Genomic DNA, 57,671 nt, shown 5'->3' on the forward strand with positions numbered 1-57,671 from the left:
GCGGCCGGGCCGCCCCCACCCCGCCGGCGGGGGCGGGGGGGGGCCGCCGCACCCGCGGGTGCGGCGGCCCGCATCGGACACATACGACGATTCCGCGAAAATCGAAAGGAACGGGAAAGATACGCGCAAGGCGTTCGTCTTGTTTGCGCGAAAACCGCGGGATTCCCGCGGTTTTCCGCTGATTTTTAATGGTTCGGATAGCGAAAAACGCCGCCGGTTGCCTATACTCGAATTGACCGGCCTGCGTACGACGGGCCGGACCCACTAGAAACACCCGGCATGGCGCCGGGGTGAGCGCACGCGTGCCGTTTCGGGCCGATATCCCGCAGGGATGGAGCCGCCAGGCAAGCACTGAAGCGCCCACTTCGGCCGACACTGGAGACACGCATGACGACCTATTTCACGATCGGCGACTTCATTCTGTTGATTCCGATGGCGCTGGCCGGAGCGCTATTTCTCGGCGCGGTGCCATGCGCCACGCAATTCCGTCACAACCTGCTGCGCGTGCTCGGCGTCATTCTCGGCGTCGGCGTCGCTGTGTTGCTCGTTGAAGGCCTGCCTGCGCTGATCTAGCGCCATCGGCGCGTGACGTGCGTCGCTGCCCCGCAGCGACGCGACGGACTGCCTGCGCGTGACCGATACGGCACGCGATGTTTCGCATCCCGTATCGACTTTCGATCAGATCGCCTGATCCGTGGAGGGCTTTTCCCACAGATTGATGCCGCCTTCCGTCGCGTAACGATCGATCTCCGTGAGTTCCTCAGCGGAGAATTCGAGGTTCTTCAACGCACCGACGTTCTCGCGCACCTGCTCGGCCCGGCTCGCACCGATCAGCGCGGACGTCACGCGGCCGTTACGCAGCACCCACGCCAGCGCCATCTGTGCAAGGCTCTGGCCGCGCCGTTCGGCGATCGCGTTGAGCTTGCGCACATGCTCGAGGTTGTCCGCGCTCAGGTGATCCTGCTTCAGCGAGCCGCCGCCCGGCTTGTTCACGCGCGCGTCGGCCGGCACGCCGTTCAGGTACTTCGACGTGAGCAAACCCTGCGCGAGCGGCGTGAACGCGATGCTGCCCGCGCCGACGTCGTCGAGCGTGCCGAGCAGATCCTCTTCGATCCAGCGGTTCAGCAGGTTGTACGACGGCTGGTGAATCAGCAGCGGCACCTTGTATTGCGCGAGCAGCGCGGCCATCTCGCGCGTCTTCGCGGCCGAGTACGACGAGATGCCGATGTAGAGCGCCTTGCCCTGCTGCACCGCCGACGCGAGCGCGCCGGCGGTTTCCTCGAGCGGCGTATGTGCGTCGAAACGGTGCGAGTAGAAGATGTCGACGTAGTCGAGCCCCATCCGCTGCAAGCTCTGGTCGAGGCTCGCGAGCACGTATTTGCGCGATCCGCCGCCGCTGCCGTACGGCCCCGGCCACATGTCCCAGCCGGCCTTCGTCGAGATCAGCAGCTCGTCGCGATACGGCCGGAAATCCTCCTTCAGCAGTCGGCCAAAGTTGGTTTCGGCGCTGCCGTACGGCGGCCCGTAGTTGTTCGCGAGGTCGAAGTGGTTGATGCCGAGGTCGAACGCGGTGCGCAGGATCTCGCGCTGCGTCGAGATCGGCGTCGAATCGCCGAAGTTGTGCCACAGACCGAGCGACAGGGCGGGCAGTTGAAGCCCGGATTTGCCGCAGGTGCGGTATTGCATGCCGGCATAACGTTCGGAAGCTGCTTCGTAGGCCATGAGTCTGTTCCGTCAGGACATCGGGGGAAGGGACGCGCGCCGGCCGCGCCCATGGCGCGACGGCGGCGAAGAAGTCATACGACGACCATGGTAGCGAAAGCGGCCGGATCGTGCACGGCGGCACGACGATGGACGCGACCGCGGCGCTCGCCTACACTGCGGCGTCTCGAATCACCGTTTCAGCGAGGTTGGTATGTCCCGGGTCATCTCGGTTGCACTGCTCGTCGGCGGCGTCGTGCTGCTGTATTTCGGCGGCCAGTCGTTCCATTCGATCAACGACAACGTGTCGCGCTTCTTCACCGGCTCGCCGGCGACGAAGACGATCCTGCTGATCGTCGGCGGCGCCGTCGCGTCGTTCGTCGGCCTGATCGGCCTCGCGATGCCGGGCGGCAAGCGCTGATCGCACCGCATCGCGCCGCATGCACGGCTCGCGATTGCATCGAGAGCGGCTCGATCGACTATCCGGCCTACGGCGACCGGCTCATCGTGTCGACATCACGCACGCGAGCCGCGCCAAACGAAACGGGCGGCCAGGCCGCCCGTCGTTTCATTCGCCCGCGATGCGCTGCATCGCCCGAGTATCGCGGCGTCGCCGAATCCGCGCCTAGAACGGCACTTCCGGCTTCGACGCCGAGCGTGTGCCGGGCAGCGGCCGGTTGCTCGCGCCGTGATACGTGTACACGAGCGAGAACTTCACCTGGTCGGAACGGTTCTGCCCGGCCGAATGCAGCGTGTTGCTGTGGAAGAACACGACGTCGCCCGTCTGCAGCGACGGGCACGTGGCCGCGTCGATCATCCTGCGGTTTTCCGGCAGATCGCTGCGGAAGAACTTCGCGTCGTCGAACGCTTCCGGCCCGAATTCGGCCGTATGCGAACCCGGCACCAGCCACAGCGCGCCGTTCTCGTTGGTTTCCGGCCCGAGCGCAAGCCACACCGAGACCATGTCCGGGCGCTCGAACGCCCAGTAGCGGAAATCGCGATGCCAGCCGGTCAGGCTGCCGTACGCCGGGTGCTTCGTCATCATGCAGTTGTGATGCGCGCGCGACAGCACCGGCTCTTCACCGAAATACTCGCGCATCCATGCGCCGATCTCGGGCGCGATCGCGCGCGCGGCGAACGCCGGATCGCGCGAATACGCATCGAGCAGCCGTCGCACCGTATGCCCGCCCGGCGCATGCTTCGACTCGGGCGCGCCCGGATAGCGCAGGTCGGCCTCGAACTCGATCGGCTCGGCGGCCTCCCGCAACTGGCGCTCCGCGATCTGCCTGAGCGCCGCGCACTGCGCTTCGCCGACGAGGCCGCGCGCGACGACGAAGCCGCGCTCGCGCAATTCCGCGACTTGCGCGCGGATCGATTCCGACTGCAATGGAGACGACATGGGATGCCAGACGTTTATTGTGTGAATGTGACGATTGTAAATCGGCGCCGGATACCACGAACAGCGCCATTGTCGTGCGCAGGGGCATGCCAATCGCGGATTTGATCCAGCGCAAGGGAACTGTGCGGCGCGGCGCCTGCCTCAGCGACAGGCGGTATGCGGCACACGCGTTGCGGCACAAGGGTTTATCGCGACTTTTGCGCGTCACGAATCCCCTGTAGCCTGACGCGGCCTGTCAATTCTGGCGGGCGCGGCGCGCAACGGGTTTCGATAAGATCCGTTGCGTCATCCGAGGCCGTTCATACCAGTGCGCTCTGCAGGGCGCCACCCATACAAGCGAAGCATCGTTCACATGCCATTCCGTCTGACTTCCCGTTTCAACCGCGCTGCGAAGCGCGTCGTGCCGTCCGCTCCCGCCCGCTCGCTGCGCCATCACCGCGCCCGCACGCAGGCGCTCGCCAGGCACACGCACGCGCACAGCCGGCTGGACGGCATCCGCGCGTGGTTCCACGCATTCTTCTCGATGATGAGCGCGCAGGCGTTCGCACGCCGCGCCGGCCTGCGTTCGCTGCTGCAGAAGCCGTCGTCGCTGCGCGCGCTCGCGCTGCGCCGCACGCTCGGCCCGCAGCGCCGCATCAACCGCCCGCGCCGCCTCGCGGCCAGCAATGGGTGGTTCGGGTTCAGCGCACGCTGAAACCGCGCCGGCGGGCAGGCCCGCCACGATCGCCGTCATTTCGCCGGCGCTCCACACGCAAAAAAACCCCGGCATGCCGGGGTTTTTCGTTTCAGGCGGACGACGCTTACGCGACGCGTGCCGTCGGCTCCACGCCGGCCGCTTCGGCCAGCACGAGCGCCTTGTCGGTCGCTTCCCACGAGAATTCCGGCTCTTCGCGGCCGAAGTGGCCGTAAGCTGCCGTCTTCTCGTAGATCGGGCGCAGCAGGTCGAGCATCTTGATGATGCCCTTCGGACGCAGATCGAAATGCTCGCGCACGAGCTTCGTGATCACCGCATCCGACACGCGGCCCGTGCCGAACGTGTTGACCATCACCGAGGTCGGCTCGGCCACGCCGATCGCGTACGACACCTGGATCAGCGCGCGCGACGCGAGGCCGGCCGCGACGATGTTCTTCGCGACGTAGCGGCCCGCATACGCAGCCGAACGGTCGACCTTCGACGGATCCTTGCCCGAGAACGCGCCGCCGCCGTGCGGTGCGGCACCGCCGTAGGTATCGACGATGATCTTGCGGCCGGTCAGGCCGCAATCGCCTTGCGGGCCGCCGATCACGAACCGGCCGGTCGGGTTCACGAGGAACTTGATGTCGCCCTTGATCAGGTCGGCCGGCAGCGTCGGCTTGATGATTTCCTCGATCACCGCTTCGCGCAGCGCCGGCAGCTCGATGTCCGGCGCATGCTGCGTCGACAGCACGACGGTGTCGATCGAATCGGGCTTGCCGTCGACGTAGCGGACGGTGACCTGCGACTTCGCGTCCGGACGCAGCCATTGCAGGCGACCGTCGCGGCGCAGGCTGGCCTGGCGCTCGACGAGCCGGTGCGACAGGTAGATCGGCAGCGGCATCAGTTCCGGCGTTTCGTCGCACGCATAGCCGAACATCAGGCCCTGGTCGCCCGCGCCTTGGTCGAGGTTGTCGTCGTGCGCGCGATCGACGCCCTGCGCGATGTCCGGCGACTGCTTGTCGTACGCGACGAGCACCGCGCAACCCTTGTAGTCGATGCCGTAGTCGGTGTTGTCGTAGCCGATGCGCTTGATCGTATCGCGCGCGATCTGGATGTAATCGATGTTGGCCGTCGTGGTGATTTCACCAGCCAGCACGACGAGACCCGTGTTGCACAGCGTTTCGGCCGCAACGCGGGAGTATTTGTCCTGCTCGAGGATGGCGTCGAGAATCGCGTCCGAGATTTGGTCCGCGACCTTGTCCGGATGGCCTTCGGAGACGGATTCGGACGTGAAGAGATAATCGTTTGCCACTTTTTCAGGCTCCTGTGTGGTTACGGTTGGTTTCACGTAGCCAGCTTCGTTGGGCCTGAAGCGGCGACGCTTTAGCGGATTACCAGGACCGGGCAGCGTGTGTCGCGCCAGCCGGCTTCGCCCCGCAAGTTGTCAGTTAACTCGGCGAAGCCCGTATTATAGCGGCTTTCCTGAATTGTCACAGAGCGCCGCCCGTGCTGCATCTTCCGCTGTCTTACCACCCTGTTCGCAACGTGCCGGCCAGCCGGCCCCACGGAGATTCCGCATGCTAGGCCGCCTCGGCACGCACCTCGCCATCGGCTTGCTGAAGCTGCTCGCCCTGCTGCCGTACGGTCTGACCGCACGGTTCGGCGATGGCCTCGGCTGGCTGCTGTATCAGATCCCCAGCCGGCGAAAGCGCATCGTACATACGAATCTGAAACTCTGCTTCCCCGACTGGAGCGACGAACGGCGCGAGGAAGTGGCCGGCCAGCATTTCCGTCATGCGATCCGCAGCTACGTCGAGCGCAGCGTCCAGTGGTTCGGCTCGGAGAAGAAGCTCGCGAAGCTGATCCAGGTCGACAGCGCGGTCGATCTCGACGATCCCGACCTGCCGCCGACGCTGTTCCTCGGCCTGCACTTCGTCGGCATCGAGGCCGGTTCGATCTGGCTGAACCGGTCGCTGCACCGCCGCTGCGGATCGCTTTACCAGCCGTTCTCGAACGCGGTGCTCGAGGAAGAGGCGAAGAAGGCGCGCGGGCGCTTCGACGCCGAGATGGTCGGCCGCGCGGACAGCGCGCGCGTCGTGCTGCGCTGGCTGCGCGACCGCAAGCCGGTGATGCTCGGCGCGGACATGGACTACGGGCTGCGCAACTCGACGTTCGTCCCGTTCTTCGGCGTGCCGGCCTGCACGCTGACGGCCGTCGGCCGGCTCGCGAAGACGGGCCGCGCGCAGGTCGTGCCGTTCATCGGCGAGGTGCTGCCGAACTACAAGGGCTACCGTCTGAAGGTATTCAAGCCGTGGGATCACTACCCGACCGGCGACGACGATCTCGACGCGCGGCGGATGAACGCATTCCTCGAGGAACAGATTCCGCTGATGCCCGAGCAGTACTACTGGGTGCACAAGCGCTTCAAGACGCGCCCGCCCGGCGAGCCGAGCCTGTACTGACCCTGCCGCGACGTTCGCGGGTGCGCCGTCATGCGCGCGCCTGCGCCCTCGCCACCTTCGGCGCACCCTTCGCGCGCGCCTGCCCGAGATCGTAGGCCGACTGCTGCGCGAGCCACAGATCGGCCTTTCCCCCGTTTTCCTCGCCGAGCCACGCCTCGAGCCGCAACGCCATGTCCAGTCGGCCGATCGGCAAATAGCGCCCCTTCCCATCTGCACGACAGACGCGCGGCCCCGCCCGCGCGGGACGCCCCCGTCGGCTGCATGTATCATTTGCGGTTGAGATCAGCACGACGAACGAGGCCGCCCGGCATGGCCGGCGGCCGTCCGTGTCGTGCCGACCGCCTTGTTCGCCATGGAATTCCGGACCCAGTGAAACTCTCGTTCACCAAGATGCACGGCGCGGGCAACGACTTCGTCGTGCTCGACGGTTACTCGCGCGCGCTGCCGCCGCTCACCGACGCGCAGGTGCGCGCGCTCGCCAACCGCCACTTCGGCATCGGCGCCGACCAGTTGCTGCTGGTCGAGAAGCCGACCGTCGACGGCGCGGATTTCAAGTACCGGATCTTCAATTGCGACGGCGGCGAGGTCGAACACTGCGGCAACGGCGCGCGCTGTTTCGTGAAGTTCGTCAGCGACCGCGGCCTGACCGACAAGCGCAGCGTGCGCGTGCAGGTCATGAAGGGCCTGATTACGCTGACGCTGCAGGACAACGGCGAAGTCGTCGTCGACATGGGCGCGCCCGTGTTCGCGCCGGCACAGGTGCCGTTCGATACGGCCGGTCCAGGCGCGACGGGCCTCGACGGCCGCAAGGAAGGCAACGACACGCTGTGGCCGCTCGACGTCGGCGGCGCGACGCGCTGGATCTCGACGGTGTCGATGGGCAACCCGCACGCGGTGCAGGTCGTCGACGATGTCGAGGCGTATCCGGTGCTGGAAGAAGGCCCGCTGATCGAGCGCCATGCGCGCTTCCCGCAGCGCGTGAACGCCGGCTTCATGCAGATCGTGTCGCGCCACGAGGTGAAGCTGCGCGTGTACGAACGCGGCGCGGGCGAGACGCTCGCGTGCGGCACCGGCGCATGCGCGGCGGTCGCGGCCGGCATCCGGCGCGGCCTGCTCGATTCGCCCGTGACCGTGCACACCCACGGCGGCACGCTGACGATCGGCTGGGACGGCGCGCACGACGAAGCCGCCGCGCTGATGATGGCCGGCCCCGCCACGACCGTGTTCGAAGGCGAGATCGACCTGAATGCCTGACCCTGCAACGTCCTTGATAACTGAACGCGCCAGCCACATGAACGATCGCGAAGTCGCCGACTACCTGCTCGCCAATCCCGAATTCTTCGCGCAGCACGCCGAGCTGCTCGCGACGATCCGTCTCGCGAACCCGCACGGCAAGGCCGCGATCTCGCTGCAGGAGCGGCAGATGGAGATGCTGCGCGACAAGAACAAGCATCTCGAGCGCCGGCTCGCCGAACTCGTGCGCTACGGCCACGAGAACGACAGCCTGTCCGCAAAGTTCAGCCGCTGGACCGCGCGCGTGATCGCGGAACGCGATCCGTACGCGCTGCCGCGCACGATCGCCGACGGCATCGCCGACGTGTTCGACGTGCCGCAGACGGCGCTGCGCGTGTGGGACGTCGCCGACACCTACGCGCAAGCCGATTTCGCGCGCCAGGTCGGCGAGGAAGTGCGCCTGTTCGCGAACGGCCTGTCGACGCCGTACTGCGGCGCGAATACGGGCTTCGAGGCCGCCCAGTGGCTCGCCCCGGCGCTCGCCGCCCCGGCCGCGAGCGCGGCGGAAGGCGCCGAAGCCGCGCCGGCCGGCGACGGTGCGGCCGCGTCGGTCGCGCTGCTCGCGCTGCGCGCGCCGCTCGCCGGCAACGACGCGCCCGCGTTCGGCCTGCTGGTCCTCGGCTCGCCCGATCCGCGCCGCTTCCACGACGGGATGGCGACCGACTTCCTCGCGCAGATCGCGACGCTCGCAAGCGCCGCGCTCACGCGCCTGCTGCCGCACTGATCCGCCGCACGCGATGACCGACGATCCGATCGCCGCCTACCTGTCGAACCTGAAGCATGTCAGGCAGTTGTCGGAACACACGCTGCGCGCGTACACGCACGAACTCGACGAACTGAAGAAGCTCGCGGCCGGCCGGCCGCTCGACGCATTGACCGCCGCCGACATGCGCGGCGCGGTCGTGCGCGGGCACGCGGCCGGGTTGTCCGCGCGCTCGATCTCGCACCGGCTTTCCGCATGGCGTGCGTTCTATCGCTGGTTCGCGCAGCGCGTCGAGATGCCCGCGAACCCCGTCGCCGGGGTCCGCGCGCCCAAACGCGAGAAATCGCTGCCCAAGGCGCTGTCGGTCGACGATGCGGTCACGCTCATGGATACGCCGCTGCCCGACACGACCGAAGGCATCCGCGATCACGCGATCCTCGAGCTGTTCTATTCGTCGGGGCTGCGCCTCGCCGAGCTGGTCGGGCTCGACGTCCGGTACACGCAGGCCGACGGCTACCGCTCGGCCGGCTGGCTCGACCTCGCCGAAGCCGAGGTCACCGTGCGCGGCAAGGGCAACAAGGAGCGCAAGGTGCCGGTCGGCCGCAAGGCGATCGACGCGCTGAACGCGTGGCTCGCGGTGCGCGACGAATTCGTGAAGCACGATCCGCATCCGCTGTTCGTGTCGGTGCGCGGCAACCGGATGTCGCCGGGCGTCGTGCGCGAGCGCGTGAAGCGCGCGGCGCTCGCCGCCGGCATTCCCGCCAACGTCCACCCGCACGTGCTGCGCCACTCGTTCGCGACGCACGTGCTGCAGTCGAGCGGCGACCTGCGCGCGGTGCAGGAACTGCTCGGCCACGCGAGCGTCGCGGCGACGCAGATCTATACGTCGCTCGACTTCCAGCATCTCGCGAAGATTTACGACAGCGCGCATCCGCGCGCGAAGAAGCGCGACTGACGCGCGCCCCGTGTTACCCGCCGCGCGCGGCGGCCGGCACCGGCCGGCGTCGCGCGCGGCCCATTTCGATCTCATCATGCAAACCGTCACCCTCAAGCCGTCCAAGGAAAAATCGCTGCTGCGCCGCCATCCGTGGATCTACGCCAATGCGATCGACCGCGTCGACGGCAAACCCGCGCCCGGCGCGACCGTGCTCGTGCGCGCGCACGACGGCCGCTTCCTCGCGCGCGGCGCGTACAGCCCGCAGTCGCAGATCCGCGTGCGGGTGTGGAGCTTCGACGAGCACGAGCCGATCGATCACGCGTTCTTCAAGCGCCGCGTGCAGCGCGCGGTCGCGCACCGCACGACGATGGTGTCGGGCACGGGCGCGGTGCGGCTCGTGTTCGGCGAAGCCGACGGGCTGCCGGGGCTGGTCGTCGACTACTACGTCGCGGATACCGCCGAAGCCGGCGCCGCGCCGCGCGGCCAGCTCGTCTGCCAGTTCATGGCCGCGGGCGTCGAAGCGTGGAAGGACGCGATCGTCGCGGCGCTCACTGGCGCGACCGGCTGCCCGAACGTGTACGAGCGCTCGGACGTGTCGATCCGCGACAAGGAAGGGCTGGAACAGACGACCGGCGTACTGGCGGGCGACGCGCCGCCCGCCACGCTGATCGCGAATGAAAACGGCGTGCGCTATCACGTCGACGTGCCGAACGGCCACAAGACGGGCTTCTACGTCGACCAGCGCGACAACCGCGCGCTCGTCGCGCAGTACGCGGCCGACCGCGACGTGCTGAACTGCTTCTGCTACACGGGCGGCTTCTCGCTCGCGGCGCTCAAGGGCGGCGCGAAACGCGTCGTATCGATCGATTCGTCGGGCGATGCGCTCGCGCTCGCGCAGCAGAACGTCGTCGCCAACGGCTTCGACGCCGAACGCGCGACCTGGCTCGACGCCGATGCGTTCAAGACGCTGCGCCGCCTCGTCGACGAAGGCGAGCGTTTCGACCTGATCGTGCTCGATCCGCCGAAGTTCGCGCCGACCCGCGACAGCGTCGATCGCGCGGCGCGCGCGTACAAGGACATCAACCTGAGCGGCTTCAAGCTGCTGCGTCCGGGCGGCCTGCTGTTCACGTACTCGTGCTCGGGCGCGATCGACATGGACCTGTTCCAGAAGATCGTCGCGGGCGCGGCCGCCGACGCGAAGGTCGACGCGCGCATCCTGAAGCGGCTGGGCGCGGGTGTCGATCACCCGCTGCTCGCGGCCTTCCCGGAAGGCGAATATCTGAAGGGCCTGCTGTTGCAAATCGTCTGATCGCCCCGATCTAGCGCGGACAACCGCGCCCGTCCCATTGGCGGCGCTGCGTTGCCGCCTGTCGTCCGGACGACGGGCGGGAACTTGACAGGTATGTTTCAATTGTTGGTTGTGCGCCCCGGCTCGCAGCGCGAGGGCGCGACGCACATCCTGTTTTGACCCCGATTCACGAACCACAGGCGACCGACATGGCCACTCCCGTCACCATCCTCACCGGCTTCCTCGGCAGCGGCAAGACGACGCTGCTCAAGCGCATCCTGAACGAACAGCACGGCATGAAGATCGCCGTGATCGAGAACGAGTTCGGCGAAGAGAACATCGACAACGAAATCCTCATCCAGGATTCGAACGAGCAGATCATCCAGATGAGCAACGGCTGCATCTGCTGCACGATCCGCGGCGACCTCGCGCGCACGCTCGGCGATCTCGCCGCGAAGAAGCGCGAAGGCAAGCTCGATTTCGACCGCATCGTGATCGAGACGACCGGCCTCGCGAACCCGGGCCCCGTCGCCCAGACGTTCTTCATCGACAGCGAAATCGCCGACGATTTCCTGCTCGACGCGGTCATCACGCTGGTCGACGCGAAGCACGCGAACGCGCAGCTCGACGAACACGAGGTCGTGCAGCGCCAGGTCGGTTTCGCCGATCGCCTGTTCATCACGAAGTCGGACCTCGTCGACGACCAGACTGTCGCGGGCCTCAAGCACCGCCTGATGCACATGAACCCGAAGGCCGCGATCAAGGTCGTGAATTTCGGCGAAGCGGACATCAAGGAAATCTTCGACCTGCGCGGCTTCAACCTGAACGCGAAGCTCGAGATCGATCCCGATTTCCTCGCCGAGGACGATCACGCGCACGCTCACCACGATCACGGCCATGATCACGATCACGCGAATTGCGACCACGATCACGGTCAATGCGCGCACGATCACGACCATGGCCACCATCATCACCACCACCACGCGCACCACGACGACAAGATCAAGTCGTTCGTGTACCGCAACGACCGCCCGTTCGACCCGAACAAGCTGGAAGACTTCCTCGGCGGCATCCTGCAGATCTACGGCGAGCGGATGCTGCGCTACAAGGGCGTGCTGTACATGAAGGGCGTCGACCGCAAGGTCGTGTTCCAGGGCGTGCACCAGATGATGGGCAGCGACCTCGCGGCGAAGTGGCTGCCGGTCGAGAAGAAGACCAACAAGATGGTGTTCATCGGCGTCGACCTGCCGCAGGACCTGATCACCGACGGCCTCGACGCCTGCCTCGCCTGACCCGCGCGGGCGCCCGCCGCGCCCCGCCGCCCGGCCGCCAGCCCGGGCGGTGGCGGCCGCCGCGCGGCGCCTTTTTCGGGCAGGGTTTCGCCGTCATCGCTTTTTCGCGATTTGCGCGTTATATTTTCTAGATATTGGCGCAGCCGACGGGGATCGACCCGATACGGCGCCCGCTTGCGATTCAGTTACAATACGTGCCCGCTGGAGTACGGCAACAAACAGGCCCGGTTCTTGCTGAACCAGTTTTCCGGGCATCGCAACCGCGCCGGATCGCCCATCCGCCTCCCGGCCGCGGCCGATGCGATGTGCCGCGCAGCACACCGGTTCGCAGCGCGCACAACTCCGCGCCAGGCCTATCCTGGTATTTGAGAACCGGTTTCCAGAGGCTTTCGGCCCCGCGGCGGCAAATCGCAAATGAATGCAAACGCGGTTGCGGGTAATCCCAAAGTGCAGGCAATATCTCTCGATTTGCCGCACATTGAAGAAGCAAGCAGATGACGAAGAAACTCTTGACCGAAGCCGAAATCCTGAAGATGAGCGACAAGGATTACATGAATGAGGATCAGCTCGCCTTCTTCAAAAATCGGCTCGAACAGTTGCAGGCGGACATCCTCAAGAATGCAGGCCAGACGACCGAGAACCTGCGCGAGACGGTGATCGTCCCCGATCCCGCCGACCGCGCGACGATCGAGGAAGAGCACGCGCTCGAGCTGCGTACGCGCGACCGCGAACGCAAGCTCCTCAAGAAGGTTCAGCAGTCGCTCGCCCGCATCGATTCCGGCGATTACGGCTGGTGTGAGGAAACCGGCGAGCCGATCGGCATTCCGCGCCTGCTCGCGCGTCCGACCGCCACGCTGTCGCTCGAGGCGCAGGAGCGCCGCGAGCTGCGCCAGAAGCTGTTCGGCGACTGATCGGGCGGCATTCCGCTCAAACACGCTGCTTCCCGAAAGCGCGCGGCCTGCCGCGCGCTTTTTGTTTTTCCGGCACCGCTTCCCGGCCGCCGGCCGATTTGCCTTCCCCTCTTGATATCCCGGCGCCCGCCCTAAAATGAAACGGACGCGCGCCGGGCCGCTCCCCGGCGCACTGCGGATTCACGCGGCGGCGCATCGCGCCGCCCGACTCTTCCCCGTTTTTCTCAAGGAACGCAGATGGAGCAATTTCACGGCACGACCATCGTTTCGGTCCGGCGCGGCGACAAGGTCGCGCTCGGCGGCGACGGCCAGGTAACCCTCGGCAACATCGTCATGAAGGGTGGCGCGCGGAAAGTGCGGCGGATCTACAACAACCAGGTACTGGTCGGATTCGCGGGCGGCACCGCCGATGCGTTCTCGCTGCTCGACCGCTTCGAGGCGAAGCTCGAGAAGCACCAAGGCAACCTGACCCGCGCGGCCGTCGAGCTCGCGAAGGACTGGCGCACCGACCGGATGCTGCGCCGCCTCGAGGCGATGCTGATCACGGCCGATGCGACCACCACGCTCGTGATCACCGGCAATGGCGACGTGCTCGACCCGGAAGGCGGGATCTGCGCGATTGGCTCGGGCGGTGCGTACGCGCAGGCCGCGGCCCGCGCGCTCGCGGAGAACACCGAGCTGTCGCCGCGCGAGATCGTCGAGAAGTCGCTCGGGATCGCCGGCGACATGTGCATCTACACGAACCACAACCGCATCATCGAAACGATCGAGTAAGGACAGCCCCATGAGCACCATGACCCCTGCCGAGATCGTCTCGGAACTCGACAAGCACATCATCGGCCAGGCGAAGGCGAAGAAGGCCGTCGCCGTCGCGCTGCGCAACCGCTGGCGCCGCCAGCAGGTCGCCGAGCCGCTGCGCCAGGAAATCACCCCGAAGAACATTCTGATGATCGGGCCGACGGGCGTCGGCAAGACCGAAATCGCGCGCCGCCTCGCGAAGCTCGCCGACGCGCCGTTCATCAAGATCGAAGCGACCAAGTTCACCGAAGTCGGCTACGTCGGCCGCGATGTCGACAGCATCGTGCGCGACCTGATCGAGATCTCGGTCAAGCAGACGCGCGAATCCGAAATGCGCAAGGTGCGCAGCAAGGCGACCGACCAGGCCGAAGACCGCATCCTCGACATCCTGCTGCCGCAACCGCGCGCGGTCGGCTTCGGCGGCAATGCCGAGCACGCGAACGACGACAACAACGCAACCCGTCAGACGTTCCGCAAGCGCCTGCGCGAAGGCCAGCTCGACGACAAGGAAGTCGAGCTCGACCTCGAGCAGCCGTCGGTCGGCATGGACATCATGGCGCCGCCCGGGATGGAAGAGATGACCGAGCAGATCCGCTCGATGTTCTCGAACCTCGGCAGCGGCAAGAAGCAGCGCCGCAAGGTGAAAATCAAGGAAGCGCTGAAGCTGCTGACCGACGAAGAAGCGGCGAAGATGCTCAACGAAGAGGAAGTGAAGACGAAAGCCGTGCAGAACGTCGAGCAGAACGGCATCGTGTTCCTCGACGAGATCGACAAGATCACGTCGCGCAACAACGAAGGCAGCGGCGGCGAAGTGTCGCGCCAGGGCGTGCAGCGCGACCTGCTGCCGCTCGTCGAAGGCACGACGGTCAACACGAAGTACGGGATGGTGAAGACCGATCACGTCCTGTTCATCGCGAGCGGCGCGTTCCACCTCGCGAAGCCGAGCGACCTGATTCCGGAACTGCAGGGCCGCTTCCCGATCCGCGTCGAACTCGATTCGCTGTCGGTGAACGACTTCGAAGCGATCCTCGTCGCGACCGACGCGAGCCTCGTCAAGCAGTACCAGGCGCTGCTCGCGACCGAAGAGGTACAGCTCGAATTCGCCGACGACGGTATCCGGCGCCTCGCCGAGATCGCGTTCGCGGTCAACGAGAAAACCGAGAACATCGGCGCGCGCCGGCTGTACACGGTGATCGAGAAACTGCTCGAGGAAGTGTCGTTCTCGGCGGGCAACCACGCCGGCGAGCGCGTGACGATCGACGCGAAGTATGTCGACCGCGCACTCGGCGAAGTGTCGCAGGACGAAGACCTGTCGCGCTACGTGCTGTAACGCGCACGGCGCCGGATGAGAGACGGGCGGCCCGGCGGGCCGCCCGTTTTCGTTGGTGCGCCGCTTACTGGCGCACCGGCTTCTTCGCGAGCTTGCGCTGCAGCGTGCGGCGGTGCATGTTCAGCGCACGCGCGGTCGCCGAAATGTTGTTGTTGTTCTCGGCCAGCACGCGCTGGATGTGCTCCCATTCAAGCCGGTCCACCGACAGCACGACCGGGTTCTCCAGCGCTTCGTCGGCCTGCACTTCGGTCGCGTTGGTCTGCAGCGCGGCCAGGATCGACTCGACGTTCGCCGGCTTCGCGAGGTAGTTGTCGGCACCTTCCTTCACGGCCTGCACGGCGGTCGCGATGCTCGCATAGCCGGTCAGCACGAGAATGCGCGCGTCGGGCTGCAGGTCGCACAACGGCGCGATCAGGCTCAGTCCCGAATCCTCGCCGAGATGCAGGTCGACGGTGATGAACTGGAACTTGCCGCCCGCGGCGAGCCGCAGCGCCGCCTCCTTGTCATGCGCCTGCTGGACAGCGTAACCGCGGCGCTCGAGGCCGCGCGCGAGCGTGCCCGCGAACACCTCGTTGTCGTCGATCACCAGGAAATTGTTCTCACTCATGTGGTTTCTCCGTCTACGTGTTGGTTGAGGCCGCCGGCAGCGCGACGCGCACGACCGGCAGGCGCAGCACGGCCCGCGTGCCGCGCCCGGCCGGCGCGCCAGCCGGGCGGCCGTCCGGCGTGCCGGCTGGCCGGTCGGCTGCATGTGCGCCCGTGCGCGAGCCCGCGCGTTGTCCCGATGCGGCCGCCGCGTGGCCATTCGCCGCACCGCCGGCCCGCCCGTTGCCGGCCGCCGCGCGCGGCGTGACGTCGGACAGTTCGATCTCGCCGCCCAGCCGCGCGGCCGCGCTAAACGCCAGATACAGGCCGACGCCGTGCCCGCCCTGCGTACTGTCGACCGGCATCGCGCCGAGCGATTCGCGCAGCGCGGCCGGAATACCGGGCCCGTCGTCGCATACCTCGAATTCGATTTCGTCGGCCGTGCCGCCATGCGCGACCTTCGCAGCGAGCGTCACGCGCTGCGGGCTCGCGCGCGCGGCGTTGTCGAGCAGGATCGTCAGGATCTGGCCGGCCGCGACCGTATCGTCGAGCGCGACGCCCGCCGGGCGCGCGCCGAGCAGTTCGAACTGCACGTGCGGATGCCGCAGACGCCAGTGCTCGACGAACGTGTCGAGCCAGTCGTCCACCGGCTGGCGGCTCGCCGGCGCGCTCGCGCGGCTGCGCAGGCGCGCGAGCGCCGACGTGCACAGCGACATCTGTTCCTCGAGCACCTTCAGGTCGGCCTCGTAGCGTGCGAGCCCCGGATCGGCGCGCGCCGCGTCGCGCAACTCCTCGGCGAGCATCGCGATCGTCGACAGCGGCGTGCCCATTTCATGCGCGACGGTGGCGGCCTGCACGCCGAGCGCGACGGCCCGCTCGTCGCGCAGCAGATGCTGCTGCGCCTCGCCGAGCGCCGCGTCGCGCTGGCGCAGCGCGTTCGACATGCGCGCGACGAACCACGCGATCAGCCCGACGCTGACCATGAAGTTCGCCCACATGCCGGTACGGTAGTAATCGAACAGGTTCGCCGGGTTGTCCATGTTGAGCGGCACCGAGTCGAAGCCGAGCGCCGCGTAGCAGGCGACCGCGAACGCCGCGAGCCAGATCATCAGGTGCCACGGCAGCACCGCCGCCGCGATCGCGAGCGACGGCAGGTACAGCGACACGAACGGGTTGGTCGTCCCGCCCGACAGGAACAGCAGCGCGGACAGCGCACCGAGGTCGACCCACAGCTGGCCGAGCAGCTCGAAATTGGTCTCGGGCCGCGCGCGCAGCACGCGCACCCAGGTCAGCGCGTTGAAAACGATTTCGAGCGCGATGACCATCAGCATCGCCGGCAACGGCAGATGCACGCCAAAATAGGTCTGCACGACGCCGATCGTCACGAGCTGGCCGATGATCGCAAGATTGCGCAGCCAGAACAGGTGACTGAGGTTGACGCGCCCGGTGGTGGTGATTCGTTGCATCCGGGCAGTTTACCCGTTTAGCGCCCGGCGCCTCTAGCGGGGCCGGATCGATGCGCACGAACGGGCGCGGCGCGGCGCCGTCAACCGGCCGCGCCGGCCATGCGCTGTGCGATCTCGTCGGCCAGGCACTCGGGGCATCGGCACCGCGCGCCGGCCGCGGGCGGCGTGCCGCCGGGCGGCACCGGCATCGCCGCGCACCAGCAGTCGAACGGCTGCGTATGCGCGCCGCAGTCGAAGCCGCGCCCGCAGTGCGGGCAGCGCGCACGGCGCGGGGCGGAACGGGCGTCGGCGGCGGAATCGGTCATGGCGCAATCGCGGAAGCGGGCGGGACATCGCCCCACGCGACAAGCATAGCGCGGCGGCTGGATTTTGCACGCCGGTCGCCTGACCGAACGCCATCGGAAACGCACGTTGGCCAGCCCGCCGGCACCGCCCGCGCGGCGCCGCCCGAATCGCGCCGCGCCATAGCCGGCGGGCCGCCGCGCGCTGTACCCGCCTCGCGCCGCCGGTGTTCCGGCCGGCCCAAAAACCCGATGCTGCGCTGCGCCACTCCTGTACAATTCGGCCTGTTTCAACCGTTCCCAGCCAGAGCCGCCGCCATGTCCGAGCCCATCGACCTCTCGCAGATCGCCCCCACGCTGAAGGCAGAAATCCTCGCCGAGGCGCTGCCGTACATCCGCCGTTACCACGGCAAGACCGTGGTCATCAAATACGGCGGCAACGCGATGACGGAAGAGCGGCTCAAGCAAGGCTTCGCGCGCGACGTGATCCTGCTGAAACTGGTCGGCATCAACCCGGTGATCGTCCACGGCGGCGGTCCGCAGATCGATCACGCACTGAAGAAGATCGGCAAGGCCGGCACCTTCATCCAGGGCATGCGCGTCACCGACGAAGAGACGATGGAAGTCGTCGAATGGGTGCTCGGCGGCGAAGTGCAGCAGGACATCGTGATGCTGATCAACCACTTCGGCGGCCACGCGGTGGGCCTGACGGGCAAGGACGGCGGCCTGATCCACGCACGCAAGCTGCTGATGCCGGACCGCGACAACCCGGGCCAGTACATCGACATCGGCCAGGTCGGCGAAGTCGAGGCGATCAACCCGGCGGTCGTGAAGGCGCTGCAGGACGACGCGTTCATCCCGGTGATCTCGCCGATCGGTTTCGGCGAGGATGGCCTGTCGTACAACATCAATGCCGACCTCGTCGCAGGCAAGCTCGCCACGGTGCTCAACGCCGAGAAGCTGCTGATGATGACCAACATCCCCGGCGTGATGGACAAGGACGGCAACCTGCTGACCGATCTCTCCGCACGCGAGATCGACGCGCTGTTCGAAGACGGCACGATCTCGGGCGGCATGCTGCCGAAGATCTCGTCGGCGCTCGACGCGGCGAAGAGCGGCGTGAAGTCGGTGCACATCGTCGACGGCCGGATCGAGCACTCGGTGCTGCTGGAAATCCTGACCGAGCAGCCGTTCGGCACGATGATCCGCTCGCATTGAGCGCGCGCCGCCCGCCTGCCAGCCCCGACCTGCCGGCGTCGTTGCGACGCCGGCGCATTTCGCGCAGCCGGCCGCGTGCCGGCGCGCCCGTCTGGCTGTTCGATCTCGATAACACGCTGCACCACGCATCGCACGCGATCTTTCCCGAGATCAACCGTGCGATGACGCAATACATCATCGACGCGCTGCAGGTCGAGCGCGCCGAAGCTGATCGCCTGCGCAACGGCTATACCGAGCGCTACGGCGCCGCGCTGCTCGGCCTCACGCGCCATCACCCGATCGATCCGCACGACTTCCTGCGCGTGGTCCACACGTTTTCCGACTTGCCTGCAATGGTGCGCGCAGAGCGTGGTCTCGCGCACATCATCGCCGCGCTGCCGGGCCGCAAGTTCGTGCTGACCAACGCGCCCGCGAACTACGCACGCGCGGTGCTGCGGGAGCTGCGCATCGAGCGGCTGTTCGAGCGCGTGATCGCGATCGAGCACATGCGTGATCGCCGCACGTGGCGCGCGAAGCCCGATCGTGCGATGCTGCGCAGGACTTTGCGCGCCGTGCATGCACGGCTCACGGATGCGATCCTCGTCGAAGACACCCGCAGCCACCTGAAGCGCTACAAGCGCCTCGGCATCGGCACCGTATGGATCACCGGCCACCTGCCGGGCCATCTGCCGAACGTCGGCCGACCGCATTATGTCGACCAGCGCATTCGTTCGTTAAAATCGCTGCGACTGGGCACACGATCGGGGCGACAGAAATGCAGCCGACTTACCCGCAGGACCAAGCCGTAACGGAAGACCAGGCCACGCCGTCCCGCCCGCGCCCGAAGCCGGGCGAGCGGCGCGTGATGATCCTGCAGACGCTCGCCGCGATGCTCGAGGCGCCGAAGCCCGAGAAAATCACGACCGCCGCGCTCGCGGCCCGGCTCGCCGTGTCGGAAGCCGCGCTCTACCGGCATTTCGCCAGCAAGGCGAAGATGTACGAAGGGCTGATCGAGTTCATCGAGCAGGCGCTGTTCGGGCTCGTCAACCAGATCGTCGCGAAGGAGCCGAACGGCGTGCTGCAGGCACGCACGATCGCACTGACGATGCTCAATTTCGCCGCGAAGAACCCGGGGATGACGCGCGTGCTGACCGGCGAGGCGCTGGTCGGCGAGGACGAGCGGCTCACCGAGCGCGTGAACCAGTTGCTCGACCGGATCGAGGCGACCGTCAAGCAATGCCTTCGGGTCGCGCGCACGGAGGCGAATGCGCCGCAGGACGGCGCGACGCCGTTCGTGCTGCCTGCCGACTACGATCCCGCCGCGCGGGCGAGCCTGCTCGTCAGCTACGTGATCGGCCGCTGGCATCGGTTCGCGAAAGGCGGGTTCCAGAAGTCGCCGAGCGAGCAGGCCGATGCGCATTTGCGGCTGATTCTGCAGTAACGCATGAGACGGCGACGTGCGCGCCGTCGAGCGTCGCACTCGCGTGGCGACATCATCGATGCGCGAGCGCCGATTCCGCGCTCGCCGTGGCACACGGCATGACCTCACCCGTCCCGCACCTGCGGTGCTGACGGACTGATTCGATCCAGGGTTCGAATCCTTCGCACGCCCTTATCGATTAGTCATCCTCATCAAATACCCACCTGAACGGACGGGCCGTCGACGCGCGCTTCATCCGTCAAACGACCTCTCGATCCTTGCGGCGCTCCCGCAACGTCGACGTCTCGGCACGTGTGTGCGGCGTACGAGCCACGGGCCTCTGACGATTCTTAAAAGAAATTTAGTACTAGACCTACATGAAAGCCATTCAACTTAGACCTCGTCCCATTCTTTCGAATGACTTACTTCGGAACAATATCGCCTGTTTCCCGCAGTTGCTGCCGCCCCGCAGCAGCGATGCGCGACAGCGCGATGGAAACGTCCGTGCGTCGTCTTTCGACGCGAGGCCCTTACTAACAGGTACTTAAATGTCCAAAAAAGCACTTTCCATTCTGATGGCGACGGCAGGTCTCCTCGCCGCGGCCTCGTCGGCTCAGGCAGCCGACGGCACGATCACGATCACCGGCGAGATCACCGCCCAGACCTGCAACATCTCGGGCGACGGCGGCGGCAAGGATTTCACCGTCACGCTGCCCAACGTGTCGACGTCCGCCCTCGCTACGCCGGGCTCGACGGCCGGCCGCAAGCCGTTCCGCATCAACCTGACCAACTGCTCGCCGAATTCGGGCAAGGCGTCGGTGTACTTCGAGCCGGGCACGACGGTCAACGCGCAGACGGGCCAGCTCTTCAATGCAACGGGTGACGCGAAGAACGTCGAAGTCGGCCTGCTGAACAAGGACGGCTCGAAGATCGAGCTGGGCAAGGCGCAAGCGCAGCAGAACTCGCAGATCGTGGATATCACGGGCGCCGCAGCCGAGCTGAACTACTTTGCGCAATACGTCGCGACCGGCGGCGCGTCCACGGCCGGCACGGTCAATACGTCTGTCATGTACTCGGTCTCGTACCAGTAACGCGGTCTGCCGACCGGCGGCCCGGGCACGCGAAGCAGTGGCGCTGCACGGGCCGCGTCCGACCAACAGTGAACTGTCCATCTACAAGGAGAACTCAGCGATGGGAATGCCAATGAACTTGCGTTTGAGCGTGGGGGCCGCAGCGCTGATCGCGTCGCTGTCCGGCCTGAGCACCGCGGATGCAAGCGTCGTGATCGGCGGAACGCGCGTGATCTATCCGGAAAAGGAGCGCGAGGTCACGGTCAAGCTGACCAACGAGGGCGACCGGCCTTCGCTCGTCCAGGCATGGGTCGACGACGGCCACGCGAACGCGCTGCCGGACGACTCGAAGGTACCGTTTACGCTGACGCCGCCGTTGTTCCGTCTCGATCCGAAGAAAGGCCAGAGCCTGCGGCTGATCTATACGCAGGAACCGCTCGCGCAGGACAAGGAATCGCTGTACTGGCTCAACGTGCTCGACGTCCCGCCTCAGGCCACCGGCGATTCGAATGATCCGAACATGCTGCAGCTCGCGTTCCGCACGCGCATCAAATTGTTCTTCCGCCCTGCGGCACTGCAAGGCGTCGCCGACGAATCCGCGGAGAAGGTCACCTGGAATTTCGCGCCGAAGTCCAGCGGCGGCTATGCGCTGCAAGCGACGAATCCGACGCCCTACCACGTGACGTTCACCAAGCTGGTCGTCAAGTCCGGCGGCGCGACCTGGACCGACGACAAGGGCGGCATGGTCAAGCCGGGCGCCACCGAACAATTCGACGTCGGCAATGTGCCGTCGCCGTCCGGCGCGCCGATCGAGGTCGACTACACGTTCCTCAACGATTACGGCGCCGCCATCGAAGGCCGTTACGCGCCGAAAAAGGCGCACTGACACCGCCCGACCGTTCCCGACTCAACCCGTTGCTGACCGGCGGTGCGGCACTCGCACCGGCGCAGGCAGACCGTCGCTCGCGTTATGACGATGCGGCATCAACACATTGAATTCATGCGAGCGAATCATCACATTCAACCACTGGAGTCTCCGCGTTTCGCGCTCAAGCCGGGCTATCTGCTCGTCATGGCGGCGCTCGGCGGCTGGACGGCCGGTGCATTCGCCGCCGACGCGTCAGCCGCTCCGGCGGAGCCCTTCGACGTCGCGCAGGTTCAGTTCAATGACACGTTGATGATGAAGCCGCGCGGCCAGCGGCTCGACCTCGATCGCTTCGCGAAAGGCAACCCGGTTCCGGCCGGCGAGTATCTGGTCGACCTCTACGTGAACGAAACGTGGACGGGCCGCTCGACGGTACGCTTCGATGCACCGGCAGGCGCGGTCAGCGCGACGCCGTGCTTCGACCGCACGCTCGTGAGCCGGCTCGGCCTCGACAGCGAGACGCTGACCGATGCAGCGCGCGCCGAACTGGCGCGCGTGCAGGCCGGCGAGTGCACGGACGTCGCCAGTCTGGTGGCCGGCGCCACCGTTGAGTTCGACATGTCCGAACTGCGGCTGAACGTGAGCATTCCGCAGGCATCGCTGCTGCGCAATCCGCGCGGCTACGTGAGTCCGGAACTGTGGGACAGCGGCGTGCCAAGCATGACGCTCAAGTACGACGCGAACGTGTTCCGGAACATGTCGTCCGGCTATGACAGCACGCAGGCCTATCTCGGGTTGAACGCGGGCGCCAATATCGGCAACTGGCATTTCCGCCACAACGGCTCCTACAGCGCGCAATCCCAGGGGCCGAGCCGCTACCGGAGCCTCAACACCTACCTGCAGCGCGACCTGCCCGCATGGCGCAGCCAGCTGAAGATCGGCGAGACCTATACCGACGGCACGCTGTTCGAGAGCGTCGGCATTCGCGGCGCCACGCTCGAGACGGACGACCGGATGCTGCCCGACTCGATGCGCGGCTATGCGCCGATGATCCGCGGCGTCGCCACGAGCAATGCGCACGTCGAGGTGTCGCAGAACGGCGCGCTGCTGTACGAAACCAACGTCGCGCCCGGCCCGTTCGAGATCAACGACCTGTACCCGACCGGCTATGGCGGCAACCTGCTCGTCACGGTCACCGAGGCCGACGGTAGAAAGCACAGCTTCACGGTGCCGTATGCGGCGGTCGTGCAGTCGCTGCGCCCCGGCCTCTCGCGTTTCGGCGTCGCGGTGGGGCAGTTGCGCGAGTCGCTGCTCGAGCGTCACCCGAATTTTGCGCAGGCCACCTATCAGCGCGGCATCAGCAACCTGCTGACCGGCTATGTCGGGGCCATCGTCGCGGAAAACTATCTGGCCGGGCTGGTCGGTGCCGCGTTCAACACGCCGGCCGGCGCGTTCGCGGTCGATGTCACGCAGGCGAGCGCCCGCATCCCGGGCGTGTCGGCCACGAGCGGCCAGAGCGTGCGCGTCAGCTACAGCAAATCCGTCGAAGCGACCGGCACCAACATCGCGGTCGCCGCGTACCGCTACTCGTCGCGCGGATACTGGGGCATGCGCGATGCGATGTATGCCCGGGAACAAGCGGCAGCAGGCCGGAATCCGGGCGACGTGTACCGGCAGCGCAACCAGGTTCAACTGACGCTGAACCAGACGCTCGGCGAAGGGCGCGGCACGCTGTTCGCGATCGGCTCGTCGTCCAGCTACTGGAATCGGCAAGGCACGACCACGCAGTTCCAGGTCGGCTACAACAACAGCCTGCGGATCGCCGGCCTCAACGTGAGCTACAACCTGTCGGTGTCGAGGCAGCGCGACGGCTATTCCGGCAACCTGAACAACCAGGTCTACGCGAACGTGACCATCCCGCTCGGCCGGCGCTCGTATGCGCCGACGTTGAGCTCGAGTATCGCGCACGACAACCGGGGCGGCACGACCGGCCAGATGTCGCTGGCCGGCACGCTCGGCGAATCCGGCGCGCTCACCTACGGCTTGAACACCACCACCGGCGGCGGCACGACGTCGGGCGGCGGCAACGTGCAGTATCGCAGCCCGTTCGCGACTCTCTCGGGCAGCGCGGCCGGCGGCAGCGGCTACTCGAGCGTATCCGTCGGCGTATCGGGCGGCGTCGTCGGTCATGCGGGCGGCGTCACGCTGGCCAACGATCTCGGCGATACCGTCGCGATCATCGAGGCCAAGAACGCCGTCGGTGCCCGTGTCACCAACGGCACGGACGTTCGGATCGGCCGGCGCGGCTATGCGGTGCTGCCGTATCTGACGCCGTACAAGATGAACACGATCGAGCTCGACCCGAAGGGCATTCCGCTCGACGTGGAGATGCTGACGACGAGCCAGCAGGTCGCACCGCGCGCGAATTCGGTGGTGAAGCTCAAGTTCGGCACCGTCAGCGGACGCGCGGTGCTGCTCGGGATTCATCAGCCGGACGGCACGCCCATTCCGTTTGGCAGCGCGGTGGTCGACGAGGAAGGCAATTCGATCGGCATGGCGGGCCAGGGCGGCACGGTATTCACGCGCGGCCTGAATGACTCGGGTGTGCTGACCGCGAAATGGGGCAACCGCGCCAATCAGGCCTGTTCGTTCTCCTACAGTTTGCCGACGGAGCGGAGCAAGCATGCCGCGTACGAGCGGATGGACGCGAAATGCGACTACTCGCCGATCAAGGCCCGGCCGTAAGCCGTTCCACATGCGGCCGACTCCTTCGAACACACAATTTTTACGGTGAGGTTTCATGAAGTTCACCCCACGCAGATTCGCCATTCATCTTCTCCGGCTGCTCATCGTCTGGTTGATGCCGGTGGCATGCGGTATCGGCATTGCGCATGCGCAATACTGCAAGTTTGACACCCCCCCCAATGGGATCTTCTGGCCCTACGGATTCGTCAAGGGAGGGAAACTCGTCATTCCGCCCAATTTGCCGAACGGCGCCGTAATTGGAACCGCGACCCAGGACATTTCGTACAAGTGTGACGCCAATCCCGGCGGATGGGAGTTCAGGTTCGCGCAGTATTACTACCCGACCGACATACCGGGGGCCTTCAACACCGGCGGGTTGACCGGCTCGAATACTGTTCACTATTTGTACGTTGGCATCCGCACGACGAACCTGGATACGGGTGAAGTCATGATGGCGAATACCGCTCTTACTCAGCCGTGGGGGCCACCAATCGGTCAGACCGGGGCTACCCAAGGCGTGCTGAGGATCAAGAAAGAGCTGATCAAACTGAGCGACAACATCTACAACTATCCTAATGCAGTCCTGTTCAACATGACTCAATACGACTCGGAAATACAAGCATTCAACAGGAGCACCAATCAACTGAAAGGGTATTGGAGATCCTATTGGTGGGACACCGGGAACATCGCGCTCACGCCGGTCAGCTGTACCGTCCTGACGAACAACGTGAACGTCCCGCTGCCACCGGTCGCCGCCAGCAAGCTGAACGCGGTCGGCATGACAGCCGGCGATCGCGACTTCGCCATCAGCCTGTCCTGCAAGGCCGGTACGAACCTCTACGTGACGCTGACGGACCTGACCGATCCGGGAAACATGAGCAATGCACTCACGCTCACGCCGGACGCCACGGCGAAGGGCGTCAAGCTGCGGATTCTCAGGAACGGCCAACCCGTCAGCTACGGTCCCGATTCGTCCGCGGTCGGCAACCCGAACCAGTGGTACGTCGGATCGTCAGGGTCGGTCAGCAGTATCCCGCTGAGCGCGCAATACATCGCGACCGGCGTCGTATCCGGCGGGAAGGTCAAGGGCGCCGCGACGTTCACGTTGAGCTATCAGTGAACGCGTCGCACTCGATCAAAGCAATTCGGCAGTGCGCCGGCCGCAACCCAGTTTCACGCAGCCGGCGCGCTCCATCGGTCACCGCCCGATCGGTGACCGGAATAAGCTTCTGATTAGCAGTCCGACAGGACTTCATCGGAAGGTGCTTATCGGATGAACTCGACATGCCGCACGCACGGCCAGTCCCGGCGAGCAGGCGGCACGACGACGGAGTCCGCGTTTTTTCAACCAGTACTCGAGGAAATTGATATGAAACTCGCACTCTCCAGCATCGCTGCTCTCACCGTCGCTGCCGCAGCCATGATGCCGGCCGTCTCGCACGCCGCCGACGGCACCATCACCATCAACGGCAAGATCGGTACGCAAACCTGCACGATCGACGGCAACGGCACGGGCGGCAAGGACTTCACGGTCGCGCTGCCGAAGGTGTCGACGACGTCGCTCGCCAGCGGCGGCGCGACGGCCGGCCGCACGCCGTTCAAGATCGGCCTGAAGAACTGCTCGCCGGCCACCGGCAACGTCTACACGCACTTCGAACCGGGCACCACGGTCAACTCGACGACCGGTCAGCTGCTCAACGCATCGGGCACCGCGAAGAACGTCGAAGTCGGCCTGCTCAACGGCGACACGACCAACATCGGAGTCGGCAAGGCCGATGAAAACTCGAAGGCCGTCGCGCTGAAGGACGGCGCTGCGGACCTGCCGTACTACGCCCAGTATGTCGCGACGGGCGGCGCCGCGGGCCAGGGCACGGTGAACACTTCGGTGATGTACTCGATCATGTATCAGTAAAGTCCACGATCCGGCGCACGTCCCGCGCGCCGGATCGTCACCGGGGCGCGGGGGTGCGCCCCTTCTCCCGCATCCTCGGCAGACCAGCGGCCATCGATCCGCCCGCCGACGGCATGGTCGTTCAAGCAGTCGTCACTGCATCTCACCTCGTTCAGGATTCCCTCACGAACCCGGCCGGAAACGCTCACGCCGGGCGCCATGCAATTGGCCGGCCCGGTTCCGGGTCCGCCCCCACGCCTGCAATCATCCAGGAGTCGGCACCGAAGCGCCTTCGCGCCTCACGTGTACGCCGTGCCGCCCTTCGGCTCCTTCCACAAATTCGAACTCGTCCAATATCCAAACGTGCTCAGCGGAACTACTTTTCACCTGTTCTAGAAAAAAAAGGTGATCTGGTGACCCGCAGTTATTTCATCTCGGCCCGCGCGCGCGTCCGCCTGTATGTCGCACATTCGGCCCTGCTCGCAGGCGCGGCGATGTCGCGGCTATGCGCCCGTGATTCGGGGCGTCGCGACGAGCAACGCGCACGTCGCGGTATCGCAGAACGGTGCCGTACTGTACGAAACCAACGTCGCGCCGGGGCCGTTCGAGATCAACGTCGCGGCGGCGCAACCGGACAGATGTCGGTAACCGGCACCGTCGGGCAGTCCAATACGCTCTCGTACGGCGTGAATGCCAACACTGGCGGCGGCTCAACGTCCGGCGGGGGTAATGTGCAGTACCGCAGCCCGCTGGCAACATTATCCGGCAGCGCGAGCGGCGGTAGCCGCTATTCGAGCGTCTCGGCAGGCGTATCGGGTGCACTTGTCGGGCACGTCGGCGGCATCACGCTCGCTAACGATCTCGGCGACACGGTCGCGCTCATCGAGGCAAGGGACGCAGTGGGTGCACGCGTCACGAACGGCTCGGACGTCCGGATCGACCGACACGGCTACGCGGTGCTCCCGTACTTGACACCGTACCAGATGAACACCATCGATCTCGATCCGAAGGGGATTCCGCTGGACGTCGAAATGCTGTCGACCAGCCAGCAGGTTGCGCCACGGGCGAATTCGGTCGTGAAGGTCAAATTCGCGACCACCACCGGCCGAGCCGCGTTGCTCACGGTACGCCAGCCGAACGGTGCACCGGTTCCATTCGGGGCGACCATTTCCGATGCGCAAGGCAATTCGAAAAGCGTAGTCGGACAAGGCGGCAACCTGTTCATGCGCGGTGCGGACGATTCCGGCACGCTGGTTGCGAAATGGGGTAATCGCTCTACGGAGTCGTGCACGTTTTCCTATCAGCTACCCGTTCATATTGGCAAGCGTGAAGTCTATTCCCGTTTCGAATCGACTTGTAATTACAGCCCACGCACAAACGCGAAACAAACTAGTTCGGTCGCGAATAGCGCCCCGGCAATTGAACAGCACCCCATGGATGAAACGTCGGCTGGAAATTGGCTGACCACGAATCCTGATCGAAACATCGATGCCAAGGCAAACGACAGATAGTCGTCAACACAGCTCGAAATTCACATGATTAAAATTCGCAAATCAATTATTGTCTTATTGATGGGACTCGTCAAATTCGCCCATTCTGCCCCCCTTCCCAATTGCCCAGGAACTGGCATTGGCGAATGGCATATCCCCATTAAAAATGTCAGCATTCCGCTCAACGCGGCAAACGGATCTGTCATTGGAAGCGGGACGTATGAGCTGCAGTACAACTGTCCGGCCAACATACTCAGCCCGGGTGGATTCAGATTCGACTTCAAGACCGACCCGGGCTACGTGGAAACGGAGTATCCCGGGGTTGTCAGGTTGGCTGATAATTTGGCGACAGACGACTTTCTTCGCTCCACGGGACTTCGACTCATCAATGCCGAAACAGGGCAAGTGATAACGGGATTCCTGCAAGGTTGGGCGCCATGGGGCCCCCCTAGCAGCACATCCACCCGTCCCTTTTCCGGAACACTGAAAATCAGATTTGATTTAATCAAATTAAATGATCTTATATACAACGTATCATCAGTCTATGTCGTACATAGATTTGGAAACCTCAGAAGCATAAACAACCACCTCGACTCCAACGATCCAATGCTTAACGGCGGCATATTCCTATGGAAGCTCATGCCTTTTATCAACGCAAAAATCACGCAGATGCCCCAAAGCTGCACTGTGACGACCCCTAACGTCCTGGTGCGCTTACCGCCGACCGCCGCCAGCAAATTGAACACCGTGGGTACAACTGCGGGCGACACCGGCTTCAACATCGGGTTGTCTTGCAAAACGGGGACGAACGTATATGTCACGTTGACCGATTTGACCGATACGGGCAATACCGGCAACCAGTTGACGTTGACGCCGGACTCGACGGCGAAAGGCGTGAAGCTGCGCATCCTGAAAAACGGTCAGCCGGTTGGCTACGGTCCCGATTCGGCCGAAATCGGCAACCTGAACCAGTGGCTGGTCGGCCCGTCGGCATCAACGACCAGCATCCCGTTGTCTGCGCAATACATCGCGACTGACAAGGTATCGGGCGGAACGGTCAAGGGTGTCGCCACGTTCACGATGAGCTACCAGTGAGCGCATAGCACGCATCGCTCAGTCATTCGGATGAACGCCCGGTAGCCCATCACATACGGCCGGCGTTCTTCGAAAGCCACCGCTCCATCGGTGGCCGAAACTGGCCTTCTGTTCGCAGATCGGCCTGAAGAACTGCTCGCCGGCCACCGGCAACAACGCATCGGGCACCGCGAAGAACGTCGAAGTCGGCCTGCTCAACGGCGACACGACCAACATCGGAGTCGGCAAGGCCGATGAAAACTCGAAGGCCGTCGCGCTGAAGGACGGCGCTGCGGACCTGCCGTACTACGCCCAGTATGTCGCGACGGGCGGCGCCGCGGGCCAGGGCACGGTGAACACTTCGGTGATGTACTCGATCATGTATCAGTAAAGTCCACGATCCGGCGCACGTCCCGCGCGCCGGATCGTCACCGGGGCGCGGGGGTGCGCCCCTTCTCCCGCATCCTCGGCAGACCAGCGGCCATCGATCCGCCCGCCGACGGCATGGTCGTTCAAGCAGTCGTCACTGCATCTCACCTCTTTCAGGATTCCCTCACGAACCCGGCCGGAAACGCTCGCGCCGGGCGCCACGCAATTGGCCGGCCCGGTTCCGGGTCCGCCCCCCACGCCCGCAGTCATCCAGGCAATCGGCACCGAAGCGCCTTCGCGCCTCACGTGTGCTCCGTGCCGCCCTTCGGCGCCTTCCACAAATTCGAACTCGTCCAATATCCAAACGTGCTCAGCGGAACTACTTTTCACCTGTTCTAGAAAAAAAAGGTGATCTGGTGACCCGCAGTTATTTCCTCTCGCCCCGTGCGCGCGTCCGCCTGTATGTCGCACATTCGGCCCTGCTCGCCGGCGCGGCGATGTCGTCGCCGTCAACCGCGCAAGTCACGGGCGGCGGCCCGCAGCGAGCCGACGGCATTGAACTCGAAGTCGCGCCGGGTGAATATTCGACGCACGAGGCAGGCAAAGAGGTGCTTTCCGCGATCAACGGCGGCATCCTGACGACCAGCGGCCGGACCCGCGTTTTTTCGACCGGCAACGGCGCCTCGGGTGTCTCCGCGTGGGGCAGCACGTCGCGCATCGTCCTCCGCGATACCGAAATCCGGACCCGCGGCGGCTCCAGCGCCGGCATCGAACTTCGTAACGGCGGCAACGCATCCGCGGAACGCGTGTCCATCGATACCGACGGCGACTATTCGCATGGCGCGTCCGTCGACGGCACCAACGCGCGCCTCACGCTCTCCGACAGCGTGATCGTGACACGCGGCAAGGAAGCGCATGGCATCACGGCGATCCTGGCGCCGGGCGGCACCATCGACGTGGCTGATACGCTGGTTCGTACCAGCGGCCTGTTCGGCGTCGGCCTGTCCATCAGTTACGGTGGTGTCCGCGCGACACTGACCCGCACCGATATCCGCACGGACGGCGACTATGCGTCGGTGCTGTTCCTGCCGAGCGCCTCCACGGTTGCATTCAGCGACTCGCACCTCGAAACCGCCGGCGACTACGCGCTCGGCGTGGACACGCGCGAGGGCAGTGTCGAACTCGCGGGCACCCGCGTCATCACGCACGGCAAGAGCGCGCACGGGCTTTATGCATCGAAGGAATACACCGATACGCCTGCCATCGATGCAACCGATACGTTCGTGACCACCACCGGCGAACGCGCGATCGGCGTGATCGCCCGCCTCGGCGGCAAGATCGCGATGACACGCGGCGGAATCACGACAGACGGCGAACGCGCGCGCGGCGTGATGTCGGCCGGCACGGACTCCGTCGCGTCCCTCGTCGACACGAGCGTCGAAACCCACGGCAAGGAAGCCGCCGCGCTTTATTCAAGCGCCGGCGGCACGATCGACCTGGTGCGGAGCAGCGCGCGCGCGACCGGCGACGGCGCCCATGCAGCGGCCGTCTACGGCGGCACGCTGACGATCGACGACGGCTCGCTGATCAGCGAACGCCACGGCGCGATCGACGCGTCCGACGCGATCATCACGCTGAAGAACGGCACGCGCGCCATCGGCGGCAACGGCACACTGCTATCCGTCCACGCGGAGTCCGGCGCCCCCGTGCGCCTGACGCTCGACACCGGCTCCCGTGCCGACGGCGACATCGTCAACCAGCCGACCGACGACGGCAGCCCGACGGATGCCGTGACGGACGTCTCGCTCGCCAATGCATCCGTATGGACCGGCGCGACCGACATGGTCCGCACGCTGTCGCTCGACACGAACAGCCGCTGGACCGTCACCGCCGATTCGACGGTCGGCTCCGTCGCGCTGAACGATTCGACGATCGCGTTCGCCGCGCCCGCGGCACGCGGCACGCCGACACCGCGCACACTCGTCGTGACCGGCGACTATGCGGCCCGCAACGGCCGGCTCGTCCTCCATACGACGCTGCAGGACGACGCATCGCCCACCGACCGCCTCGTGATCGACGGCGGCCACGCGTCGGGCGACACCGGCATCGTCGTCAAGCGTTCCGGCGGCGACGGCGCGCCGACGACCATCGGCATCCCGCTCGTCGAAACCCGCAATGGCGGCACGACCGACGCGTCGGCCTTCACGCTCGATGCGGGATCGGACGGCTACCGGCACGGCTTCGGCACGTTGTCGGCCGGCGGCTATGACTACATGCTCAAGCGCGGCGGCCAGGGCGGCCGGGAGGACGACTGGTATCTCGTCTCCGCGGCAAAACCCGTACCGCCGGAACCGCCGCAGCCGCCTGAACCGCCGCAGCCGCCCGGCCCCGTCGATCCCGATCCGCCGATCAGCCCGGAAATCGTTCCGCCCCCTCGCACTGCTGCCCCGGAGCCCGATGCGTATCTCGCGAACGCCGATGCTGCGTCGATGATGGCAATCCACACGCTGCATCAGCGCGACGATCGCTCGCTGCGCACCGAAGCAGCCGGCCCGTTCGACGGCGCGGTCTGGCTGCGTGCCGAGGGCCAGATGACGTCGATGTCGGGCGGCAACCGCAGCGTGTCGGGCAACGGCCGCCTGATCCACGCGGGCGCCGACCTGCTCCGCTTCAATGACGGTCGCGGCGGCAGCATCCGGGTCGGCGCGATGGGCATGTACGGCAGCCAGACGAACTGGTCGACGCGCCCCCTGTGGAACGCGATCGAGCACCGCGTGATGAACGCCACCGCGCGCGGCAGCGTCTCCGGCTACAACGTCGGGCTGTATGGCACGTGGTACGGCAACCGCGACATCCTGACCGGTCCCTATGTCGACGCGTGGTTCATGTATGGCGCTTATGCGAACAGCATCGGCGGCAGTCTGGCTGCCGACTCGTACCGGTCGCGAACCGTCACGGGCTCGCTCGAAACGGGCTATTCACTGCCCTTCTACGAGCGAGGCGACACGCGCTTCTTCGTCGAACCCGAAGCGCAGCTCGTCGTGTCGGACTATCGCGCGGACGCGCACGCCACGCCCGGCGGCCGGATCGACGGCCAGGGCGCCACCGACGTGCTCACCCGCCTGGGCGTGCGCGTGCATGGCATCACCGCGATGCCGCATGGACGCGAACTTCGGCCGTTCATCGAGGCAAACTGGTGGCACGGCCCCGGCTCGCGCTCGCTGGCGCTCGACGGCAATGCGTTCTCGTTCAGCGTGCCGCGCGACCGGGCAGCCGTGCGAATCGGCGCGACCGGCCAGTTGAGCCGTCACTTCTCGGTATCGGCGAGCGTCGGCGTGGAAGGCAATTTCTCCGACTATTCGGTGGTCCGTGGCCAACTCTCGGCAAAATATCGCTGGTAACGCCGCATCGACCGTCGGCGGGGCGCGAAATCCGTGCCCCGCCGAATTCCGCTATACTTTGCCGACCTGCCGCCCATGGCGGCAGTCGGAAGCGCGCCGATTTGCTGACTCGATTGCGGGCGCGCGAACCGGCCGGGGCTTGATGCGTCGATGCATCGTTCCCCCGGCGGTTCACTACAAATGCGGCTAAAGAGGTCGTCAGCCGCGCACCTTCGCCTCCGCGCCTCGCCGACACCGTTTAGCCGCCCAGTCATAAGGCGGAACGAATGGAATCGATCGGCATCGTCGCTCCACAGACCATGCACTTCGCCGAACCACTGCGCTTGCAAAGCGGCAGCGTGATCGGCAACTATCAGCTCGTCGTCGAAACGTACGGCGAGCTCAACGCCGCGCGCTCGAACGCGGTGCTCGTCTGCCACGCGCTCAACGCGTCGCATCACGTCGCCGGCGTCTACGCGGACGATCCGCGCAGCACCGGCTGGTGGGACAACCTGGTCGGCCCCGGCAAACCGCTCGACACCAACCGCTTCTTCGTGATCGGCGTGAACAACCTCGGCTCGTGCTTCGGCTCGACCGGCCCGATGAGCATCGACCCGTCGAGCGGCAAGCCGTACGGCGCAAAATTCCCGGTGGTCACCGTCGAGGACTGGGTGCACGCGCAAGCGCGCGTGGCCGACGCGTTCGGCATCGAGCGCTTCGCCGCGGTGATGGGCGGCAGCCTCGGCGGGATGCAGGCGCTCGCGTGGAGCCTGATGTATCCTGAGCGCGTCGCGCACTGCATCGACATCGCATCGACGCCGAAGCTGTCCGCGCAGAACATCGCGTTCAACGAGGTCGCGCGCTCGGCGATCCTGTCCGATCCCGATTTCCACGGCGGCGACTACTACGCGCACGGCGTGAAGCCGAAGCGCGGCTTGCGCGTCGCGCGGATGATCGGCCACATCACCTACCTGTCCGACGACGACATGGCCGAGAAATTCGGCCGTGCGCTGCGCCGCGCCGACGGTGCGCTCGATGCATACAACTTCAGCTTCGATGTCGAATTCGAGGTCGAGTCGTACCTGCGCTACCAGGGCGACAAGTTCGCCGACTACTTCGACGCGAACACGTACCTGCTGATCACGCGCGCGCTCGACTACTTCGACCCGGCGAAGGCGTTCGACGGCAACCTGACGGCCGCGCTCGCGCACACGCAGGCGAAATACCTGATCGCGAGCTTCTCGACCGACTGGCGTTTCGCGCCGGCCCGCTCGCGCGAGATCGTAAAGGCGCTGCTCGACAACAAGCGCACGGTCAGCTACGCGGAAATCGACGCGCCGCACGGCCACGATGCGTTCCTGCTCGACGACGCGCGCTATCACAACCTGCTGCGCGCGTATTACGAACGAATCGGCAACGAGGTAGGCGCATGAACCAGCAAGCCCTGAACTCCCTGTCCGCCCGCGCGGACTTCCGCACGATCGCGCGCTGGGTCGAACCGCGCTCGACGGTGCTCGACCTCGGCTGCGGCGACGGCTCGCTGCTCGCGCTGCTGATGGAAGAACTGGACGTGACCGGCTACGGGATCGAGCTGAACGACGCGGGCGTGCTCGCGAGCGCGAAGAACGGCATCAACGTGATCCAGCAGAACCTCGAGGACGGCCTGCGCCTGTTCGAGGACCACAGCTTCGACATCGCGATCCTGTCGCAGACGTTGCAGACGATTCACCAGACGGCTGCGATCCTGCGCGAAACGGCGCGCGTCGGCCGCGAGTGCATCGTGTCGTTCCCGAACTTCGGCTACTGGCCGCACCGGCTGTCGGTGCTGAACGGCCGGATGCCGGTGTCGAAATCGCTGCCTTACCAGTGGCACAACACGCCGAACGTGCGGGTGCTGACGATCGAGGATTTCGAGGCGCTGGCGCCCGAAGTGGGCGTGACGATCCTCGACCGCGTCGTGCTGCACGACGGCCAACCGATTCGATGGGGAGCGAACTGGCGTGGTAGTCTTGCTGTCTACCGCGTCAAGCGCAGCTGAGCCGGGGAGCCGTTGACGGAAGATCCGGCCCGCCCGCGCGCGCGGCCGCCCCTCCCGCGCCGTGCGCGCCGCCTGCGCTGCCGCCGCCATCAGTCAACGCTACCCAGTTCCAGTCCATGTCGAAAACGCCACACGAGGCGCCCGCACTCACCGCTCACGAGGATCACCCCGGCTGGCGCGCCTATCTGAACACGCACATGCTGATCTGCGTGTTTCTGGGCTTCACGTCGGGGCTGCCCCTGTTCACGCTCGTCTACCTCGTGCAGGCGTGGCTGCGCTCCGAGGGCGTGAACCTGAAGGAAATCGGCCTGTTCGCGCTGATCCAGTTCCCGTATACGTGGAAGTTCCTGTGGGCGCCGCTGATGGACCGCTACATCCCGCGCCTGCCCGGCTGGCGGCCGGGCCGCCGGCGCGGCTGGCTGCTGCTCACGCAGTTGCTGGTCGCGGGCGCGATCGCCGCGCTCGGCTTCGTGTCGCCGCGCGACTCGATCTGGACGGTCGCCGCGCTGACGACGCTCGTCGCGTTCTTCGGCGCGAGCGCCGACATCGTGATCGATGCGTACCGCCGCGAACTGCTGCGCGACACCGAGCAGGGGCTCGGCAACGCGGTACACGTCAACGCGTACAAGCTCGCCGCGCTGATCCCCGGTTCGCTGGCGCTGATCCTGTCCGACCACCTGCCGTGGGACGCCGTGTTCGCGATCACCGGCGCGTTCATGCTGCCGGGCATCCTGATGACGCTCGTCGTGCGCGAGCCCGAAGTGGTCGGCGCGCCGCCGCGCAACCTGCGCGACGCGATCGTGCTGCCGTTTCGCGAATTCATCCAGCGCGACGGCTGGGCCGGCGCGCTGCTCGTCATCGCGTTCATCTTCCTGTTCAAGATCGGCGACACGATGGCGACCACGCTGTCGACCTCGTTCTTCCTCGACATCGGCTTCACGCGCACCGAGATCGGCATCGTCGCCAAAACCACCGCGCTGGTCGCGAGCGTCGCCGGCGGCATCATCGGCGGCGTATGGCTCGTGAAGATCGGAATCGGCCGCGGGCTGTGGATCTTCGGCGCGCTGCAGATGGTGTCGACGCTCGGCTTCGCGTGGCTCGCGCAGCTCGGCCCCGGCTCGCCGGTGCTCGCGATGCTGTACGACTTCACCGTGTCGACGAGCCACGCGATCGCGTCCGCGCTGTCGGTATTCGGCATCGCCGTCGCGCCGCAGTTCAGCCCGATGACGGTCGCGCTCGCGATCGTCTACGGCTTCGAAACGTTCACGACCGGCCTGACGATGGCCGCGTTCGTCGCGTATATCGCGAGCACGACCGACCCGCGCTACACGGCCACGCAGTTCGCGCTGTTCACGAGCCTCGCGTCGGTGCCGCGCACGCTCGCGTCGGCCGCGAGCGGCTTCGTCGTCGCGAAGATCGGCTGGTACGACTATTTCATCGTGTGTACCGTGCTCGCCATCCCCGGCATGCTGCTGCTGTTCAGGATCGCGCCGTGGAACGGCACCGCGCGCAACGGCGAGGCGAGCCGTGCGCGGTAACCGCCCGCGTCGGCTCGCACACGCGGCGGTGGCGTTGAGCGTCGGCGCCGCGGCGCTGGCCGCGACGCTCGCGCACGCGACCGACACCGGCGCGACCGCGGCAGGCTCCGCGCCGGCGGTCGCCCAGGCCGCGCCGCCCGCCGCTGCAACCTCTGCCGCGCCCGTCCCGCCGTCCGCCGAAGGCGCGCAGCCGACCGGCGCCGCGGTGCCGGCAAAGGCCTATACGCCGACGCCGCCGCAAGTCCGCTACGGCAACGCGATCGCGTTCCGCACGCTGATCCCGTCGCCGCTGCTCGAACAGCTCACCGCGAACGAATACGCGCAGATCGTGCAGACGGCCGCCGACAGCAACCGGCTGCTGCCGGCGAACCAACCGCGCGTGAAACGCCTGCGCGCGATCGTCATGAAGCTGGCGCCGTATTCGGTGAAGTGGAACGACCGCGTGAAGAGCTGGGCGTGGGACGTGAACGTGATCCGCTCGCGCGACATCCGCCTCACCTGCCTGCCGGGCGGCAAGGTGCTCGTGTACGGCGGCATGCTCGACCGCGTGCGCCTGAACGACGACGAGTTCGGCGTGCTGCTCGCGCACGGGATCGCGCATGCGCTGCGCGAACACGCGCGCAGCAACTTCAGCGTGGCCTCGCAGACGTCGCTGCGCGCGGCCGCGCTGCCGCCGCTATTCGGCGTCGGCGATCCGCTGCCGCAGGCGCTGAACCTCGGCGAGCGCCTGCAGTCGCTCCACTACGATCCGACCGACGAGACCGAGGCCGACGTGATCGGCGGCGACATCGCCGCACGCGCGGGCTTCGATCCGCGCGCGGCGATCACGCTGTGGGACAAACTCGCGGTCGCGACGCGCGCGAACAAGACGTCGGGCTTCATCTACACGCACCCGTACAGCACCGCGCGCCGCCAGGATCTGCTGAACCGGCTACCGGACCTGATGCCGCTGTACGCGAAGGCGACCGGCAAACGCGTCGAATCGCTGCCCGACTATGCGGGCATCAGCGCGCAGCGGCGCAAGATCGTGCGGCGCTGAGCCGCCGGGCGAGACGCAAGACAAGACGCTACGCGTGCGCGTCGGCCGTCGCCGGGCGCACGCCGCTGTCGCGCATCCAGCGCACTTCGTCTCCGGGGCTGCGGCCGAACAGCCGCTTGAACTCGCGGCTGAACTGCGACGCGCTCGCATAGCCGACCCGCGCGGCCGCCGCGCCGGCGCCCAGCCCGTCGCGCACCATCATCAGCCGCGCCTGGTGCAGCCGCGCGGTCTTCACGTACTGCATCGGCGACGTCGCCGTCACGTGCTTGAACTGCGCGTGGAACACCGCGAGGCTCATCCCGGCCTCGCGGGCGAGCGTCTCGACGTCGAGATCGGCCTTCAGCTCCGCATGGATGCGCCGCAGCGCCTTCGCGATGCGGCCGAAATGATGCTGCTGAACGAGCGCCGCGCGCATCGCGTCGCCCTGCTCGCCGGTCAGCACGCGATACGCGATCTCGCGCATGATCGCCGGCCCCAGCACGCGCGTGTCGTGCGGCGACGCGAGCGCTTCGAGCAGCCGCACGACCGCATCGGCCAGCGGCGCATCGAGCGGCGTCGAGTAGACGCCGAGCGGCTCGCTGACGGCCGCGCCGAGCGTCTCGTCGAGCAGGATCGCCAGCTCGGCGATCACCGCCAGATCGACGCGGATCGAGATCGCGAGAAACGGCTCGTCCATGCTCGCGAACGTCTCGCATTCGAACGGCAGCGGCACCGACAGCACCAGATACTGCTGCGCGTCGTACACGAACGAGCGGTCGCCGAGGTAGCCGAGCTTGCGCCCCTGGCACACGACGATGATGCTCGGCTCGTACAGCACCGGCATGCGCGGCGCCGGATGGGTCACGCGGATGAAGCGCACGCCGTCGAGCGCCGCGAGCGTGTCGCCCTCGTTCGGCGCGAGGCGCGTGTGCAGGTCGATCATGCGGCGCTGCAGGCGCTCGCCCGCGTCGGCCAAAAAGGGTTGGAAGCTCATCGGTGCGGCCCTGTCCGGCAAGAGAATCTGGCTCGCAATGTAGCACCGTGAACGCGTTTTGACGGCTGTTCGCGGGCAATTCGAGAGGAATAGGCAAATCTTCCAGACCTTCGGGTATTTCGCCGCGGCGCCTCGCTCCTTACGATGACGTCCTGTCTCGCCGCATCGCCACATGATGCGACGGCAGTCTGTTTCACCGGACGTTTTCCGGACAAGGAGCCCATTGCATGAGCACAACCTATGCCTACGCGGCGACCGATTCGCGCTCGCCGCTCGCCCCGTTCGAATTCCAGCGTCGCGCGCTGCGCGACCTCGACGTCCAGATCGACGTCCTCTACTGCGGCGTCTGCCACTCGGACCTTCACCAGGCGCGCAACGAATGGCGCAACACGATCTACCCGGTCGTGCCGGGCCATGAAATCGTCGGCCGCGTGACCGCGACCGGCCCGCAGGTGTCGCGCTTCAAGGTCGGCGAGCTGGTCGGCGTCGGCTGCCTCGTCGATTCGTGCCGCACCTGCGCAAGCTGCGAAGAAGGCCTCGAGCAGTATTGCGAAAACGGCTTCGTCGGCACCTACAACGGCCAGGATCGCGTGACGGGCGACATCACTTACGGCGGCTACTCGACGCAGCTCGTCGTCGACGAAGCATTCGTGCTGCGCGTGCCGGACACGCTCGATCCGGCCGGCGCCGCGCCGCTCCTGTGCGCGGGGATCACGACCTACTCGCCGCTGCGGCAGTGGAACGTCGGCCCCGGCAAGAAGGTCGGCATCGTCGGCCTTGGCGGCCTCGGCCACATGGGCGTGAAGCTGGCGCGCGCGATGGGCGCGCACGTCGTGCTGTTCACGACGTCGCCGTCGAAGATCGAGGACGGCAAGCGGCTCGGCGCGCATGAAGTGGTGATCTCGAAGGACGAAGCGCAGATGAACGCGCACCTGAACAGCTTCGACTTCATCCTGAACACGGTCGCCGCGCAGCACGACCTGAACCCGTTCCTGCACCTGCTCAAGCGCGACGGCACGATGACGCTCGTCGGCGCGCCGGAGCACGATCATCCGTCGCCGCAGGTGTTCAACCTGATCTTCAAGCGCCGCCGCCTCGCGGGCTCGCTGATCGGCGGGATCGCGGAGACGCAGGAAATGCTCGATTTCTGTGCGGAGCACGGGATCACGTCCGATATCGAGACGATTCCGATGCAGCAGATCAACGCCGCCTACGAGCGGATGCTGAAGAGCGACGTGAAGTACCGGTTCGTCGTGGATATGGCGTCGCTCAAGCAGTAAGCCGCGCCCCAAACGAAACGGGCCGCATGTTCGACATGCGGCCCGTTTTGCATGCGGCGGCTACGCGCACCGCGTAGCGCCGGCCGTCACTTCGTGTAGTCGTAGTCGATCGTCAGCGGCGCGTGGTCGCTGAACTTGATGTCCTTGAAGATCGACGTGCTTTTCGCGGTGCCGGCCACGCCCGGCGTCGCGATCTGGTAATCGATCCGCCACCCGACGTTCTTCGCATACGCTTGCCCGCGGTTGCTCCACCACGTGTACTGCTCGGGGCGCTGATCGAGCGTGCGGAACACGTCGACGTAGCCGACGTCGTCGAACAGCTTCGTGAGCCATTCGCGCTCTTCCGGCAGGCAGCCGGAATTCTTCTGGTTGCTCTTCCAGTTCTTGATGTCGATTTCCTTGTGGACGATGTTCACGTCGCCGCACAGGATCACCTCGCGCTTTTTCTTCAGCGCCGCGAGGTGCGGCATGAATTCAGCCATGAAGCGGTACTTCGCCTGCTGGCGCTCCTCGCCGCTCGAGCCGGACGGCACGTACACCGACACGACCGACAGCTTGCCGTAGCGCGCCTCGACGTAGCGCCCCTCGGGATCGAACTCGCTGCTGCCGAAGCCGATGATCACGTCATCGGGTTCGCGGCGGCTGTACACGCCCGCGCCGCTGTAGCCCTTCTTCTCGGCGTGGTGGAAATAGCTCTTGAAGCCGTGCGGCTCGACGAATTCGGCCGGCAGGTCGTCGGCCGATACCTTGATTTCCTGCACGCACACGCAGTCGGCGTTCTGTTCGCCGAGCCAGTCGAAGAAGCCCTTCTTCGCGGCGGAGCGGATGCCGTTCAGGTTGGCGGTAATCACTCGCATCATGTCGGGTTCCGTTCAGTTCGATGTTTTTACAGGGGTTAGCGGATCTTCACGCCTTCGAGTTCGGGCTTCGGCGGCGGGAATTCCAGCTTCATGTCGGTCATCGTGCGCAGCAGCAGCTCGGCGATCATCACGTTGCGGTGCGTCTTCGAATTCGCCGGGATCACGTACCACGGCGCATGCTCGGCCGACGTCGCGGCGAGCGCGTCGCGGTACGCGGACTGGTACGCGTCCCAGTGCTTGCGCGCGTCGAGATCCGAGATGTCGAATTTCCAGTGCTTGGTCGGATCGTCGATACGCGCCTGCAGCCGCGCGCGCTGCTCGTCCTTCGAAATGTGCAGGAAGCACTTGACGATGGTCGTGCCGTTCTCGAACAGCATCGTCTCGAAATCGCGGATCTGCCGGTAGCGGCGCTCGCATTCCTTGTCGTCGATCGCACCGAGCACGCGCGGCACCAGCACGTCTTCGTAGTGGCTGCGGTTGAAGATCGCGAGTTCGCCCGCCGCCGGCACCTGCGCATGCACGCGCCACAGGAAGTCGTGCGCGGCCTCGATCGGCGTCGGCGCCTTGAACGGCACGATGCGCAGGCCGAGCGGATCGACCTCGCGGAACACCGCGCGCACGGTGCCGTCCTTGCCGCTCGTGTCCATCCCCTGCAGCACGAGCAGCACGCGCTTCTTCTGCTGCGTGTGCAGGCGCTCCTGCTGGACGTCGAGCTCGGTCGACACGACCGACAGCCGTTCGCGGTCGGCCTCCTTCGAACCGGACGAAAACGGCTTCGCGGCCGGGTCGAACGCGTCGAGCTTGAATGCGGCGGCTTCCTTGTCGCGCGTGCTGTAGGGCACGCGGAAATCGTCGAGCGACGGTTGTTTCGCCATTCGTTCCTCCGTTGGACGGTGCGATGCATACGATAACGCATCCACCAAACGCGACGGGCCGCCCCGAACTGGTTCGGAGCGGCCCGTCGTCAAGCGCGGTTCAGGCGCGCACGCATGCTCAGCCGAGCTTCTTCTTCAGCAGTTCGTTGACCTGCTGCGGATTGGCCTTGCCCTTGGTCGCCTTCATCGCCTGGCCGATCAGCGCGTTGAACGCCTTTTCCTTGCCCGCGCGGAATTCCTCGACCGATTTCGCGTTCGCCGCGAGCACTTCGTCGATGATCGCTTCCAGCGCGCCGGTGTCGGAGATCTGCTTCAGGCCCTTCGCGTCGATGATGCGGTCGGCCGCCCCCTCGTCGGTCGCCTTCTCGTCCCAGATCGTCGCGAAGATTTCCTTCGCGATCTTGTTCGAGATCGTGCCGTCGGCGATGCGCTGCAGCAACAGCGCGAGTTGCGCGGCCGACACCGGAATCGCGTCGATCTCGATGCCGTCGCGGTTCAGTTGCGACGACACGTCGCCCATCAGCCAGTTCGCGACGATCTTCGCATTCGCCGCGCCGGCCTTCGCGACCACCGATTCGAAGTACGCGGCCATCGCCTTGCTCGACGTCAGCACGCCCGCGTCGTACGCGGACACGCCGTATTCGTCGACGAAGCGCTGCTGCATCGCGGCCGGCAGTTCGGGCATGCCCGACTGCACACGCTCGACCCAGTCCTGGCCGATCACGAGCGGCATCAGGTCGGGGTCCGGGAAGTAGCGGTAATCGTGCGCGTCTTCCTTGCTGCGCATCGAACGCGTCTCGCGCTTGTCCGGATCGTACAGGCGCGTTTCCTGCACGACTTCGCCGCCGTCCTCGATCAGCTCGATCTGGCGGCGCACTTCGTAGTTGATCGCTTCCTCGAGGAACCGGAACGAGTTCAGGTTCTTGATTTCCGCGCGCGTGCCGAACTTCTCCTGGCCGACCGGGCGCACCGACACGTTCGCGTCGCAGCGGAACGAGCCTTCCTGCATGTTGCCGTCGCAGATGCCGAGCCACACGACGAGCGCGTGCAGCGCCTTCGCGTACGCGACGGCCTCGGCCGCGCTGCGCATTTCCGGCTCGGTGACGATCTCGAGCAGCGGCGTGCCGGCACGGTTCAGGTCGATGCCCGTCATCCCGGCGAAGTCTTCATGCAGCGACTTGCCCGCGTCTTCCTCGAGGTGCGCGCGGGTCAGGTTGACGGTCTTCTCGTACGCGGCCTTGCCGGCCTTTTCGTTGGCCGGCACCTGGATCGTGATCTGGCCGCCCTGCACGACCGGAATCTCGTACTGGCTGATCTGATAGCCCTTCGGCAGATCGGGGTAGAAATAATTCTTGCGCGCGAAGATGCTGCGCGGCGCGATGGTCGAGCCGATCGCGAGGCCGAAGCGGATCGCCCGCTCGACCGCGCCGCGGTTCAGCACCGGCAGCACGCCCGGCAGCGCCAGGTCGACCGGGCACGCCTGCGTGTTCGGCTCCGCGCCGAACTGCGTCGAGGCGCCCGAGAAAATCTTCGAGACGGTCGACAGTTGCGCGTGCGTCTCGAGACCGATAACGACTTCCCATTGAGTCATGCTTACACCCCCGCCGGAACTTGCTTGTGCCAATCGGTCGCGCGCTGGAACGCGTCGGCGACCTGCAGCATCCGGGCTTCGTTGAAATAGTTGCCGATGATCTGCAGGCCGACCGGGCGCTGCGCGTTCGCGCCCGCGCCGAAGCCGCACGGCACGCTCATGCCGGGCAGGCCCGCGAGGCTCACCGACAGCGTGTAGATATCGGCGAGATACATCTGCACCGGATCGTCGCCCTTCGCGCCGAGATCCCATGCGACCGTCGGCGACGCCGGGCCCATGATCACGTCGCAGGACTTGAACGCTTCCTGGAAATCGTTCGCGATGATGCGGCGGATCTTCTGCGCCTGCAGGTAGTACGCGTCGTAGTAGCCGTGCGACAGCACGTACGTGCCGACCAGAATCCGGCGCTTCACCTCGGGCCCGAAGCCTTCGGCGCGCGACTTCTTGTACATGTCGAGCAGGTCGCCGTACTGCGCGGCGCGGTGGCCGAAGCGCACGCCATCGAAACGCGACAGGTTCGACGACGCTTCCGCCGGCGCGATCACGTAGTACACGGGGATCGACAGTTCCGTCTTCGGCAGCGACACCGGCACGAGCGTCGCGCCGAGCGCTTCGTATTGCTTGAGCGCCGCGTCGATCGTCGCGCGCACGTCGTCGGCGAGGCCGGCGCCGAAATACTCGTTCGGCAAGCCGATGCGCAGGCCCGCGAGCGGCTTGCCCGCGTCGTTGCCGGTCGCCCACGGCTGGCCGAGGTGGCGCGTGAAGTCTTCGTCGTCGCGCTCGAGGCTCGTCGAGTCGCGCTCGTCGAAGCCCGCCATCGCGTTCAGCAGCAGCGCGCAATCGGACGCGCTCTGCGCCATCGGGCCACCCTGGTCGAGCGACGACGCGAACGCGATCATCCCGTAGCGCGACACGCGGCCGTAGGTCGGCTTGATGCCGGTCACGCCCGCGAACGACGCGGGCTGGCGGATCGAGCCGCCGGTGTCGGTGCCGGTCGCGGCCGGCGCGAGGCGCGCGGCGACGGCGGCCGAGCTGCCGCCCGAGCTGCCGCCCGGCACCGCGTTCGTGTCCCACGGGTTCTTCACCGCGCCGAACGCCGAATTCTCGTTGGACGAGCCCATCGCGAACTCGTCCATGTTGGTCTTGCCGAGCGTGACCATGCCGGCCGCCTGCAGGCGGGCGACGACGGTCGCGTCGAACGGGCTCTCGTAGTTCGCGAGCATCTTCGAGCCGGCGGTCGAGCGCCAGCCGCGCGTGACGAACACGTCCTTGTGCGCGATCGGCAGGCCGGTCAGCGCGCCGCCCGCACCGCGGGCGAGTTCCGCGTCGGCGGCTTTCGCCTGCGCGAGGGTGAGGTCGGCGTCGACGTGGACGAACGCGTTCAGGTCGCGCGCGGCGTCGATCCGTTTCAGGTAGTGCTGCGCGAGCTCGACGGCCGAGCATTCCTTGGCGGCGAGCGCGGCGCGCAGTTCGGTCAGGCTTTTTGCGTGCATTGAGTGGTTTTCCTGGGAATTCTGGGTGGCGCGCGGCGCTGGACGGCCGGCGCGCTTGTCATCGAATGCTTACTCGATCACCTTCGGCACGAGATAGAGGCCGTCCTGGACGGCCGGCGCCGGACGCTGGTTGTCGTCGCGATCGACGACTTCCGTCACGGCGTCGTCGCGCAGGCGCTGCGCGACTTCCTGGATCTGTTCGATCGGGTGGGCGAGCGGCGCGATGCCGGCGGTGTCGACCGCCTGCATCTGTTCGACGAGGCCGAAGAATTCATTGAGCTGGCCGAGCATGTGCTCGGCGTCGGCGTCGGCCATTTCGAGTCGCGCCAGGTGCGCGATGCGTTTCACATCGGTCAGGGTCAGGGCCATGCGATCACCGGAAAAACAAGGCTGCGCAGCGCATCGACGACAGCACTGCGGCGGGGGGTTGGAGGGTGCGATCCCACCCTCAAAAATCGGGGCCGAAGCGGCAAAAATACCGCCCGTTTCGATTCAAATACCGAGAAATTATAAGGTATCATTACGCGTTCGACCCAAACCCGGCAGCCTTTTCCCGCACCGTTTCGCCCTGTTTCGGCAAGCCGTGCGTGCTTCGTGCGATCCCCGGTAGACATCACTCGCAGCTTCGTGCGCCGCGGCGGCCGCTTCCGCCACGCTTCCCGAGGCTGTTATTTTTTCCGCTGCCGCCCTCAGCGCTCGCTATGCAGGGCCGGCCCAGAGCGAAACAGGATTCTGAATGTTCGGTTTTTTGCGCAGCTACTTCTCCAACGATCTCGCGATCGACCTCGGCACCGCAAACACCCTGATCTACATGCGCGGCAAGGGCATCGTCCTCGATGAGCCGTCCGTCGTGTCGATCCGCCAGGAAGGCGGCCCCAACGGCAAGAAGACGATCCAGGCGGTCGGCAAGGAAGCCAAGCAGATGCTCGGCAAGGTGCCGGGCAACATCGAGGCGATCCGCCCGATGAAGGACGGCGTGATCGCCGACTTCACCGTCACCGAGCAGATGATCAAGCAGTTCATCAAGACGGCCCACGAGTCGCGCATGTTCTCGCCGTCGCCGCGCATCATCATCTGCGTGCCGTGCGGCTCGACCCAGGTCGAGCGCCGCGCGATCAAGGAAGCGGCGCACGGCGCCGGCGCGTCGCAGGTCTATCTGATCGAGGAGCCGATGGCGGCCGCGATCGGCGCGGGCCTGCCGGTGTCCGAAGCCACCGGCTCGATGGTCGTCGACATCGGCGGCGGCACGACCGAAGTCGGCGTGATCTCGCTCGGCGGCATCGTGTACAAAGGCTCGGTGCGCGTCGGCGGCGACAAGTTCGACGAGGCGATCGTCAACTACATCCGCCGCAACTACGGGATGCTGATCGGCGAGCAGACCGCCGAGGCGATCAAGAAGGAAATCGGCTCCGCGTTCCCGGGCTCCGAAGTCAAGGAAATGGAAGTGAAGGGCCGCAACCTGTCGGAAGGCATCCCGCGCAGCTTCACGATCTCCAGCAACGAAATCCTCGAAGCGCTGACCGATCCGCTGAACCAGATCGTGTCGTCGGTGAAGATCGCGCTCGAACAGACGCCGCCGGAACTCGGCGCCGACATCGCCGAACGCGGGATGATGCTGACGGGCGGCGGCGCGCTGCTGCGCGACCTCGATCGCCTGCTCGCGGAAGAAACCGGCCTGCCGGTGCTCGTCGCCGAGGATCCGCTCACCTGCGTCGTACGCGGTTCGGGCATGGCGCTCGAGCGCATGGACAAGCTGGGCAGCATCTTCTCGTACGAGTGATCGCCGAGTGATCGCCTAAGCAGTCCCGTTTGATATGACGCACCCGCGGCGCGGCCGGATCGCTCGTTCAGAACGAACCGCCGCGCCGTTTGCGCGTCTGAGCATTATTTAACCGATCACACGCGCCCGGCGCCGACCATGGAATACAGTCCGCCGCCCCTCTTCAAGCAAGGTCCGCCCGCGCTCGCGCGGCTCATCTTCTTCGTCGCCCTCGCCATCGCGCTCCTCGTGTCGGACGCGCGCTTCAGCACGCTCGAAATCGTGCGCGGCGTGCTCGGCACCGTGCTCTACCCGCTGCAACGCGCGGCGCTCGTGCCGCGCGACCTGTTCATGGGCGCGGCCGACATCGCCGTTACCGGCGCGTCGCTGCGCCACGAGAACGACGACCTGCGCAAGCGCAACCTGCAACTGTCCACGCAAGCCAACCAGGCCGCCGTGCTCACGCAGGAAAACGCGCACCTGCGCGCGGTGCTCGAACTGCGCCAGCACATCGCGACGCAATCGACGCCGGTCGAGATCCAGTACGACACGAGCGACCCGTTCACGCAGAAGATCGTGATCGGCCAGGGTTCGCAGCAAGGCATCCAGGACGGCTCGCCGGTCGTCAGCGAGGACGGCGTGGTCGGCCAGGTCACGCGCGTGTTCCCGCTGCAGGCCGAAGTCACGCTGATCACCGACCGCGATCTCGCGATTCCCGTGCAGGTGCTGCGCACCGGCCTGCGCAGCGTGATCTACGGCACGCCGAAGGGCGATTCGCTCGACCTGCGCTTCGTGCCGACGAGCGCGGATCTCGTCGCGGGCGACGAGCTCGTCACGAGCGGCCTCGACGGCGTCTATCCGCCGGGCCTGCCGGTCGCGAAGGTCGTGCGCGTCGACAAGCTCGCCGATACCGCGTTCGCCCGCGTGACCTGCGCACCGGTCGCCGCCGTGCGCGGCGCGCGCCAGATGCTCGTGCTGCATTACCAGAACGACGTCCCGCCGCGTCCGGCCGAGCCCGATCCGGCCGCCGACAAGAACGCGAAGGGCAAGAAGGGCGCGAAGGCCGCCGCGAAGGGCGTGAAAGCCGAGAAGGCCGACGCGAACGCGAAGCCGGCCGCCGCGGCCGCACCCGGCGCGAAACCCGCGCCGGCGGCGCCCGCCGCGCCGGCCCAGCCCGCTGCCGCGCCCGCGAAGCCCGCGGCCGGGCAACCAGGAGCCCAGCGATGAACCGTCCGCAATACATCCTGCAGCCGGTCAACCCGTACTTCATCGTCTTCAGCCTCGCCGCCGCGTTCCTGCTGAACCTGATGCCGTGGGGCCGCCTGCCCGGCGTGCCCGACTTCGTCGCGCTCGTGCTGCTGTTCTGGAACATCCATCAACCGCGCAAGGTCGGGATGGGCGTCGCGTTCGCGCTCGGCATCCTGATGGACGTGCACGACGCGGGGCTGCTCGGCGAGCACGCGCTCGCCTATACGCTGCTGTCGTACGGCGCGATCACGATCCACCGCCGCGTGCTGTGGATGCCGATCGGCGTGCAGGTGCTGTACGTCACGCCGCTGCTCGTCGCCGCGCAGCTCGTGCCGTTCGTGATCCGCCTGCTGATGGGCGCCGCGTTCCCCGGCTGGCGCTATCTGGTCGACGGTTTCGTCGAAGCCGCGCTGTGGCCGATCGCGAGCCACCTGCTGCTGATGCCGCAACGCCGCCCGGTCGACCCGGACGATACGCGACCGATCTGAGCCGGACCGACCTTGAATACCCGCCGCCCCCACGCCCGCCGCGCGTCGCGCTCCGGGGCGGCACCTCGCCCGCGCCCGCACGCGGGCCAGATTGCCCTTAAATGACCGAATTCAACGACACCCAACAGCAGCTCTCGAGGTTCCGCCTGCGCGTCGCGGCGGCGGGCGTGTTCGTGTTCGTCTGCTTCGGGCTGCTCGCGAGCCGCTTCTTCTACCTGCAGCTGATGCAGCACGGCAAATACGCGCTGCAGGCCGAGGAAAACCGCATCTCCGTCGCGCCGATCGTGCCGAACCGCGGGATCATCACCGACCGCAACGGCGTGATCCTCGCGAAGAACTACTCGGCGTACACGCTCGAGATCACGCCGTCGAAGCTCGACGACACGCTCGACAACACGATCGACAAGCTGTCCGAGATCATCCCGATCGACGCACGCGACCGCCGCCGCTTCAAGAAGCTGCAGGAAGACTCGAAGAACTTCGAGAGCCTGCCGATCCGCACGCGGCTCACCGACGCGGAAGTCGCGCGCTTCACCGCGCAGCGTTTCCGCTTCCCCGGCGTCGACGTGCGCGCGCGGCTGTTCCGTCAGTACCCGCTCGGCATGACGGCCGCGCACGTGATCGGCTATATCGGCCGGATCTCGAAGCGCGACCAGGATCGCATCGACGCGATGAGCGACGACAACGACAGCGACCAGGAGCACTACGATCCGCGCCGCGACGCGAACAACTACAAGGGCACCGACTACATCGGCAAGATCGGCGTCGAGCAGAGCTACGAAACCGAGCTGCACGGGCTGACGGGTTTCGAGGAAGTCGAGGTGACGGCCGGCGGCCGGCCGGTGCGCACGCTGTCGCGCACGCAGGCGACGCCCGGCAACAACCTCGTGCTGTCGCTCGACATCGGGCTGCAGCAGGTCGCCGAGCAGGCGTTCGCCGGCAAGCGCGGCGCGCTCGTCGCGATCGAGCCGAAGACGGGCGACGTGCTCGCGTTCGTGTCGTCGCCAAGCTTCGACCCGAACTCGTTCGTCGACGGCATCGACCAGCAGACCTGGGACGAGCTGAACAACTCGCCCGACAAGCCGCTGCTGAACCGCCCGCTGCACGGCACCTACCCGCCGGGCTCGACGTACAAGCCGTTCATGGCGCTCGCCGGCCTGACGCTCGGCAAGCGCACGCCGGGCTGGGGCTTCCAGGATCCCGGCTACTTCACGTTCGGCGGCCACACGTTCCGCAACGACGTGCGCTCGGGCCAGGGCTGGGTCGACATGAACAAGGCGATCATGGTGTCGAACGACACCTACTTCTACATGCTCGCGCGCGACCTCGGCGTGAACGCGATCGCGAACTTCATGAAGCCGTTCGGCTTCGGCCAGATCACCGGCATCGACATCCAGGGCGAGGCGCGCGGGATCCTGCCGTCGACCGACTGGAAGAAGAAGGCGTTCAAGAAAGCGGCGCAGCAGAAGTGGTTCGACGGCGAGACGATCAGCCTCGGGATCGGCCAGGGCTACAACTCGTTCACGATCCTGCAGCTCGCGCACGCCACGGCGACGCTCGCGAACAACGGCGTCGTGATGAAGCCTCACCTCGTGAAGGAAGTCGAGGATCCGATCTCGCGAGCGCGCCACCTGACCGTGCCGAAGGAAAGCGACGTGATCCCGCTCAAGGCGGCCGACATCGACGTCGTGAAGCGCGGGATGGAGAACGTGATCGAGAACCCGTCCGGCACCGCGTACAAGGTGTTCCGCGGCGTGCCGTACCTCGCGGCCGGCAAGACCGGGACCGCGCAGGTGTTCTCGCTGCAGGGCTCGAACTACAAGGGCCACCTGCTCGCCGAGCACCTGCGCGACCACGCGCTGTTCATCGCGTACGCGCCGGTCGACCATCCGCAGATCGCCATCGCGCTGGTCGTCGAGAACGGCGGCTGGGGCGCGCAGGCCGCCGGCCCGATCGCGCGGCGCGTGCTCGACTACTACCTCGTCGAGCGCCAGAACCCGAAGAACGAAGCCGCGGCCGTGGCCGCCGCGGCGTCGGCCACCGAGCCGGTGAGCGCGCCGGTGGTCGGCGACACGTCGAAGCCCGCCACGATCGCGGCCGGCTTCACCGCGCTGCCGCAGCCGGTCGTGCCGTCGGCGGCCAGCGCGGCCGATGCGGCATCGGCCGCATCGGGGGCGTTGGGTGCCTCGGGGCCGGCTAGCGCCAGCGCCACCGCGCCGGCCGACGCGAGCGCCGCGGCGCCGATGGCCGCGAGCCTGCCGCCGATCCGGCGCCCGCACCGGCCGCGCCGGCCCGCCAGCGACGCGCAGCCGGTCGTCGCCACGCCGCGGGACGACAACCACCGCGCAACGGCCCCCGCGAAAGCGGCGGACGCCGGCACCGCTCATTAACGGAGAAAGGCATGCAATTCGACAAGCGCGCCTGGCTCGACAAGATCAAGCAGATGTTCGCGGGCTTCGACCGCCCGCTCGCCCTCATCGTGTTCCTGCTGCTGTGCGTCGGCATCGTCACGCTGTACAGCGCGTCGATCGACGTGCCGGGCCGCGTCGAGGACCAGTTGCGCAACATCCTGCTGACGTTCGTGCTGATGTGGGTGATCGCCAACATCCCGCCGACCACGCTGATGCGCTTCGCGGTCCCGCTCTATACGTTCGGGGTCGCGCTGCTGATTGCCGTCGCGCTGTTCGGGATGACCAAGAAGGGCGCGAAGCGCTGGCTGAACGTCGGCGTCGTGATCCAGCCGTCGGAAATCCTGAAGATCGCGACGCCGCTGATGCTCGCGTGGTACTACCAGCGCCGCGAAGGCGGGCTGCGCTGGTACGACTTCGTCGCCGCGTTCGGGATCCTGATGGTGCCGGTCGGGCTGATCGCGAAGCAGCCCGACCTCGGCACGGGCCTGCTCGTGTTCGCGGCCGGCTTCTTCGTGATTTACCTCGCCGGCCTGTCGTTCAAGCTGATCGTGCCCGTGCTCGTCGCGGGCGTGATCGCGGTCGGCTCGATCGCCGTGTTCGAGGAACGCATCTGCCAGCCCGAAGTGCAGTGGCCGCTGATGCACGACTACCAGAAGCACCGTGTGTGCACACTGCTCGACCCGACGTCCGACCCGCTCGGCAAGGGCTTCCACACGATCCAGGCCGTGATCGCGATCGGCTCGGGCGGCGCGCTCGGCAAGGGCTACCTGAAAGGCACGCAGGCGCACCTCGAATTCATTCCGGAAAAGCACACCGACTTCATCTTCGCGGTGTTCTCCGAGGAATGGGGGCTCGCCGGCGGGCTCGTGCTGCTAACGCTGTACATGGCGCTGATCGCACGCGGCCTCTACATCGCCGCGCAGGGCGCGACGCAGTTCGGCCGGCTGCTCGCGGGCTCGCTCACGCTCGCGTTCTTCGTCTACGCGTTCGTCAACATCGGGATGGTGAGCGGCGTGCTGCCGGTCGTCGGCGTGCCGCTGCCGTTCATGAGCTACGGCGGCACCGCGCTCACGACGCTCGGCATCGCGATCGGGATGATCATGAGCGTCGGGCGGCAGCGGCGGCTGATGAAGAGCTGACCGCGCGGCCTGCCCCGCGACACACGAAAACGGCGCCCCGGCGCCGTTTTTCATTGGGCCAGGCCGCTTACTGCGGCGGCGCGTACGGCTTGCCTGGCTGCACCGCGCCGGCGCCCGATGCCGGCGTCGGCGCCTTCAGCCGCGCGCTCAACTCCTTGAATTTCAGCCCGGCCGTCTCGTCGCCCTGCGCGGCGGCCGCCGCGTAATACGCGCGCGCGATGTTCAGGTTCTGCGCGACGCCGTCGCCGCCGCGCTCGTAGAACGACGCGGTCACGTACTGCGCGACGGGATCGCCGGCGTCGGCGGCCTGCTTGTACCACGTGAACGCCTGCCGGTTGTCGCGCGGCGTACCGCGCCCGTCGAGGAACTGGTTTGCGAGCGACAGCTCGGCCTGCACATGCCCCTGCTTCGCGGCCCGCAGGAACCAGCGATGCGCTTCTGCCGGGTTGCGCGCGACGAACTCGCCGTCGTCGAACATCCGGCCGTACACGTACTGCGCGTGCGACATGTTCGCGTCCGCCGCGCGCTTGAGCCAGCGCACCCCTTCGTCGATGTTCGCCGTCACGCCTTCGCCCGTCAGCAGCATCATCGCGTAGTTGAACTGCGCGAGGCGATCGCCGCGCTCGGCCGCATCGTGGAACTGCACGAGCGCCGCGCGATAGTCGCCGGCGTTGTAGTCGGCGACCGCCGATTGCGTCTCGCGCGCCGGATCGGGCTTCGCTTGCGGCACGCCCTGCGCGGCGGCCGCCGCCCACACGGCCCACAGCCCGACCATCGCCCCGATCCGCACCCGCCTGCGGCACGCAGCGTCTGCTCCGTTCATGACCGTACCTCCTGCAGCGCCTGCCGCGTCGCGCGCAACAGCCAGCTCACGTCGGCCGATACGGTGATCATCCGGTATCCGGCGTCGCGATACTGGCGCGCGGCCGCCGTATCGCCGGCGAAGACGCCGACCGCGACGCCCGCCTGCTTGCCGGCCGCGAGCACGCGCGCCATCGCGGTTTCGACGTCCGGGTGGCGGATATCGCCGAGATGCCCGAGGCTCGCCGCGAGATCGGCCGGGCCGACGAACAGGCAATCGACGCCGGGCGTCGCCGCGATCCGCTCGACTTCGTCGACGCCGCGCGCCGATTCGACCTGCACGACCACCGCGACTTGCGCATTCGCCGTCTGCAGATAGTCGCGGCGCATGCCGAATGCCGCCGCGCGCACCATGCCGGCCACGCCGCGCAGCCCGTCCGGCGATTCCGGCGACGGGAAGCGCGTGAGCCGCACCGCGTGCGCGGCGTCGTCGGGCGACTCGATACACGGGAACATCAGCGTGCGCGCGCCGGCGTCGAGCGCGCGCTTCACGAGCCACGGCTCGCGCGCCGGCACGCGCACGACCGGCTCGCTCGGCAGGTGCGCCGCGGCGATCGCGCGCAGTTGCGATGCCACGTCGCGACTGTCGTTCGGCGCATGCTCCATGTCGATGCAGAGCCAGTCGTAACCGGCATGCGCGAGCGCTTCCGCGGCCGAGTCGCTGCCGAGCGACAGCCACAGGCCGTACAGCGGCTCGTCACCGTCGCGCAGGCGTTGTTTGAGGGAATTGGTGAGCGTGCTCATCGATACGGCCTCCGGAACGGAACGGCAATCGAACGGGACAAGCAACAGGCGAAGCGAAACGCGCACCGCCCAGGCAATCGAAGCATGGCGGCGGCCGCAGACCGCGCGCCGCAGAACGTGAGTCGGACCGGGACGGCCGATCTGACAGCGCGGGCCGCGCGATCGCCCACGCGCGCGTTTTTCGGTGCCGCACGACGATCATAGCGCGGCGGGGTGCTCGATGCGGGAACAGACGGGGGAAGCCGTACCGGCGCGGGACGGCGGGAGGCGACACCGCCAGGCGCGGTGACGGGCAGCCCGCGCCGGACGGCGGGGCTGCCGGTGCAGGCAGGATCAGCGGCCGGACTGGCGCTCGACGTCGGCCCAGCAGTTCGGCGTTTCGTACAAGCGCACGCGCTCGAGGCGCAGGTTCACGCCGTAGTGCGCGTCGTACACGTTCGCGAGGAGGTCGAACGCGATCGCCGCGAGGTTCTCGACGGTCGGGATCCGGTCGATCACGACGGTCTTGTGGTCGGCCATCTGCTCGAGGAACGAGCGCACGACGTCGTCGCGCGCATAGACCAGGAACGCGTGGTCCCACTTGCTGACGAGGTGCTCCATCGCGAGCGCCTTCACGTCGGCGAAATCCATCACCATGCCGCGGTCGGGCGCGCCCTCGGTATCGACGAGATCGCCGCGCAGCGTGATTTCGAGCACGTAGCGATGGCCGTGCAGGTTCCTGCACTGGCTGCGGTGATCGGGAATGCGGTGGCCCGCGTCGAATTCGAGTTTTCGGGTAATCAGCACGATGTCAAAGGCCGTGGCTCAGGGAATGTTCAGATATTTGTGGGTCTGCATCGACAGCCGCCACTGCGGATGACGCTTGCACCAGTCGATCGCGAGCTTCGTGTTGAGGTCGCGCGACGGGCCGTCCATCGGCTGCACGAGAAAATACTCGAAATCGAGCTTCGCGTAGTCGGCGAGCCGCTGATTGTCCTGCGGCACGACGACCTTCAGTTCGTTGCCCTTCGTGACGACGAGCGGCGCATCGGCCTTCGGGCTCACGCAGATCCAGTCGATCGTGTCGAGCACCGGCAGCGAACCATTGGTCTCGATCGCGATCTCGAAGCCGGCCGCATGCAGCGCGTCGACGAGCGGCTGGTCGAGCTGCAGCATCGGCTCGCCACCCGTGCAGACGACGAAGCGGTGCGCTTCGCCGTCCGGCCACAGGCCGGCGATCGTCGCGACGAGCGCGGCGGCATCCTTGAACTTGCCGCCGTTCTCGCCGTCGGTGCCGACGAAATCCGTATCGCAGAAGCGGCACACGGCCTCCGCACGATCCTCTTCGCGGCCCGACCACAGGTTGCAGCCGGCGAACCGGCAGAACACGGCCGGCCGGCCCGCATTCGCGCCCTCGCCCTGCAACGTGTAGAAAATTTCCTTGACCGCGTAAGTCATCGTGCTTCGTCCGGCTCGCGCCGCTCGTTGTCGATCAGAATCCGTTGTCCATCAAGCGCTGCCCGCGCGAGCCGCGTCACAGCGGCGCTTCGGTCACCCGCTCGCCCTTCAGGTAGGCCTCGTAGCCGCGCTTGCGCAGCTTGCAGGCCGGGCATTCGCCGCAGCCGAAGCCCCAGTCGTGCAACTCCGCACGCTCGCCCACGTAGCACGTGTGCGTCTCGACGCGGATCAGTTCGACGAGCGCGTTGCCGCCGAGCTGTTCGGCGAGCTGCCAGGTCTGCGCCTTGTCGAGCCACATCAGCGGCGTCTCGAGCACGATGCGCGTATCCATCCCGAGATTCAGCGCGACCTGCAGCGCCTTCATCGTGTCGTCGCGGCAGTCCGGATAGCCGGAGAAATCGGTCTCGCACATCCCGCCGACCAGCACGCGCAGCCCGCGGCGATAGGCGATCGCCGCGGCGATCGTCATGAACATCAGGTTGCGGCCCGGCACGAACGTGTTCGGCAGGCCGTTGGCCGTCGTCTCGATCTCGATCGTGCGCGTCATCGCGGTATCGCTGATCGCGCCAAGCACCGACAGGTCGATCATGTGATCGTCGCCGAGCCGGTCCGACCACGCCGGAAACTTGCGCTTCAGCGCTTCGCGCACGCCTTCGCGGCACTCGAGTTCGACGCGATGACGCTGGCCGTAATCGAAGCCGAGCGTCTCGACCGTCTGGTAGCGCTCGAGGGCCCATGCCACGCACGTGGCGGAGTCCTGCCCGCCGGAAAACAACACGAGCGCGCCGTCTTTAGCGTCTGTCCGAATCACCGTGATACTCCGTGAATGTGTAGGCTCGCGTCGCACTGCGCCCCGAGGCCGGCTGCCACCGGGCGGCCGACGCGGCCGGCCTGCGCCGGCCCGACCAGTATAGGCAGCGCGGTCGGCCGCGAATGCGGCGGCGCGCTTATACCGCTCATCGCGCGGCGTCGTGGCCGCGCGCCACGGCAGGTGCGCCGCGGGCAGCCTGCCATGCGCATGAAGCGATGCGCTAAGTCATTGAGCGGGCACGGATTTTATCATGCCCCGGCGAATGCTGCCGGGCCCGCCGCTCACGACGCGCGATATCCACCACAAACGAAAAACCCCAAGAACCTTCCGATTCTTGGGGTTTTAAATGCTGGTGGCCTGGGACGGAATCGAACCATCGACACGCGGATTTTCAATCCGCTGCTCTACCAACTGAGCTACCGGGCCAACGAAGAATGAAAGTATATCGAGCTATTCGGCCCCGAGCAAGTGCTTTCGCGAAATTTTTTACAGCGCGCCTTCCGACGGCTTCTTGCCGAGCTCGACGCCGAGTTGCTTCAGCTTGCGATACAGGTGCGTGCGCTCGAGGCCCGTCTTCTCCGCGACGCGCGTCATGCTGCCGTTCTCGCGCGCGAGGTGATATTCGAAGTACGCGCGCTCGAACGCATCGCGCGCCTCGCGCAACGGGATGTCGAACGGGATCGCGGCCGTCTGGCCCGCGAGGCCGAGCGCCGACGCCATGTCGTCGCCGAGCGTCGGCAGCGCCGCCGCGGACGCGACCGCCGCCGGCCCCGCGGCCTGCCCGCCGCCCGCCTTCGCCGCCGCGTTCGCGGACACCGGCGCTGCGCCGCGCGCAAGCCCGTGCTCGACCGACTTCAGCAGCTTCTGCAGCGCGATCGGTTTCTCGAGGAAATCGAGCGCGCCGATCTTCGTCGCCTCGACGGCCGTATCGATCGTCGCGTGCCCGGACATCATGATCACGGGCATCGTCAGCAGCCCCTGCGCCGCCCATTCCTTGAGCAGCGTGACGCCGTCGGTATCGGGCATCCAGATATCGAGCAGCACGAGATCGGGCGCCTGATTCAGCCGGTATTCCCGCGCGGCCTGCGCGTTCTCCGCCGCCTCGACGACATGTCCTTCATCGCTGAGGATCTCCGAGAGCAATTCCCGGATGCCCATTTCATCATCTACCACCAGGATGGTTGCCATTTACGCTGCCTTTGTCTGCTCACTTGCTTTTGTCTTGGCGGGAGTCGTCCCGTCCTGCGCACCGGGTTCGGCGCCTGGCGTATCGCTCGCCATCTGCAGGAACAGGATCGACACCTGCGCACCCTCGACGGTCTCGCCGTGCATGCGATTGCGCAGATCGATCCGCGCGCCGTGCTCGTCAACGATTTTCTTGACCGTGGCCAGCCCGAGCCCCGTGCCCTTCGCCTTCGTCGTCACGTAAGGCTCGAACGCGCGGGTCAGGATGCGTGCCGGAAAACCGGGCCCGTTGTCGGACACGGTCAGACGTACCGCGACGCGCGTTTTGCCCTCGGCGTCGGGGTCGCCATATTCTACTGCCTTGGTTTCGATCAACACACGCGGATGCGCGGACTCCGCAACCGAATCCTGCGCATTCTGCAGCAGGTTGTGAATCACCTGGCGCAATTGCGTCGCGTCGCCGCGAATCACCGGCAGCGACGGCGCGAGTTCGGCGACGATCGGGTTCTTGCCTTCGCCGACGCCGTACAGCCCGAGCACCTCGCTCGCCAGTTCGTTCAACTGCAGGTTCGCGAGCACCGCCGGCGGCGTGCGCGCGTATTCGCGGAAATCGTCGACCATCCGCTTCATCGCGGCCACCTGGTTCACGATCATCGTCGCGCCGCGCTTGAGCACGTCCGCGTCGGGCGGTGAGAGTTTGTCCGACAGCTTCATCTGCAGCCGCTCGGCCGACAGCTGGATCGGCGTCAGCGGATTCTTGATCTCGTGCGCGAGCCGCCGCGCGACCTCGCCCCACGCAACCGAACGCTGCGCGGAAATCACGTCGGAGATGTCGTCGAACACGACGACGTAGCCGGACGTCTGCGGATCGTCGGCCTGCCCCTCGACCGTCGACACGAGCCGCGTGCCGCGCACGAGCAGCGTCAGCGGATCGGTTTCGCCCGGCACCTCGATCGCGAACTGCTGCTGCCAGTGGCCGCGATCGCCGCTGCCGCCGTCGGACGCCGCCTCGCGATCGGCGAACGCCTTGCGCACCATCGCGCCGAACCCGGCGGCCACGCCGATCCGGTCGAGCGTCGTACCGATCAGCGAGTTGAACGGCTGCCGGAAGATCCGCTCGGCGCCGCGATTGGCCGTCGTCAGCCGGAACTGCCGGTCGAGCACGAACACGCCGGCCGTCAGGTTCGCGAGAATGCTCTCGAGATACGTCTTCGAATGCTCGAGCGCGATGCGGTTCTTCTCGACCGCGAGCCGCGCCTCCGACAACTGGCGCGTCAT

52 protein-coding genes, 1 tRNA gene and 1 pseudogene (1 of these 54 running past the window's edge) are annotated in these 57,671 nt (G+C 66.6%); 33 read left to right on the forward strand and 21 right to left on the reverse strand.

Going from position 1 to position 57,671, the window contains the following annotated elements:
- Positions 1-387: 387 nt before the first annotated feature.
- Positions 388-573, forward strand: coding sequence for a hypothetical protein (locus tag J8I35_RS25245; RefSeq protein ID WP_006482800.1), 186 nt, complete (start codon positions 388-390; stop codon positions 571-573).
- Between the two features lie 105 nt (positions 574-678).
- Here the strand turns inward: J8I35_RS25245 and mgrA are convergent, their stop codons facing one another.
- Positions 679-1,722: an L-glyceraldehyde 3-phosphate reductase gene (mgrA, locus tag J8I35_RS25250; RefSeq protein ID WP_050017943.1), complete on the reverse strand. Its 1,044-nt coding sequence runs from the start codon at positions 1,720-1,722 to the stop codon at positions 679-681.
- 193 nt (positions 1,723-1,915) lie between these two features.
- Here mgrA and J8I35_RS25255 point away from each other — a divergent pair, with 193 nt between their 5' ends.
- On the forward strand, positions 1,916-2,122 hold the full coding sequence (locus tag J8I35_RS25255; RefSeq protein WP_006477510.1) for a DUF3185 family protein: 207 nt from the start codon (positions 1,916-1,918) through the stop codon (positions 2,120-2,122).
- Between the two features lie 204 nt (positions 2,123-2,326).
- Here the strand turns inward: J8I35_RS25255 and J8I35_RS25260 are convergent, their stop codons facing one another.
- Entirely contained in the window at positions 2,327-3,100 is a 774-nt protein-coding gene (locus J8I35_RS25260) for a phytanoyl-CoA dioxygenase family protein (protein WP_050017942.1), read from the reverse strand.
- A gap of 352 nt (positions 3,101-3,452) precedes the next feature.
- Between J8I35_RS25260 and J8I35_RS25265 the strand changes: the two genes are divergently transcribed.
- Complete coding sequence (locus J8I35_RS25265) at positions 3,453-3,794, forward strand: hypothetical protein (RefSeq protein WP_006753005.1); 342 nt, start codon at positions 3,453-3,455, stop codon at positions 3,792-3,794.
- A gap of 106 nt (positions 3,795-3,900) precedes the next feature.
- On the opposite strand, the gene metK is transcribed toward J8I35_RS25265, so the two are convergent.
- The gene (metK, locus tag J8I35_RS25270) at positions 3,901-5,088 is read right to left on the reverse strand and encodes a methionine adenosyltransferase (RefSeq protein ID WP_050017940.1); all 1,188 of its coding nucleotides are present in this window, start codon (positions 5,086-5,088) and stop codon (positions 3,901-3,903) included.
- Positions 5,089-5,353: 265 nt separating this feature from the next.
- Here metK and lpxL point away from each other — a divergent pair, with 265 nt between their 5' ends.
- Positions 5,354-6,238: a lauroyl acyltransferase LpxL gene (gene lpxL / locus J8I35_RS25275; protein ID WP_089488908.1), complete on the forward strand. Its 885-nt coding sequence runs from the start codon at positions 5,354-5,356 to the stop codon at positions 6,236-6,238.
- 28 nt (positions 6,239-6,266) lie between these two features.
- Here the strand turns inward: lpxL and J8I35_RS25280 are convergent.
- Positions 6,267-6,413: pseudogene (locus J8I35_RS25280) on the reverse strand (addiction module antidote protein, HigA family); the annotation flags it as partial.
- A gap of 194 nt (positions 6,414-6,607) precedes the next feature.
- Between J8I35_RS25280 and dapF the strand changes: the two are divergent.
- From dapF to hslU, 8 genes are all read left to right on the forward strand, one after another.
- A complete protein-coding gene (dapF, locus tag J8I35_RS25285; protein ID WP_209927530.1) occupies positions 6,608-7,492 on the forward strand; it encodes a diaminopimelate epimerase in 885 nt (294 codons plus the stop codon).
- A gap of 37 nt (positions 7,493-7,529) precedes the next feature.
- Positions 7,530-8,255, forward strand: a complete 726-nt coding sequence (locus tag J8I35_RS25290; RefSeq protein WP_050017936.1) for a DUF484 family protein — start codon at positions 7,530-7,532, stop codon at positions 8,253-8,255.
- 13 nt (positions 8,256-8,268) lie between these two features.
- Positions 8,269-9,189, forward strand: coding sequence for a tyrosine recombinase XerC (gene xerC / locus J8I35_RS25295; protein WP_089488909.1), 921 nt, complete (start codon positions 8,269-8,271; stop codon positions 9,187-9,189).
- 76 nt (positions 9,190-9,265) lie between these two features.
- Positions 9,266-10,480, forward strand: coding sequence for a class I SAM-dependent rRNA methyltransferase (locus J8I35_RS25300; RefSeq protein WP_050017945.1), 1,215 nt, complete (start codon positions 9,266-9,268; stop codon positions 10,478-10,480).
- A 188-nt stretch (positions 10,481-10,668) separates the two neighbouring features.
- A complete protein-coding gene (locus tag J8I35_RS25305; protein ID WP_176016704.1) occupies positions 10,669-11,751 on the forward strand; it encodes a GTP-binding protein in 1,083 nt (360 codons plus the stop codon).
- Positions 11,752-12,245: 494 nt separating this feature from the next.
- Positions 12,246-12,662 carry an RNA polymerase-binding protein DksA gene (gene dksA / locus J8I35_RS25310; protein ID WP_006477498.1) on the forward strand — a complete coding sequence of 139 codons (417 nt, stop codon included), beginning with the start codon at positions 12,246-12,248 and terminating at the stop codon, positions 12,660-12,662.
- A 237-nt stretch (positions 12,663-12,899) separates the two neighbouring features.
- Positions 12,900-13,436 (forward strand): ATP-dependent protease subunit HslV, encoded by a 537-nt coding sequence (gene hslV, locus J8I35_RS25315; RefSeq protein ID WP_006755256.1) that lies wholly within the window; start codon positions 12,900-12,902, stop codon positions 13,434-13,436.
- 10 nt (positions 13,437-13,446) lie between these two features.
- Positions 13,447-14,790: an ATP-dependent protease ATPase subunit HslU gene (hslU, locus tag J8I35_RS25320; protein WP_209927532.1), complete on the forward strand. Its 1,344-nt coding sequence runs from the start codon at positions 13,447-13,449 to the stop codon at positions 14,788-14,790.
- A 64-nt stretch (positions 14,791-14,854) separates the two neighbouring features.
- On the opposite strand, the gene J8I35_RS25325 is transcribed toward hslU, so the two are convergent.
- The 3 genes from J8I35_RS25325 to J8I35_RS25335 form a co-directional block, all read right to left on the reverse strand.
- Positions 14,855-15,397, reverse strand: a complete 543-nt coding sequence (locus J8I35_RS25325; RefSeq protein WP_021156278.1) for a response regulator transcription factor — start codon at positions 15,395-15,397, stop codon at positions 14,855-14,857.
- A gap of 13 nt (positions 15,398-15,410) precedes the next feature.
- Positions 15,411-16,841 carry an ATP-binding protein gene (locus J8I35_RS25330; RefSeq protein ID WP_209927534.1) on the reverse strand — a complete coding sequence of 477 codons (1,431 nt, stop codon included), beginning with the start codon at positions 16,839-16,841 and terminating at the stop codon, positions 15,411-15,413.
- A gap of 80 nt (positions 16,842-16,921) precedes the next feature.
- The gene (locus tag J8I35_RS25335) at positions 16,922-17,146 is read right to left on the reverse strand and encodes a cysteine-rich CWC family protein (RefSeq protein ID WP_011546466.1); all 225 of its coding nucleotides are present in this window, start codon (positions 17,144-17,146) and stop codon (positions 16,922-16,924) included.
- A gap of 294 nt (positions 17,147-17,440) precedes the next feature.
- Here J8I35_RS25335 and argB point away from each other — a divergent pair, with 294 nt between their 5' ends.
- The 15 genes from argB (at position 17,441) to J8I35_RS25410 (ending at position 37,238) form a co-directional block, all read left to right on the forward strand.
- Positions 17,441-18,340: an acetylglutamate kinase gene (argB, locus tag J8I35_RS25340; protein WP_006490510.1), complete on the forward strand. Its 900-nt coding sequence runs from the start codon at positions 17,441-17,443 to the stop codon at positions 18,338-18,340.
- Positions 18,337-19,128 (forward strand): pyrimidine 5'-nucleotidase, encoded by a 792-nt coding sequence (locus J8I35_RS25345; RefSeq protein ID WP_209927536.1) that lies wholly within the window; start codon positions 18,337-18,339, stop codon positions 19,126-19,128. The genes argB and J8I35_RS25345 overlap by 4 nt, the downstream gene beginning before the upstream one ends.
- On the forward strand, positions 19,095-19,760 hold the full coding sequence (slmA, locus tag J8I35_RS25350; protein WP_209927538.1) for a nucleoid occlusion factor SlmA: 666 nt from the start codon (positions 19,095-19,097) through the stop codon (positions 19,758-19,760). The genes J8I35_RS25345 and slmA overlap by 34 nt, the downstream gene beginning before the upstream one ends.
- 527 nt (positions 19,761-20,287) lie before the next feature.
- A complete protein-coding gene (locus J8I35_RS25355; protein ID WP_209927542.1) occupies positions 20,288-20,830 on the forward strand; it encodes a fimbrial protein in 543 nt (180 codons plus the stop codon).
- Positions 20,831-20,942: 112 nt separating this feature from the next.
- Positions 20,943-21,695, forward strand: coding sequence for a fimbria/pilus periplasmic chaperone (locus J8I35_RS25360; protein ID WP_245170418.1), 753 nt, complete (start codon positions 20,943-20,945; stop codon positions 21,693-21,695).
- 114 nt (positions 21,696-21,809) lie between these two features.
- Positions 21,810-24,419, forward strand: a complete 2,610-nt coding sequence (locus J8I35_RS25365) for a fimbria/pilus outer membrane usher protein (protein WP_209927546.1) — start codon at positions 21,810-21,812, stop codon at positions 24,417-24,419.
- Between the two features lie 55 nt (positions 24,420-24,474).
- Positions 24,475-25,539 (forward strand): fimbrial protein, encoded by a 1,065-nt coding sequence (locus tag J8I35_RS25370; RefSeq protein WP_209927548.1) that lies wholly within the window; start codon positions 24,475-24,477, stop codon positions 25,537-25,539.
- Positions 25,540-25,788: 249 nt separating this feature from the next.
- Positions 25,789-26,331, forward strand: coding sequence for a fimbrial protein (locus J8I35_RS25375; protein WP_209927550.1), 543 nt, complete (start codon positions 25,789-25,791; stop codon positions 26,329-26,331).
- 392 nt (positions 26,332-26,723) lie between these two features.
- Positions 26,724-27,821, forward strand: coding sequence for a fimbria/pilus outer membrane usher protein (locus tag J8I35_RS34680; protein ID WP_348522281.1), 1,098 nt, complete (start codon positions 26,724-26,726; stop codon positions 27,819-27,821).
- A gap of 24 nt (positions 27,822-27,845) precedes the next feature.
- Positions 27,846-28,895, forward strand: coding sequence for a fimbrial protein (locus tag J8I35_RS25385; RefSeq protein WP_209927552.1), 1,050 nt, complete (start codon positions 27,846-27,848; stop codon positions 28,893-28,895).
- An 845-nt stretch (positions 28,896-29,740) separates the two neighbouring features.
- Positions 29,741-32,644: an autotransporter outer membrane beta-barrel domain-containing protein gene (locus J8I35_RS25390; protein ID WP_245170419.1), complete on the forward strand. Its 2,904-nt coding sequence runs from the start codon at positions 29,741-29,743 to the stop codon at positions 32,642-32,644.
- Positions 32,645-32,910: 266 nt separating this feature from the next.
- Complete coding sequence (locus tag J8I35_RS25395) at positions 32,911-34,056, forward strand: homoserine O-acetyltransferase (RefSeq protein ID WP_209927553.1); 1,146 nt, start codon at positions 32,911-32,913, stop codon at positions 34,054-34,056.
- A complete protein-coding gene (gene metW, locus J8I35_RS25400) occupies positions 34,053-34,661 on the forward strand; it encodes a methionine biosynthesis protein MetW (protein WP_009689331.1) in 609 nt (202 codons plus the stop codon). The genes J8I35_RS25395 and metW overlap by 4 nt, the downstream gene beginning before the upstream one ends.
- Before the next feature lie 116 nt (positions 34,662-34,777).
- Complete coding sequence (locus J8I35_RS25405; RefSeq protein WP_209927555.1) at positions 34,778-36,199, forward strand: AmpG family muropeptide MFS transporter; 1,422 nt, start codon at positions 34,778-34,780, stop codon at positions 36,197-36,199.
- Positions 36,189-37,238 carry a M48 family metallopeptidase gene (locus J8I35_RS25410; protein ID WP_209927557.1) on the forward strand — a complete coding sequence of 350 codons (1,050 nt, stop codon included), beginning with the start codon at positions 36,189-36,191 and terminating at the stop codon, positions 37,236-37,238. The genes J8I35_RS25405 and J8I35_RS25410 overlap by 11 nt, the downstream gene beginning before the upstream one ends.
- A gap of 28 nt (positions 37,239-37,266) precedes the next feature.
- On the opposite strand, the gene J8I35_RS25415 is transcribed toward J8I35_RS25410, so the two are convergent.
- Positions 37,267-38,211, reverse strand: coding sequence for an AraC family transcriptional regulator (locus tag J8I35_RS25415; protein WP_209927559.1), 945 nt, complete (start codon positions 38,209-38,211; stop codon positions 37,267-37,269).
- 227 nt (positions 38,212-38,438) lie between these two features.
- Between J8I35_RS25415 and J8I35_RS25420 the strand changes: the two genes are divergently transcribed.
- Positions 38,439-39,491 (forward strand): NAD(P)-dependent alcohol dehydrogenase, encoded by a 1,053-nt coding sequence (locus tag J8I35_RS25420; protein WP_124653081.1) that lies wholly within the window; start codon positions 38,439-38,441, stop codon positions 39,489-39,491.
- Between the two features lie 86 nt (positions 39,492-39,577).
- On the opposite strand, the gene J8I35_RS25425 is transcribed toward J8I35_RS25420, so the two are convergent.
- The 5 genes from J8I35_RS25425 to gatC form a co-directional block, all read right to left on the reverse strand.
- Positions 39,578-40,351, reverse strand: a complete 774-nt coding sequence (locus tag J8I35_RS25425; RefSeq protein WP_074802007.1) for an exodeoxyribonuclease III — start codon at positions 40,349-40,351, stop codon at positions 39,578-39,580.
- 35 nt (positions 40,352-40,386) lie between these two features.
- Positions 40,387-41,226, reverse strand: coding sequence for a polyphosphate kinase 2 family protein (locus tag J8I35_RS25430; RefSeq protein WP_209927561.1), 840 nt, complete (start codon positions 41,224-41,226; stop codon positions 40,387-40,389).
- Positions 41,227-41,344: 118 nt separating this feature from the next.
- Positions 41,345-42,817 carry an Asp-tRNA(Asn)/Glu-tRNA(Gln) amidotransferase subunit GatB gene (gene gatB / locus J8I35_RS25435; RefSeq protein WP_050011133.1) on the reverse strand — a complete coding sequence of 491 codons (1,473 nt, stop codon included), beginning with the start codon at positions 42,815-42,817 and terminating at the stop codon, positions 41,345-41,347.
- Positions 42,818-42,819: 2 nt separating this feature from the next.
- Positions 42,820-44,310, reverse strand: coding sequence for an Asp-tRNA(Asn)/Glu-tRNA(Gln) amidotransferase subunit GatA (gene gatA, locus J8I35_RS25440; protein WP_209927563.1), 1,491 nt, complete (start codon positions 44,308-44,310; stop codon positions 42,820-42,822).
- Between the two features lie 69 nt (positions 44,311-44,379).
- The gene (gene gatC, locus J8I35_RS25445) at positions 44,380-44,679 is read right to left on the reverse strand and encodes an Asp-tRNA(Asn)/Glu-tRNA(Gln) amidotransferase subunit GatC (RefSeq protein ID WP_006485929.1); all 300 of its coding nucleotides are present in this window, start codon (positions 44,677-44,679) and stop codon (positions 44,380-44,382) included.
- Between the two features lie 367 nt (positions 44,680-45,046).
- On the opposite strand from gatC, the gene J8I35_RS25450 reads away from it, so the two are divergent.
- From J8I35_RS25450 to rodA, 5 genes are all read left to right on the forward strand, one after another.
- Positions 45,047-46,090: a rod shape-determining protein gene (locus J8I35_RS25450; RefSeq protein WP_004189550.1), complete on the forward strand. Its 1,044-nt coding sequence runs from the start codon at positions 45,047-45,049 to the stop codon at positions 46,088-46,090.
- A 138-nt stretch (positions 46,091-46,228) separates the two neighbouring features.
- On the forward strand, positions 46,229-47,296 hold the full coding sequence (gene mreC / locus J8I35_RS25455) for a rod shape-determining protein MreC (RefSeq protein ID WP_209927566.1): 1,068 nt from the start codon (positions 46,229-46,231) through the stop codon (positions 47,294-47,296).
- The gene (mreD, locus tag J8I35_RS25460; protein WP_006477476.1) at positions 47,293-47,805 is read left to right on the forward strand and encodes a rod shape-determining protein MreD; all 513 of its coding nucleotides are present in this window, start codon (positions 47,293-47,295) and stop codon (positions 47,803-47,805) included. The genes mreC and mreD overlap by 4 nt, the downstream gene beginning before the upstream one ends.
- A 101-nt stretch (positions 47,806-47,906) precedes the next feature.
- Complete coding sequence (gene mrdA, locus J8I35_RS25465; protein ID WP_209927569.1) at positions 47,907-50,195, forward strand: penicillin-binding protein 2; 2,289 nt, start codon at positions 47,907-47,909, stop codon at positions 50,193-50,195.
- Between the two features lie 11 nt (positions 50,196-50,206).
- Entirely contained in the window at positions 50,207-51,355 is a 1,149-nt protein-coding gene (rodA, locus tag J8I35_RS25470; protein ID WP_050011130.1) for a rod shape-determining protein RodA, read from the forward strand.
- A 67-nt stretch (positions 51,356-51,422) separates the two neighbouring features.
- Here rodA and J8I35_RS25475 read toward each other — a convergent pair whose 3' ends face one another.
- From J8I35_RS25475 to esaS, 8 genes are all read right to left on the reverse strand, one after another.
- On the reverse strand, positions 51,423-52,178 hold the full coding sequence (locus J8I35_RS25475; protein ID WP_124638337.1) for a tetratricopeptide repeat protein: 756 nt from the start codon (positions 52,176-52,178) through the stop codon (positions 51,423-51,425).
- Entirely contained in the window at positions 52,175-52,960 is a 786-nt protein-coding gene (locus J8I35_RS25480) for an aldolase/citrate lyase family protein (protein ID WP_209927571.1), read from the reverse strand. The genes J8I35_RS25475 and J8I35_RS25480 overlap by 4 nt, the downstream gene beginning before the upstream one ends.
- Positions 52,961-53,293: 333 nt before the next feature.
- Positions 53,294-53,746, reverse strand: coding sequence for a 6-carboxytetrahydropterin synthase QueD (queD, locus tag J8I35_RS25485; protein WP_124556228.1), 453 nt, complete (start codon positions 53,744-53,746; stop codon positions 53,294-53,296).
- An 18-nt stretch (positions 53,747-53,764) separates the two neighbouring features.
- Positions 53,765-54,397, reverse strand: coding sequence for a 7-carboxy-7-deazaguanine synthase (gene queE, locus J8I35_RS25490; RefSeq protein WP_050011126.1), 633 nt, complete (start codon positions 54,395-54,397; stop codon positions 53,765-53,767).
- A gap of 76 nt (positions 54,398-54,473) precedes the next feature.
- Positions 54,474-55,208, reverse strand: coding sequence for a 7-cyano-7-deazaguanine synthase QueC (gene queC, locus J8I35_RS25495; RefSeq protein ID WP_050011125.1), 735 nt, complete (start codon positions 55,206-55,208; stop codon positions 54,474-54,476).
- Between the two features lie 350 nt (positions 55,209-55,558).
- A tRNA-Phe gene (locus J8I35_RS25500) sits at positions 55,559-55,634 on the reverse strand.
- Between the two features lie 60 nt (positions 55,635-55,694).
- A complete protein-coding gene (gene esaR / locus J8I35_RS25505) occupies positions 55,695-56,396 on the reverse strand; it encodes a response regulator transcription factor EsaR (RefSeq protein WP_006495385.1) in 702 nt (233 codons plus the stop codon).
- A protein-coding gene (gene esaS / locus J8I35_RS25510) for a sensor histidine kinase EsaS (protein ID WP_209927572.1) crosses the window boundary here: on the reverse strand, positions 56,397-57,671 show its 3' portion. Its footprint extends 1,140 nt past the window's final position; 1,275 of the gene's 2,415 nt are visible here — the last part of the coding sequence; its start codon lies beyond the right edge, outside the window; the stop codon is at positions 56,397-56,399.

Origin of the sequence: Burkholderia sp. CpTa8-5, from assembly GCF_017815045.1 — a bacterium.
In the GTDB taxonomy this organism is placed as follows: domain Bacteria; phylum Pseudomonadota; class Gammaproteobacteria; order Burkholderiales; family Burkholderiaceae; genus Burkholderia; species Burkholderia sola.

Excerpts from the sequence above, each read along its gene's own strand:
- J8I35_RS25245 (WP_006482800.1), top strand. The coding sequence starts at position 388 with ATGACGACCTATTTCACGATCGGCGACTTCATTCTGTTGATTCCGATG.
- mgrA (WP_050017943.1), bottom strand. The coding sequence starts at position 1,722 with ATGGCCTACGAAGCAGCTTCCGAACGTTATGCCGGCATGCAATACCGC.
- J8I35_RS25255 (WP_006477510.1), top strand. The coding sequence starts at position 1,916 with ATGTCCCGGGTCATCTCGGTTGCACTGCTCGTCGGCGGCGTCGTGCTG.
- J8I35_RS25260 (WP_050017942.1), bottom strand. The coding sequence starts at position 3,100 with ATGTCGTCTCCATTGCAGTCGGAATCGATCCGCGCGCAAGTCGCGGAA.
- J8I35_RS25265 (WP_006753005.1), top strand. The coding sequence starts at position 3,453 with ATGCCATTCCGTCTGACTTCCCGTTTCAACCGCGCTGCGAAGCGCGTC.
- lpxL (WP_089488908.1), top strand. The coding sequence starts at position 5,354 with ATGCTAGGCCGCCTCGGCACGCACCTCGCCATCGGCTTGCTGAAGCTG.
- J8I35_RS25290 (WP_050017936.1), top strand. The coding sequence starts at position 7,530 with ATGAACGATCGCGAAGTCGCCGACTACCTGCTCGCCAATCCCGAATTC.
- xerC (WP_089488909.1), top strand. The coding sequence starts at position 8,269 with ATGACCGACGATCCGATCGCCGCCTACCTGTCGAACCTGAAGCATGTC.
- J8I35_RS25300 (WP_050017945.1), top strand. The coding sequence starts at position 9,266 with ATGCAAACCGTCACCCTCAAGCCGTCCAAGGAAAAATCGCTGCTGCGC.
- J8I35_RS25305 (WP_176016704.1), top strand. The coding sequence starts at position 10,669 with ATGGCCACTCCCGTCACCATCCTCACCGGCTTCCTCGGCAGCGGCAAG.
- dksA (WP_006477498.1), top strand. The coding sequence starts at position 12,246 with ATGACGAAGAAACTCTTGACCGAAGCCGAAATCCTGAAGATGAGCGAC.
- hslV (WP_006755256.1), top strand. The coding sequence starts at position 12,900 with ATGGAGCAATTTCACGGCACGACCATCGTTTCGGTCCGGCGCGGCGAC.
- hslU (WP_209927532.1), top strand. The coding sequence starts at position 13,447 with ATGAGCACCATGACCCCTGCCGAGATCGTCTCGGAACTCGACAAGCAC.
- J8I35_RS25325 (WP_021156278.1), bottom strand. The coding sequence starts at position 15,397 with ATGAGTGAGAACAATTTCCTGGTGATCGACGACAACGAGGTGTTCGCG.
- J8I35_RS25330 (WP_209927534.1), bottom strand. The coding sequence starts at position 16,841 with ATGCAACGAATCACCACCACCGGGCGCGTCAACCTCAGTCACCTGTTC.
- J8I35_RS25335 (WP_011546466.1), bottom strand. The coding sequence starts at position 17,146 with ATGACCGATTCCGCCGCCGACGCCCGTTCCGCCCCGCGCCGTGCGCGC.
- argB (WP_006490510.1), top strand. The coding sequence starts at position 17,441 with ATGTCCGAGCCCATCGACCTCTCGCAGATCGCCCCCACGCTGAAGGCA.
- slmA (WP_209927538.1), top strand. The coding sequence starts at position 19,095 with ATGCAGCCGACTTACCCGCAGGACCAAGCCGTAACGGAAGACCAGGCC.
- J8I35_RS25355 (WP_209927542.1), top strand. The coding sequence starts at position 20,288 with ATGTCCAAAAAAGCACTTTCCATTCTGATGGCGACGGCAGGTCTCCTC.
- J8I35_RS25360 (WP_245170418.1), top strand. The coding sequence starts at position 20,943 with ATGAACTTGCGTTTGAGCGTGGGGGCCGCAGCGCTGATCGCGTCGCTG.
- J8I35_RS25365 (WP_209927546.1), top strand. The coding sequence starts at position 21,810 with ATGCGAGCGAATCATCACATTCAACCACTGGAGTCTCCGCGTTTCGCG.
- J8I35_RS25370 (WP_209927548.1), top strand. The coding sequence starts at position 24,475 with ATGAAGTTCACCCCACGCAGATTCGCCATTCATCTTCTCCGGCTGCTC.
- J8I35_RS25375 (WP_209927550.1), top strand. The coding sequence starts at position 25,789 with ATGAAACTCGCACTCTCCAGCATCGCTGCTCTCACCGTCGCTGCCGCA.
- J8I35_RS25385 (WP_209927552.1), top strand. The coding sequence starts at position 27,846 with ATGATTAAAATTCGCAAATCAATTATTGTCTTATTGATGGGACTCGTC.
- J8I35_RS25390 (WP_245170419.1), top strand. The coding sequence starts at position 29,741 with ATGTCGTCGCCGTCAACCGCGCAAGTCACGGGCGGCGGCCCGCAGCGA.
- J8I35_RS25395 (WP_209927553.1), top strand. The coding sequence starts at position 32,911 with ATGGAATCGATCGGCATCGTCGCTCCACAGACCATGCACTTCGCCGAA.
- metW (WP_009689331.1), top strand. The coding sequence starts at position 34,053 with ATGAACCAGCAAGCCCTGAACTCCCTGTCCGCCCGCGCGGACTTCCGC.
- J8I35_RS25405 (WP_209927555.1), top strand. The coding sequence starts at position 34,778 with ATGTCGAAAACGCCACACGAGGCGCCCGCACTCACCGCTCACGAGGAT.
- J8I35_RS25415 (WP_209927559.1), bottom strand. The coding sequence starts at position 38,211 with ATGAGCTTCCAACCCTTTTTGGCCGACGCGGGCGAGCGCCTGCAGCGC.
- J8I35_RS25420 (WP_124653081.1), top strand. The coding sequence starts at position 38,439 with ATGAGCACAACCTATGCCTACGCGGCGACCGATTCGCGCTCGCCGCTC.
- J8I35_RS25425 (WP_074802007.1), bottom strand. The coding sequence starts at position 40,351 with ATGATGCGAGTGATTACCGCCAACCTGAACGGCATCCGCTCCGCCGCG.
- J8I35_RS25430 (WP_209927561.1), bottom strand. The coding sequence starts at position 41,226 with ATGGCGAAACAACCGTCGCTCGACGATTTCCGCGTGCCCTACAGCACG.
- gatB (WP_050011133.1), bottom strand. The coding sequence starts at position 42,817 with ATGACTCAATGGGAAGTCGTTATCGGTCTCGAGACGCACGCGCAACTG.
- gatA (WP_209927563.1), bottom strand. The coding sequence starts at position 44,310 with ATGCACGCAAAAAGCCTGACCGAACTGCGCGCCGCGCTCGCCGCCAAG.
- gatC (WP_006485929.1), bottom strand. The coding sequence starts at position 44,679 with ATGGCCCTGACCCTGACCGATGTGAAACGCATCGCGCACCTGGCGCGA.
- J8I35_RS25450 (WP_004189550.1), top strand. The coding sequence starts at position 45,047 with ATGTTCGGTTTTTTGCGCAGCTACTTCTCCAACGATCTCGCGATCGAC.
- mreC (WP_209927566.1), top strand. The coding sequence starts at position 46,229 with ATGGAATACAGTCCGCCGCCCCTCTTCAAGCAAGGTCCGCCCGCGCTC.
- mreD (WP_006477476.1), top strand. The coding sequence starts at position 47,293 with ATGAACCGTCCGCAATACATCCTGCAGCCGGTCAACCCGTACTTCATC.
- mrdA (WP_209927569.1), top strand. The coding sequence starts at position 47,907 with ATGACCGAATTCAACGACACCCAACAGCAGCTCTCGAGGTTCCGCCTG.
- rodA (WP_050011130.1), top strand. The coding sequence starts at position 50,207 with ATGCAATTCGACAAGCGCGCCTGGCTCGACAAGATCAAGCAGATGTTC.
- J8I35_RS25475 (WP_124638337.1), bottom strand. The coding sequence starts at position 52,178 with ATGAACGGAGCAGACGCTGCGTGCCGCAGGCGGGTGCGGATCGGGGCG.
- J8I35_RS25480 (WP_209927571.1), bottom strand. The coding sequence starts at position 52,960 with ATGAGCACGCTCACCAATTCCCTCAAACAACGCCTGCGCGACGGTGAC.
- queE (WP_050011126.1), bottom strand. The coding sequence starts at position 54,397 with ATGACTTACGCGGTCAAGGAAATTTTCTACACGTTGCAGGGCGAGGGC.
- esaR (WP_006495385.1), bottom strand. The coding sequence starts at position 56,396 with ATGGCAACCATCCTGGTGGTAGATGATGAAATGGGCATCCGGGAATTG.